62 protein-coding genes and 1 pseudogene (1 of these 63 running past the window's edge) are annotated in these 52205 nt (G+C 69.0%); 31 read left to right on the plus strand and 32 right to left on the minus strand.

Annotated features, from left to right (window positions below; genetic code table 11):
* Positions 1–331 precede the first annotated feature (331 nt).
* Both ASD47_RS21390 and ASD47_RS21395 read right to left on the minus strand, forming a co-directional pair.
* Positions 332–676, minus strand: a complete 345-nt coding sequence (locus ASD47_RS21390; protein ID WP_056761034.1) for a hypothetical protein — start codon at positions 674–676, stop codon at positions 332–334.
* 76 nt (positions 677–752) lie between these two features.
* On the minus strand, positions 753–1376 hold the full coding sequence (locus ASD47_RS21395; RefSeq protein ID WP_056761656.1) for a glutathione S-transferase C-terminal domain-containing protein: 624 nt from the start codon (positions 1374–1376) through the stop codon (positions 753–755).
* Positions 1377–1480: 104 nt separating this feature from the next.
* Between ASD47_RS21395 and ASD47_RS21400 the strand changes: the two genes are divergently transcribed.
* Entirely contained in the window at positions 1481–2113 is a 633-nt protein-coding gene (locus ASD47_RS21400) for a TetR/AcrR family transcriptional regulator (RefSeq protein WP_056761037.1), read from the plus strand.
* Here ASD47_RS21400 and ASD47_RS21405 read toward each other — a convergent pair.
* Entirely contained in the window at positions 2110–2301 is a 192-nt protein-coding gene (locus ASD47_RS21405) for a hypothetical protein (protein WP_156402371.1), read from the minus strand. The genes ASD47_RS21400 and ASD47_RS21405 overlap by 4 nt on opposite strands.
* 36 nt (positions 2302–2337) lie before the next feature.
* On the opposite strand from ASD47_RS21405, the gene ASD47_RS21410 reads away from it, so the two are divergent.
* A complete protein-coding gene (locus tag ASD47_RS21410) occupies positions 2338–3078 on the plus strand; it encodes a methylated-DNA--[protein]-cysteine S-methyltransferase (protein WP_056761043.1) in 741 nt (246 codons plus the stop codon).
* Entirely contained in the window at positions 3075–3761 is a 687-nt protein-coding gene (locus tag ASD47_RS21415; RefSeq protein WP_056761047.1) for a 2OG-Fe(II) oxygenase, read from the plus strand. Before ASD47_RS21410 ends, ASD47_RS21415 begins: the two co-directional genes overlap by 4 nt.
* A gap of 190 nt (positions 3762–3951) precedes the next feature.
* Here the strand turns inward: ASD47_RS21415 and ASD47_RS21420 are convergent, their stop codons facing one another.
* Entirely contained in the window at positions 3952–4992 is a 1041-nt protein-coding gene (locus ASD47_RS21420) for an NAD(P)-dependent alcohol dehydrogenase (protein WP_056761049.1), read from the minus strand.
* A 212-nt stretch (positions 4993–5204) separates the two neighbouring features.
* Between ASD47_RS21420 and ASD47_RS21425 the strand changes: the two genes are divergently transcribed.
* From ASD47_RS21425 to feoB, 6 genes are all read left to right on the plus strand, one after another.
* The gene (locus ASD47_RS21425) at positions 5205–6065 is read left to right on the plus strand and encodes a TIGR01459 family HAD-type hydrolase (protein WP_056761052.1); all 861 of its coding nucleotides are present in this window, start codon (positions 5205–5207) and stop codon (positions 6063–6065) included.
* A 40-nt stretch (positions 6066–6105) separates the two neighbouring features.
* Positions 6106–6531 (plus strand): MaoC family dehydratase, encoded by a 426-nt coding sequence (locus ASD47_RS21430; protein WP_056761054.1) that lies wholly within the window; start codon positions 6106–6108, stop codon positions 6529–6531.
* 199 nt (positions 6532–6730) lie between these two features.
* Positions 6731–7672, plus strand: coding sequence for a bifunctional riboflavin kinase/FAD synthetase (locus ASD47_RS21435; RefSeq protein ID WP_056761057.1), 942 nt, complete (start codon positions 6731–6733; stop codon positions 7670–7672).
* A 263-nt stretch (positions 7673–7935) separates the two neighbouring features.
* Positions 7936–8187 carry a hypothetical protein gene (locus ASD47_RS21440; RefSeq protein ID WP_230983885.1) on the plus strand — a complete coding sequence of 84 codons (252 nt, stop codon included), beginning with the start codon at positions 7936–7938 and terminating at the stop codon, positions 8185–8187.
* Between the two features lie 259 nt (positions 8188–8446).
* Positions 8447–8770: a FeoA family protein gene (locus ASD47_RS21445; protein ID WP_188916236.1), complete on the plus strand. Its 324-nt coding sequence runs from the start codon at positions 8447–8449 to the stop codon at positions 8768–8770.
* Positions 8771–8774: 4 nt separating this feature from the next.
* A complete protein-coding gene (gene feoB, locus ASD47_RS21450) occupies positions 8775–10652 on the plus strand; it encodes a ferrous iron transport protein B (RefSeq protein WP_056761060.1) in 1878 nt (625 codons plus the stop codon).
* Positions 10653–10685: 33 nt separating this feature from the next.
* Here the strand turns inward: feoB and ASD47_RS21455 are convergent, their stop codons facing one another.
* A complete protein-coding gene (locus tag ASD47_RS21455; protein ID WP_056761062.1) occupies positions 10686–11684 on the minus strand; it encodes an alpha/beta fold hydrolase in 999 nt (332 codons plus the stop codon).
* Between the two features lie 443 nt (positions 11685–12127).
* Between ASD47_RS21455 and ASD47_RS21460 the strand changes: the two genes are divergently transcribed.
* Positions 12128–12400 carry a hypothetical protein gene (locus tag ASD47_RS21460; RefSeq protein ID WP_056761064.1) on the plus strand — a complete coding sequence of 91 codons (273 nt, stop codon included), beginning with the start codon at positions 12128–12130 and terminating at the stop codon, positions 12398–12400.
* A complete protein-coding gene (locus ASD47_RS21465; protein WP_235526062.1) occupies positions 12384–12800 on the plus strand; it encodes a type II toxin-antitoxin system VapC family toxin in 417 nt (138 codons plus the stop codon). The genes ASD47_RS21460 and ASD47_RS21465 overlap by 17 nt, the downstream gene beginning before the upstream one ends.
* On the opposite strand, the gene ASD47_RS21470 is transcribed toward ASD47_RS21465, so the two are convergent.
* A complete protein-coding gene (locus ASD47_RS21470; RefSeq protein WP_056761067.1) occupies positions 12767–13645 on the minus strand; it encodes a 3-hydroxybutyryl-CoA dehydrogenase in 879 nt (292 codons plus the stop codon). The two genes, ASD47_RS21465 and ASD47_RS21470, sit on opposite strands and share 34 nt — an antisense overlap.
* 186 nt (positions 13646–13831) lie before the next feature.
* On the opposite strand from ASD47_RS21470, the gene ASD47_RS21475 reads away from it, so the two are divergent.
* Together ASD47_RS21475 and ASD47_RS21480 are read left to right on the plus strand one after the other, a co-directional pair.
* On the plus strand, positions 13832–15223 hold the full coding sequence (locus ASD47_RS21475; RefSeq protein ID WP_056761070.1) for a glycoside hydrolase family 47 protein: 1392 nt from the start codon (positions 13832–13834) through the stop codon (positions 15221–15223).
* A 33-nt stretch (positions 15224–15256) separates the two neighbouring features.
* Positions 15257–17032: a hypothetical protein gene (locus ASD47_RS21480; protein ID WP_056761072.1), complete on the plus strand. Its 1776-nt coding sequence runs from the start codon at positions 15257–15259 to the stop codon at positions 17030–17032.
* A 1-nt stretch (position 17033) separates the two neighbouring features.
* Here ASD47_RS21480 and ASD47_RS21485 read toward each other — a convergent pair whose 3' ends face one another.
* Together ASD47_RS21485 and ASD47_RS21490 are read right to left on the minus strand one after the other, a co-directional pair.
* Positions 17034–17759, minus strand: a complete 726-nt coding sequence (locus ASD47_RS21485) for an alpha/beta fold hydrolase (RefSeq protein WP_056761075.1) — start codon at positions 17757–17759, stop codon at positions 17034–17036.
* A gap of 67 nt (positions 17760–17826) precedes the next feature.
* Complete coding sequence (locus ASD47_RS21490; RefSeq protein ID WP_056761079.1) at positions 17827–19368, minus strand: FAD-dependent oxidoreductase; 1542 nt, start codon at positions 19366–19368, stop codon at positions 17827–17829.
* A 66-nt stretch (positions 19369–19434) separates the two neighbouring features.
* Here ASD47_RS21490 and ASD47_RS21495 point away from each other — a divergent pair, with 66 nt between their 5' ends.
* On the plus strand, positions 19435–19920 hold the full coding sequence (locus ASD47_RS21495) for a MarR family winged helix-turn-helix transcriptional regulator (RefSeq protein WP_235526064.1): 486 nt from the start codon (positions 19435–19437) through the stop codon (positions 19918–19920).
* A gap of 183 nt (positions 19921–20103) precedes the next feature.
* Here the strand turns inward: ASD47_RS21495 and ASD47_RS21500 are convergent, their stop codons facing one another.
* Positions 20104–20982 (minus strand): LysR substrate-binding domain-containing protein, encoded by an 879-nt coding sequence (locus ASD47_RS21500; RefSeq protein ID WP_056761087.1) that lies wholly within the window; start codon positions 20980–20982, stop codon positions 20104–20106.
* Between the two features lie 129 nt (positions 20983–21111).
* Here ASD47_RS21500 and ASD47_RS27985 point away from each other — a divergent pair, with 129 nt between their 5' ends.
* Positions 21112–21243, plus strand: coding sequence for a hypothetical protein (locus tag ASD47_RS27985; protein WP_255355533.1), 132 nt, complete (start codon positions 21112–21114; stop codon positions 21241–21243).
* 200 nt (positions 21244–21443) lie between these two features.
* A complete protein-coding gene (locus ASD47_RS21505) occupies positions 21444–21623 on the plus strand; it encodes a hypothetical protein (protein ID WP_056761090.1) in 180 nt (59 codons plus the stop codon).
* 100 nt (positions 21624–21723) lie between these two features.
* Here the strand turns inward: ASD47_RS21505 and ASD47_RS21510 are convergent, their stop codons facing one another.
* Complete coding sequence (locus ASD47_RS21510; protein WP_056761094.1) at positions 21724–22665, minus strand: electron transfer flavoprotein subunit alpha/FixB family protein; 942 nt, start codon at positions 22663–22665, stop codon at positions 21724–21726.
* Entirely contained in the window at positions 22665–23411 is a 747-nt protein-coding gene (locus ASD47_RS21515) for an electron transfer flavoprotein subunit beta/FixA family protein (RefSeq protein WP_056761097.1), read from the minus strand. Before ASD47_RS21515 ends, ASD47_RS21510 begins: the two co-directional genes overlap by 1 nt.
* Positions 23412–23655: 244 nt before the next feature.
* On the opposite strand from ASD47_RS21515, the gene ASD47_RS21520 reads away from it, so the two are divergent.
* Entirely contained in the window at positions 23656–23925 is a 270-nt protein-coding gene (locus ASD47_RS21520; RefSeq protein WP_056761100.1) for a hypothetical protein, read from the plus strand.
* A 10-nt stretch (positions 23926–23935) separates the two neighbouring features.
* On the opposite strand, the gene ASD47_RS21525 is transcribed toward ASD47_RS21520, so the two are convergent.
* A complete protein-coding gene (locus ASD47_RS21525) occupies positions 23936–24514 on the minus strand; it encodes a cob(I)yrinic acid a,c-diamide adenosyltransferase (protein ID WP_056761104.1) in 579 nt (192 codons plus the stop codon).
* A 223-nt stretch (positions 24515–24737) separates the two neighbouring features.
* On the minus strand, positions 24738–24935 hold the full coding sequence (locus ASD47_RS21530; protein WP_056761108.1) for a twin transmembrane helix small protein: 198 nt from the start codon (positions 24933–24935) through the stop codon (positions 24738–24740).
* 330 nt (positions 24936–25265) lie between these two features.
* On the opposite strand from ASD47_RS21530, the gene ASD47_RS21535 reads away from it, so the two are divergent.
* From ASD47_RS21535 to ASD47_RS21545, 3 genes are all read left to right on the plus strand, one after another.
* Positions 25266–25493, plus strand: coding sequence for a hypothetical protein (locus ASD47_RS21535; RefSeq protein WP_056761111.1), 228 nt, complete (start codon positions 25266–25268; stop codon positions 25491–25493).
* The gene (locus ASD47_RS21540; RefSeq protein WP_056761114.1) at positions 25490–26137 is read left to right on the plus strand and encodes a TetR/AcrR family transcriptional regulator; all 648 of its coding nucleotides are present in this window, start codon (positions 25490–25492) and stop codon (positions 26135–26137) included. Before ASD47_RS21535 ends, ASD47_RS21540 begins: the two co-directional genes overlap by 4 nt.
* 85 nt (positions 26138–26222) lie before the next feature.
* Positions 26223–26825: a TetR/AcrR family transcriptional regulator gene (locus tag ASD47_RS21545; protein ID WP_056761118.1), complete on the plus strand. Its 603-nt coding sequence runs from the start codon at positions 26223–26225 to the stop codon at positions 26823–26825.
* Here ASD47_RS21545 and ASD47_RS21550 read toward each other — a convergent pair.
* The 7 genes from ASD47_RS21550 to ASD47_RS21580 all read right to left on the minus strand — a co-directional run bounded on the left by ASD47_RS21550 (position 26822) and on the right by ASD47_RS21580 (position 32306).
* Positions 26822–27013, minus strand: coding sequence for a hypothetical protein (locus tag ASD47_RS21550; RefSeq protein WP_056761121.1), 192 nt, complete (start codon positions 27011–27013; stop codon positions 26822–26824). The genes ASD47_RS21545 and ASD47_RS21550 overlap by 4 nt on opposite strands.
* A 216-nt stretch (positions 27014–27229) precedes the next feature.
* Entirely contained in the window at positions 27230–27556 is a 327-nt protein-coding gene (locus ASD47_RS21555; protein ID WP_056761125.1) for a GIY-YIG nuclease family protein, read from the minus strand.
* 212 nt (positions 27557–27768) lie between these two features.
* Complete coding sequence (locus tag ASD47_RS21560) at positions 27769–29376, minus strand: serine hydrolase (RefSeq protein WP_056761128.1); 1608 nt, start codon at positions 29374–29376, stop codon at positions 27769–27771.
* A 37-nt stretch (positions 29377–29413) separates the two neighbouring features.
* A complete protein-coding gene (locus ASD47_RS21565) occupies positions 29414–29833 on the minus strand; it encodes a hypothetical protein (protein ID WP_156402372.1) in 420 nt (139 codons plus the stop codon).
* A gap of 258 nt (positions 29834–30091) precedes the next feature.
* Positions 30092–30667: an SH3 domain-containing protein gene (locus ASD47_RS21570; RefSeq protein WP_056761134.1), complete on the minus strand. Its 576-nt coding sequence runs from the start codon at positions 30665–30667 to the stop codon at positions 30092–30094.
* Positions 30668–30984: 317 nt separating this feature from the next.
* Entirely contained in the window at positions 30985–31557 is a 573-nt protein-coding gene (locus ASD47_RS21575; RefSeq protein ID WP_056761139.1) for a hypothetical protein, read from the minus strand.
* Positions 31558–31679: 122 nt separating this feature from the next.
* Complete coding sequence (locus tag ASD47_RS21580; protein WP_056761143.1) at positions 31680–32306, minus strand: glutathione S-transferase family protein; 627 nt, start codon at positions 32304–32306, stop codon at positions 31680–31682.
* Positions 32307–32410: 104 nt separating this feature from the next.
* Between ASD47_RS21580 and ASD47_RS21585 the strand changes: the two genes are divergently transcribed.
* On the plus strand, positions 32411–34105 hold the full coding sequence (locus ASD47_RS21585) for an acyl-CoA dehydrogenase family protein (protein WP_056761146.1): 1695 nt from the start codon (positions 32411–32413) through the stop codon (positions 34103–34105).
* 69 nt (positions 34106–34174) lie between these two features.
* Here the strand turns inward: ASD47_RS21585 and ASD47_RS21590 are convergent, their stop codons facing one another.
* Positions 34175–35119 (minus strand): MBL fold metallo-hydrolase, encoded by a 945-nt coding sequence (locus ASD47_RS21590; RefSeq protein ID WP_235526066.1) that lies wholly within the window; start codon positions 35117–35119, stop codon positions 34175–34177.
* Positions 35120–35536: 417 nt separating this feature from the next.
* Here ASD47_RS21590 and ASD47_RS21595 point away from each other — a divergent pair, with 417 nt between their 5' ends.
* Entirely contained in the window at positions 35537–35890 is a 354-nt protein-coding gene (locus ASD47_RS21595) for a hypothetical protein (protein WP_056761149.1), read from the plus strand.
* Between the two features lie 3 nt (positions 35891–35893).
* Here the strand turns inward: ASD47_RS21595 and ASD47_RS21600 are convergent, their stop codons facing one another.
* The 4 genes from ASD47_RS21600 to ASD47_RS21615 all read right to left on the minus strand — a co-directional run bounded on the left by ASD47_RS21600 (position 35894) and on the right by ASD47_RS21615 (position 37925).
* The gene (locus ASD47_RS21600; RefSeq protein WP_056761152.1) at positions 35894–36394 is read right to left on the minus strand and encodes a type II CAAX prenyl endopeptidase Rce1 family protein; all 501 of its coding nucleotides are present in this window, start codon (positions 36392–36394) and stop codon (positions 35894–35896) included.
* A 75-nt stretch (positions 36395–36469) separates the two neighbouring features.
* A complete protein-coding gene (gene arsC, locus ASD47_RS21605; protein WP_056761156.1) occupies positions 36470–36889 on the minus strand; it encodes an arsenate reductase (glutaredoxin) in 420 nt (139 codons plus the stop codon).
* Positions 36886–37560: an MIP/aquaporin family protein gene (locus tag ASD47_RS21610; RefSeq protein ID WP_056761159.1), complete on the minus strand. Its 675-nt coding sequence runs from the start codon at positions 37558–37560 to the stop codon at positions 36886–36888. The genes arsC and ASD47_RS21610 overlap by 4 nt, the downstream gene beginning before the upstream one ends.
* A complete protein-coding gene (locus tag ASD47_RS21615) occupies positions 37557–37925 on the minus strand; it encodes a helix-turn-helix transcriptional regulator (RefSeq protein WP_056761163.1) in 369 nt (122 codons plus the stop codon). Before ASD47_RS21615 ends, ASD47_RS21610 begins: the two co-directional genes overlap by 4 nt.
* A gap of 174 nt (positions 37926–38099) precedes the next feature.
* Here ASD47_RS21615 and ASD47_RS21620 point away from each other — a divergent pair, with 174 nt between their 5' ends.
* Positions 38100–39635 carry a M48 family metallopeptidase gene (locus tag ASD47_RS21620; protein ID WP_056761166.1) on the plus strand — a complete coding sequence of 512 codons (1536 nt, stop codon included), beginning with the start codon at positions 38100–38102 and terminating at the stop codon, positions 39633–39635.
* A 136-nt stretch (positions 39636–39771) separates the two neighbouring features.
* On the opposite strand, the gene ASD47_RS21625 is transcribed toward ASD47_RS21620, so the two are convergent.
* A complete protein-coding gene (locus ASD47_RS21625) occupies positions 39772–41298 on the minus strand; it encodes a hybrid sensor histidine kinase/response regulator (protein WP_056761169.1) in 1527 nt (508 codons plus the stop codon).
* 185 nt (positions 41299–41483) lie between these two features.
* Between ASD47_RS21625 and ASD47_RS21630 the strand changes: the two genes are divergently transcribed.
* Both ASD47_RS21630 and ASD47_RS27160 read left to right on the plus strand, forming a co-directional pair.
* Positions 41484–41816 (plus strand): hypothetical protein, encoded by a 333-nt coding sequence (locus ASD47_RS21630; RefSeq protein ID WP_056761170.1) that lies wholly within the window; start codon positions 41484–41486, stop codon positions 41814–41816.
* Between the two features lie 47 nt (positions 41817–41863).
* Positions 41864–42010, plus strand: coding sequence for a hypothetical protein (locus ASD47_RS27160; RefSeq protein WP_163232720.1), 147 nt, complete (start codon positions 41864–41866; stop codon positions 42008–42010).
* Between the two features lie 91 nt (positions 42011–42101).
* On the opposite strand, the gene ASD47_RS21635 is transcribed toward ASD47_RS27160, so the two are convergent.
* The 3 genes from ASD47_RS21635 to ASD47_RS21645 form a co-directional block, all read right to left on the minus strand.
* Positions 42102–43367: a M56 family metallopeptidase gene (locus ASD47_RS21635; RefSeq protein WP_082564743.1), complete on the minus strand. Its 1266-nt coding sequence runs from the start codon at positions 43365–43367 to the stop codon at positions 42102–42104.
* Positions 43364–43726: a BlaI/MecI/CopY family transcriptional regulator gene (locus tag ASD47_RS21640; protein WP_056761173.1), complete on the minus strand. Its 363-nt coding sequence runs from the start codon at positions 43724–43726 to the stop codon at positions 43364–43366. The genes ASD47_RS21635 and ASD47_RS21640 overlap by 4 nt, the downstream gene beginning before the upstream one ends.
* A gap of 207 nt (positions 43727–43933) precedes the next feature.
* Positions 43934–46756 (minus strand): TonB-dependent receptor, encoded by a 2823-nt coding sequence (locus tag ASD47_RS21645; RefSeq protein ID WP_056761175.1) that lies wholly within the window; start codon positions 46754–46756, stop codon positions 43934–43936.
* A gap of 527 nt (positions 46757–47283) precedes the next feature.
* Here ASD47_RS21645 and queC point away from each other — a divergent pair.
* From queC to ASD47_RS21660, 3 genes are all read left to right on the plus strand, one after another.
* A complete protein-coding gene (queC, locus tag ASD47_RS21650; RefSeq protein ID WP_056761178.1) occupies positions 47284–48039 on the plus strand; it encodes a 7-cyano-7-deazaguanine synthase QueC in 756 nt (251 codons plus the stop codon).
* Between the two features lie 123 nt (positions 48040–48162).
* Complete coding sequence (queE, locus tag ASD47_RS21655) at positions 48163–48795, plus strand: 7-carboxy-7-deazaguanine synthase (protein ID WP_056761181.1); 633 nt, start codon at positions 48163–48165, stop codon at positions 48793–48795.
* Between the two features lie 74 nt (positions 48796–48869).
* A complete protein-coding gene (locus ASD47_RS21660; RefSeq protein WP_056761183.1) occupies positions 48870–49235 on the plus strand; it encodes a 6-carboxytetrahydropterin synthase in 366 nt (121 codons plus the stop codon).
* A gap of 167 nt (positions 49236–49402) precedes the next feature.
* Here ASD47_RS21660 and ASD47_RS21665 read toward each other — a convergent pair whose 3' ends face one another.
* Positions 49403–49855, minus strand: coding sequence for a hypothetical protein (locus tag ASD47_RS21665; RefSeq protein WP_056761186.1), 453 nt, complete (start codon positions 49853–49855; stop codon positions 49403–49405).
* A 234-nt stretch (positions 49856–50089) separates the two neighbouring features.
* On the opposite strand from ASD47_RS21665, the gene aroC reads away from it, so the two are divergent.
* Together aroC and ASD47_RS26310 are read left to right on the plus strand one after the other, a co-directional pair.
* Positions 50090–51214, plus strand: a complete 1125-nt coding sequence (gene aroC / locus ASD47_RS21670; RefSeq protein WP_056761188.1) for a chorismate synthase — start codon at positions 50090–50092, stop codon at positions 51212–51214.
* An 18-nt stretch (positions 51215–51232) separates the two neighbouring features.
* Positions 51233–51346: pseudogene (locus tag ASD47_RS26310) on the plus strand (ATP-dependent Clp protease proteolytic subunit); the annotation flags it as partial.
* Between the two features lie 25 nt (positions 51347–51371).
* Here the strand turns inward: ASD47_RS26310 and ASD47_RS21675 are convergent.
* The gene (locus ASD47_RS21675) at positions 51372–51584 is read right to left on the minus strand and encodes a hypothetical protein (RefSeq protein ID WP_056761191.1); all 213 of its coding nucleotides are present in this window, start codon (positions 51582–51584) and stop codon (positions 51372–51374) included.
* Between the two features lie 283 nt (positions 51585–51867).
* Here ASD47_RS21675 and ASD47_RS21680 point away from each other — a divergent pair, with 283 nt between their 5' ends.
* Positions 51868–52113, plus strand: coding sequence for a hypothetical protein (locus tag ASD47_RS21680; RefSeq protein ID WP_056761194.1), 246 nt, complete (start codon positions 51868–51870; stop codon positions 52111–52113).
* A gap of 9 nt (positions 52114–52122) precedes the next feature.
* Here the strand turns inward: ASD47_RS21680 and ASD47_RS21685 are convergent, their stop codons facing one another.
* On the minus strand, positions 52123–52205 hold the end of the coding sequence (locus tag ASD47_RS21685; RefSeq protein WP_056761196.1) for a hypothetical protein. The gene runs 340 nt beyond the window's last position; 83 of the gene's 423 nt are visible here — the last part of the coding sequence; its start codon lies off the right edge, out of view — the gene reads right to left on this strand; the stop codon is at positions 52123–52125.

Raw genomic sequence — 52205 nt, forward strand, 5'->3', positions numbered from 1 at the left:
TCTTGTGGACGTTCATCCGGGGAGACCTCCGGCCAAGGTTGGAGCTTCGCAACCCCAGCTTCTCAGCCGCTCCCCGGGTGAACAACCTTCATAGCTTCGACATTTAGCCCACGTCCGTCATCCTCGGACTTGTTCCGAGGACCCCTGCTTCAACCGCGAAGAAGGCTGATCCGTGGGGCGGCGAGATCGCGGCCCCAACCCAACCGACGGCTCAGCGGGCCGAGGGGTCCTCGGAACAAGTCCGAGGATGACGAGCGTTGGAGATGGCGGCCGGAAAAGTTGGGGACAGGCGCGAGCGCCCGTCCCCAAGGTCCTCCTCCGAGGTCGGAGCTCAGTGGGCCGCGGCGACTTCGGACGCCGCCGGGGTCTTGGCGACCTGCACCGGGTTGCAGTCCGCCAGTTGCGCTTCGGACAGGGTCACGCCGCGATAGCCGAAGCTGGTGATCGGCCCCAGCTCGCGCGCCAGGCGCTTGCAGCTGCGCAGGGGCGGCAGCGACTTGACCTGGGTCGAGCGGCAGGTGTCGCCCTTGCAGCGCCAGACCGCGCCGTCGAACACGACGTGGTCCTGGGTGGCCGGAGCGCTGAGGGTCAGCCAGCCGTTCTGGGCCTTGGTTTCGGCCATGGCGGGGCCGCCCGTCGCGGCGAGGGCCGCGACGGCGATGATGAAGCTACGCATGATTTATCTCCTGGGGAGGAAGAAGCGGGGGGCGGCTGGGGACAGGCCCATGGGCCTGTCCCCGTTCAGGTCTCGGCTAGGCCGCGGCCTTGAACAGGGTGAATTCCTCGTCGAAGGCCCGCGCCACCGAGGGCCGGGTCTGCAGGCGGTCCCGATAGGCGGTCAGGGCCGGATAGGGCGTGAAGTCCAGGGCCAGGTAGCGGGCCCAGGTCAGCATCACGAACAGATAGGCGTCGGCGACGCTGAACCGGCCCTGCAGGAACTCGCGGCCCTTCAGGTGGGCGTCGAGATGGGCCAGGCGCTCGACCAGCCGCTCGCGGGCGAAGGCCTTGGCGCCGTCCGGAGCCTTGGAATTCAGCAGGGCGGTGAAGGCGCCGACGTGCAGCTCCGAACCGATGAAGCCGAGCCAGCTCTGCACCTTGCGGCGCTCGACGCCGTCGGGCGGGATCAGGCCGGCGGCCGGGAAGCGGTCGGCGATGTACTGCAGGATCACGGGGTTCTCGACGATCAGCTCGCCGTCGTCGGTGCGCAGCACGGGCACCTGGCCCAGGGCGTTGACGGTCAGGAACTCGGTCCCGTCCTCCACCCGCTTGGGCCGGGCCTTGGTGTCGACCTTCAGGAAACGGATGTCGGTGCCCGCCTCATAGGCCGCGATCCGCGTCGCCATCGAGCAGGCCATCGGTGAAAAGTAGAGATCCATCGAACCCTCCATTGCATTTCCGTACTGTTTCGCATAAAAATAACGACGGTCAAGGAATAAAATGCGAAACGGTACAAAAAGTAGAATTCGGCCAGGAGAGTCCGATGTCCGATAACGCCGTGAAACGCCGGGGCAGGCCCCGCGCCTACGATCCGGAAGTGGCCCTGGCCAAGGCCACGGACATCTTCTGGGCCCAAGGCTTCGCGGGCGCCTCGCTGGACGACCTGAGCGCGGCGACGGGCATGAACCGGCCCAGCCTGTACGGGGCGTTCGGCGACAAGCAGGCGCTGTTCAAGTCCGCGCTGGATCACTACATGGACAGCTCGCGGGCGGCGATGACCCAGGCGTTCCGCGGCGGCGGCTCGCTGCGCGAGGTCCTGACGCGGATCTACCACACGGCCCTGGGCTTCTACCTGTCGGACGACGCGGGCGGGCGAGGCTGTTTTCTGGCCAGCGCGGGCCTGGGCCAGGCGCTGATCGACGAAGAGGTGCGCCAGATCGTCGCCGACGGCATGCACGAGCTGGACCGGGGTATCGAAGGCCTGATGACGCGCCGTCAGGCCAGGGGCGAGCTTCCGCCGACGGTCGACCCCGTGGCGCTCGGCCGCGTGGCCAGCATGCTGATGAACGCCCTGTCGGTCCGCGCCCGGGCCGGCGAGACGCGCGAACAGCTGGAGGCCACGATCCCGGTCATGGTCGACCTGGTCTGCGGACCGGCGGGGACCGCGGACGGTTAAGGCGGGACCCGCGCCCATGAGCCGCCCTCGTCCTTCGACAGGCTCAGGATGAGGGCTACTTTGATGCGGCGGTTGAATTCGAATTCCTCATCCTGAGCTTGTCGAAGGACGGGGAATTCGCGCCACGGCGCCCAGTATCCGCGGCGCAAAGCCAGAACAGCAAGCATCGGAATGACGTCCCAGGTCATGGCGCGCATGCTCCTTTTCACGAAAGGAGACCGACCATGACCGCTTCTCAAGCTTCCACCGACGACGCGCGCTGGGAGGCCATGCGCCGCCGCGACCGCGACCTCGACGGCGCCTTCTTCATCGCCGTGCGCACCACCGGCGTCTATTGCCTGGCCAGTTGCGCCGGGCGGCCGCTGCGCAAGAACGTCGAATTCCACGACACCCGCGAGAGCGCCCGGGCCGCCGGCTTCCGCCCCTGCCTGCGCTGCAAGCCCGACCAGCCGCGCGAGACCCTGCGCTGGGCCACGGTTCCGACGACCCTCGGCCTGGCCCTGGTCGCCCGCTCGGAGGCTGGCCTGCGGCTGGTGACCCTGGGCGACGACCAGGCCGTACTGGTCCGCGACCTGGAACGCCGTTTCCGCTCGGCTCGGCTGACGCCCGACCCGGCCGGGCTGGAGGCCGAGCTCCGCGCCGTGGCGGCGGAGATCGACGGCCGGGGCGCGGCGCTGGACCTGCCGCTGGACGCTCGGGGCACGCCCCTGCAGCAGGCGGTCTGGGCGGCGCTGCGGGCGATCCCGGCCGGGACCACCGCCTCCTATGCCGAGGTGGCGCGGGCCATCGGCCGTCCGACCGCCGCCCGGGCCGTGGCCCAGGCCTGCGGGGCCAATCCGCTGGCGGTGCTCACCCCTTGCCACCGAGTGGTGCGGGCCGACGGCGGGCTGTCCGGCTATCGCTGGGGCGTCGCGCGCAAGGCGGCCCTGCTGGCCCGGGAAGCCCGCCTGAGCCAGGCGGCATGAGCCTGGACTGGACCCGCATCGTCGCCGAGCTCGACGCCCAGGGCTGGGCCCTGACCGGGCCGCTGCTGAAGCCCGAAACCTGCCAGCGGATCGCCGGCCTCTACGACCAGGAGGCCGGCTTTCGCAGCCGGGTGGTGATGGCCCGCCACGGCTTCGGCCAGGGCGAATACAAGTACTTCAGCTATCCCTTGCCCGACCCGGTGCAGAGGCTGCGCCAGGGGCTGTACGGGCCATTGGCCGCCGTCGCCAACCGCTGGATGCAGGCGCTGGGCGAGGAGCGGCGGTTTCCGGAAGAGCTGGACGACATGCTGGCCCGCTGCCACGCGGCGGGCCAGGCGCGGCCCACGCCCCTGCTGCTGACCTATGGCCCGGGCGACTACAACTGCCTGCACCAGGACCTCTACGGCGAGCACGTCTTCCCGCTGCAGGCCGCCTTCCTGCTGGACGAGCCTGGCCGCGACTTCGAGGGCGGCGAGTTCGTGCTGGTGGAGCAGCGCCCCCGCCAGCAGTCGCGGCCGCAGGTCGTGCCGCTGAAGCAGGGGGAGGGGGTGATCTTCGCGGTCCGTGACCGGCCCGCCACCGGCGCGCGCGGCGTCCACCGGCGGGTGCTGCGCCACGGCGTCAGCACCGTGCGCGCGGGCCGGCGGCGCGTGCTGGGGGTGATCTTCCACGACGCGACGTGAGCTCCACCGCCGTCATCCTCGGACCTGTTCCGAGGACCCCTGCTTCAACCGCGAAGAAGGTTGGTCCGAGAAGCGGTGAGGCTGCGGCCTAGCTCCAAACGACAGCTCGGCGGAACGAGGGGTCCTCGGAACAAGTCCGAGGATGACGGGGACCAGGGGCACGCATACGTGTCCCTGGTCCCCGAACGCCCTACAGCGTGCTCATGTCGATCACGAACCGGTAGCGCACGTCGCTCTTCTGCATGCGCTTGTAGGCGTCGTTGATCTGGTCGATGGCGATCGTCTCGATGTCGGCGACGATGCCGTGTTCACCACAGAAGTCGAGCATCTCCTGGGTCTCCTTGATCGAGCCGATCATCGAACCGGCCAGGGTGCGGCGGCCGGGGATCAGGGCGAAGGCGTTCAGCGGCACGGGCTCTTCGGGCGCACCGACCAGCACCATGGTCCCGTCGACCTTCAGCAGGCTCAGATAAGCGCCCCAGTCGATCCCGGCCGACACCGTGCAGATGATCAGGTCGAAGGTTCCGGCCAGGGTCTCGAAGGTCTTCGGGTCGCTGGTGGCGTGGTAGTGGTCGGCGCCCATCTTGAGGCCGTCTTCCTGCTTGGACAGGGTCTGGCTCAGCACCGTCACCTCCGCGCCCAGGGCATGGGCCAGCTTGACGCCCATGTGGCCCAGGCCGCCCAGGCCGACGATGGCCACCGACTTGCCGGGGCCGGCGTTCCAGTGGCGCAGCGGCGAATAGAGGGTGATGCCGGCGCACAGCAGCGGCGCGGCGGCGTCCAGGGCCAGGTTGTCGGGGATCGACAGCACGTAGCCTTCCTTGACCACCATGTGGTCGGAATAGCCGCCGTAGGTCGGCAGATCGCTGCCCGGCTCGAAGCCGCTGTAGGTCAGGACCAGGCCGGGCATGTACTGCTCGCGGTCCAGGTCGCGGGCGGCGCAGGTGGTGCAGCTGTCGACGAAGCAGCCGACCCCGACGCGGTCGCCTTCCTTGAAGCGGCTGACCTTGGACCCGACGGCGGTGACGACGCCGGTGATCTCGTGGCCGGGCACGATCGGATAGACGCTCTGGCCCCAGCCGTTGTCGACCATGTGGATGTCGGAGTGGCAGACGCCGCAATGCTTGATGGCGATGACGACGTCGTCGTCATTGGGCTCGCGGCGGTCGAAGGTGAAGGGGGTCAGCGGGGCGGACGCGGTCGCGGCCGCGTAGCCTTTTGCGATGGCCATCGGATAGTCCTCGAAGGTTCAGGGGGAGATGAACGGGCGGGGGTGTGCCATGCGGAGCCCGTCGGGCGGTAGGCCGATCCTGCTCGCTTGATGCACGATCCTGCCAATCACGAGGTCGACGACCCGAAAGCTCTCCGCTGGCCCTCGCGCCGCCGCGTCCCTACATGCGCTAGCGTTGACGCGCCCGTCTCCGCCCGGTACCGCCCCTGTCCATGACCGACCTGCCCCCTGGCCTCTCCGCCCTTGCCGACCGCTATGACGTGCTGCTGTGCGACGTCTGGGGGGTGATCCACAACGGGGTCGAGAGCTTCCCGGAGGCCTGCCAGGCCCTGGTCGAGTGGCGGACCCGCCACGGGCCGGTGATCCTGATCTCCAACTCGCCTCGCCCGTCCGAGCACGTGGTCGAGCAGCTGGACCGCCTGGGCGTGCCGCGCGAGGCGTGGAGCGCCTTCGTGACCTCGGGCGACGCCACCCGCACCCTGCTGGCCGCCCGCGCCCCCGGCCCGGCCTGGATCGTCGGCCCCGACCGCGACATGCCGCTCTATGACGGCCTGGGCCTGGAGACCGCCGGCCCCGAGGACGCGGCCTTCGTCGCCGTCACCGGCATGGTCGACGACGAGAACGAGGTCCCCGACGACTATCGCGACCGCCTGGCGATCGCCGCCGAGCGCGGCCTGACCCTGATCTGCGCCAATCCCGACCGGGTGGTGCAGCGCGGCTCGCGGCTGATCTATTGCGGCGGCTCGCTGGCCGACCTCTACGAGGTCCTGGGCGGCGAGGTGCTGATGGCCGGCAAGCCCTACAAGGCGATCTACGACCTGGCCCTGGCTGAGGCCGAGGCGCTGAAGGGCGGCCCGGTCGACCGCACGCGGGTCCTGTGCATCGGCGACGGGGTGATCACCGACGTCAAGGGCGCCCACGACCAGGGCCTGGCCTGCCTGTTCATCGCCAAGGGCATCCACGGCGAGCACGCGGTCGGTCCCGACGGTCGCCTGGATCCGGCCCGGGTCGAGGGCCTGCTGGCCGCCGAGCGGGTGGGCGCGACCCACGCCATGGCCGACCTGGTCTGGTAGGACCGATCGTCAGCCACAGGAAGAAAGAGAAGAGGGCGTCATGCCGGGACTGTTTCTCGAGGATCTCAGCGTCGGCCAGTCGGCCGAGCTGGTCCGCGCCGTGGCCGAGGCCGACCTGGTCGCCTTCGCCGAGGTGACCGGCGACACCAACCCGGTGCACCTGGACGCCGACTACGCCGCGACCACCAGCTTCGGCGAGCGCATCGCCCACGGCATGCTGTCGGCCGGCTACATCTCGGCGGTGCTGGGCACGACCCTGCCCGGGCCGGGCGCGGTCTACCTGTCGCAGTCCCTGGCCTTCAAGCGGCCGGTGCGGATCGGCGACGAGGTCACGGCCCGCGCCACGGTGACGGCCATCGACGCGGCCAAGGCCCGGGTGACCCTGGCCACCACCTGCCTGGTGCGCGGCAAGGCCGTGGTCGATGGCGAGGCCGTGGTCCTGGTTCCGCGCCGGACGACCGCCTAAGGACGAAATGCTCAATGCCGAGTCACTCTTTCTCCGCTCATCCCGGCGAATGCCGGGACCCAGATCCCAAAGCGTCCGAGTGGGCTGGAAAAACTCGGCGTTCCTGGAGCCCGGCTCAAAGCCATTCCATCTGGGTCCCGGCATTCGCCGGGATGAGCGGATCGGGGTTTAATGGCCAACCCGGCGTAAGGACGTCCGCATGCCCCTGAAGACCATCCACGGCTGGAAGGACCTGCCCGAAGAGGATCGCGGCGCGGCCGTGGCCCTGGGCAATTTCGACGGCGTGCACCGCGGCCACCAGCAGGTGATCGCCCAGGCCGCGAAAGCGGCGCTGGCCGGCAGGACGTCGCTAGGCGTGGTCACCTTCGACCCGCACCCGCGCCGGCTGTTCCGGCCGACCGAGCCGGCCTTCAAGCTGATGACCCACAACCAGCAGGCCCGCGCGCTGGAGGCCCTGGGCGTGGACCGGCTGTACCTGCTGCCGTTCGACTTCGAGATGGCCAGCTTCGGCGACCGCGAGTTCGTGGAAAAGGTCTTGGTCGGTGGTCTAGGCGTGAAGCATGTCGCCGTCGGCTTCGACATCTCGTTCGGCCGGGGCCGCACCGGCAGCGCCGACCTGATGAAGGCCTATGGCGCGGAGTACGGCTTCTCGGTCTCGGTGGCCGAGCCGGTCGCCAACCGCGAGGGCGAGAAGTTCTCCTCGACCGGCGTGCGTGACGCCCTGCGCGACGGCCATCCCGAGGGCGCGGCGCGGATCCTGGGCCGGCCGTTCGCGATCGAGGGCGTGGTCCGCCGCGGCCAGCAGCTGGGCCGTCAGCTGGGTTTCCCCACGGCCAATGTCGAGGTCGAGGACTATGTGGTGCCCAAGCTGGGCGTCTACGCCACCCGCACCCGTCTGCCCGACGGCCGCGAGGTGCCGGGCGTGGCCAACCTCGGCAACAACCCCACCACCGGCGAGGTCGAGACCCGGCTGGAGACCTGGCTGTTCGACTTCGACGAGGATCTCTACGGCCAGGTCATCGAGACCGACCTGATCGCCTTCCTGCGTCCCGAGCTGAAGTTCGACAGCATCGAGCTGCTGGTCGAGCAGGTGCTGCGCGACGAGGTCGCGGCCCGGGCGATCGTCGCGCCGGCGTTCTAGGGCGGGTCGACCGCCAGGAAATCGTCCTCCCCCTCCAAACCTTCGCTCCAGAGCCCCAATTTCCCCGGTCTCGGCGCCTCAACAATGGTGGAGCCTACCTGTCCGTCCGCCAATGGGGGTCAATATTGTCGGGTATGCGACTTAATCAGGCATAACATCGTCCTGGCTTGGGGAAATACGGATAACGCCGATCTTTCCCCATGGACGCAAGCCGCGACCGTCCCTACACTTTTAGCGTCAGTGTTGGAGGGGGAGGATTTCCGGTGCGGGCCGAGGTTCGAGCAAAAGATCTGTGGCGATCGGCGCGCCGCGCCAGCCGCCTGCTGCTGCCGCCCCGGCCGGCCCTGACCTCGCTGGAGGGCAAGATCCTGGCCTCGGCCTGGGCCCTGGCCGCCCTGACCACCCTCAGCGTCGCCCTGGCCCAGGGCGTGCGCATGTTCCTGTTCTCGGCCCTGGCCGTCCTGTTCGGCACGCTGGCGGCGCTATGGATGCTGGACGGCTTGGCGCGGCGGTAGGGACTCCCAAAATTCTCGCCATCCCGGAAGCGTCGCACAGGCTGTCCGGACCCCAGGGACTGGGCGAAGGCCTTGCGGCCGCCCCGGGTCCCTAGCGTCGCGAAAGCCCCCAGGTGGAGGGCGATCGCGCCAGCTGATCCGCGCCGGGGTCGAGCTCTCTTCGTTCGTGTCCGCCGCGCCGCGACATCGCGCCATCCAATCGCCGCATGACAGCGTGACCTTGGACTGATAATCGTTCGCAAGTTTTTCCGGTGCGACCATGTCCGACGCTCTCAGCCTAGCCCCAGACTTCACCGACATCCCCGCCTCGCGCGGGGCCGAGAGCCCGCTCAGCCAGGCCCGCAAGGGCCAGCGGGGGGTGATCGTGCGGGTCGGCGGCGAGACCGGGCGGTCGGAGTCGATCGATCCCGAGGAACTGGAGCGCCGGCTGCTGGAGATGGGCTTCGTCGAGGGCGCCGCGTTCGAGGTGCTGCACGAGGGCCTGTTCGGCCGCGACCCGATCGCCGTGCGCATCGACGACATGCGCGTGGCCCTGCGCCGCCGCGAGGCCGCCGCCGTCACCGTCCAGTTCGAAGAGGCCTGACGTCTTGACCGACACCGCCGTCTCGCGGCCCGCGCGCCTGGCGCTGGTCGGCAATCCCAATTCCGGCAAGACAGCCCTGTTCAACGCCCTGACCGGCAGCCGCCAGAAGGTGGCCAACTACGCCGGCGTCACCGTCGAGCGCAAGGAGGGCGTGCTGACCATGGCCAGCGGCCGCGGGGCCCACGTGCTGGACCTGCCGGGGACCTACAGCCTGCGGGCCCGCAGCCCCGACGAGGTGGTCACCCGCGACGCGGTGCTGGGCAAGCTGGCGGGCGAGGCCGCGCCCGACGTGCTGATCTGCGTGGCCGACGCCACCAACCTGCGGCTGGTGCTGCGGCTGGTGCTGGAGCTCAAGCAGGTGGGCCGGCCGTTCGTCCTGGCGCTCAACATGTTCGACATCGCCCAGCGCCAGGGCCTGCGGATCGACCTGGAGCGGCTGTCGGCCGAGATCGGCGCGCCGATCGTCACCACCGTGGCCACTCGCAAGCGCGGCCTGGAGGAGCTGGTCGCCAAGGCCGACGCGCTCTCCGTGAGCCATGCGGGCGAGCACGAGAACGTCTGGCGCGAGCCGACCGCCGCCGAGATCCGCGCCGCCCACCGCGAAGCCCAGCGCATCGTCAAGGCCTGCGTCCGCCCGCCCGAGCGACCGGACACCGTCACGGGCAAGGTCGACGCGGTGCTGCTGCACCCGGCCGCCGGCCTGCTGATCCTGGGCCTGCTGCTGTTCGTGATGTTCCAGGCGGTGTTCACCTGGGCCGAGCCGCTGATGGGCCTGATCGAGGCGGGCTTCGCGGCCCTGAGCGCCGGCGTCGCCGCCGTCCTGCCGCACGGCCTGTTCCAGAGCCTGATCACCGACGGCCTGATCGCCGGGGTCGGCAGCGTGCTGGTCTTCCTGCCGCAGATCGTGATCCTGTTCTTCTTCATCCTGGTGCTGGAAGACAGCGGCTACATGACCCGCGCGGCCTTCCTGATGGACAAGATCATGGGCGGGGCGGGCCTGCACGGCCGGGCGTTCATTCCGCTGCTCTCAAGCTTCGCCTGCGCCATTCCCGGCATCATGTCGACGCGGGTGATCGACAACAAGCACGACCGGCTGACCACCATCCTGGTCGCTCCGCTGATGACCTGTTCGGCGCGGATCCCGGTCTACACCCTGATCATCGCCGCCTTCATTCCGCACACCAAGGTCTGGGGCGTGCTCAGCCTGCCGGGCCTGGTGATGTTCGGCCTCTACGCCAGCGGCATCGTCAGCGCTCTCGTCGTGTCGTTCGTGATCCGCAAGATCTTTTGGCGCGGCACGGTCGAGCCGTTCATGATGGAGCTGCCGACCTACCGCTGGCCCGAGCCGCGCAACGTGCTGCTGAACCTGTGGACCCGGGCCCGGATCTTCATCGAGCGGGCCGGCCGCATCATCCTTCCGCTGATGGTGCTGGTCTGGGTGCTGTCGACCTTCCCCTATCCGCCGGCGGGCGCGACGGGACCGGCCATCGACTACAGCTTCGCCGGGCGGATCGGGCACTTCATCGCGCCCGTCATGCAGCCCATCGGCTTCAACTGGCAAATGACCGTCGCGCTGATCCCCGGTTTCGCGGCCCGCGAGGTGGCGGTGGCCGCCCTGGGCACCGTCTACGCCGTGGGCGGCGACGACGAGGCCGGCACCAACCTGGGCGTCCTGCTGTCGCACCAGTGGTCGCTGGCCACGGCCCTGTCGTTCCTGGCCTGGTACGTCTTCGCCCCGCAATGCGCCGCGACCCTGGGCGTGGTCAAGCGCGAGACCAACGGCTGGCTGTGGCCGACCGTGATGTTCCTCTACATGACCAGCCTGGCCTACCTGGCCTCGTTCATCGTCTACCACGTGGCCGTGGCGATGGGGGCGGGGTAGCAACCGCCGTCGTCAGCCGGGACAGGCTTCGACTCAGTTCCCCGCCTGGGCCAGCTGCAGCGCCGCCTGGTACTCGGCCGCGGTGATCGGCTTGGTCTTCAGGGTGAAGCGGTTGTCGGTCGTCCCCAGCAGGGCGCGGGTCGGGATCACGTGGCGGTCGATGCCGCCCTCCAGGGTCAGCACCGCGTCGCGCCAGAAGGCGTCCTGCTTGAAGTAGAAGCAGTGGGCCGTGGCCGGGTTGACCCGCTGGGCGAGGCTGAGGTCCAGGCCGTTGAACAGCGCGCTGCAGTCGATGTCGCAGAACGAGGCGGGCGCGTCGGCCGGCAGGCCCACCCGCCCGGCCCGCGGCGTCGGTTCGCCGTTCTTAAGGTCCGAGATCTTCAGCACGCTGTCGAAGCGGTTCGAATAGAGGGTGGTCCGGCCGACATACTTGTTGAACCAGCGGCCGCCGTCCTGGTCGGCCGACAGGCTGCCCTGCGAGACGTCGCCGGCCACCAGCAGCAGCTGCGAGATCGACCAGGCCTTGGCGTTGGTCTTGACGTCCTGGTAGGCCCAGCTGAACGCCTGGCGCACTACGAAGGCCCCCATCGAATGGGCCATGAGGCTGACCCGCACCTGGCAGTCGGGCACGATGGCGCCGACGAACATCGCCAGGGCCGAGTCGATCAGGGCGTTGGCGCTGGCCCGGGCGTTGCTGCGGTCGGCGTAGTAGCCCAGGGTTTCGCCCAGGGACGGCCAGTCGTAGCTGACATAGACCCCGGTCCAGCCATGCGCCGCCAGCTTGGCGCGGTTGTCGGCGTCGCCCTTCAGGGCGTCCTTGAAGCTGGTGTTGAAGCCGTGGACATAGAACAGCAGGTCGCCGCGGGGCAGGCCCTGCGGGGTCTTCTCGGTGAAGCTGTCCAGCACCGCCTTGCGCCAGGCGGTGGGGCTGAGCGCGGTCTGGGCGCCGTCGTCGCCGATCCTCAGGTAGCGGGCCGGACCGATCTTGCTGTCGTCGGCCTTGGCGCGAAGCGAAATCATGAACCCGGCCATGTCGCCCTCTCCCCGGTCTGGCTCTCGGCTCCACCTTAGCGCGAAGGGGGCGGGGAGTCTCGACGCCCCTCGATGGATTTAGGCCCTCAAGGCCGTGCCTGGTCCTCATCCTTCGACAGGCTCAGGATGAGGGCCATTGGCAGGCTCGGCAGTCGAAAACCTGATCCTGAGCTTGTCGAACGACGGGCTTCCGGCCCCTGGACCTGTGTCGATCCGCCTAGCCGGAGGGAAGGCCCCGCCAGCTGTGCGCCGCGACGACGCCCGGCCAGGTCGGGGCCTGGAACATGGTCAGGTGGATGGCCACGCCCAGGGTCAGCCACCAGGGCGTCAGCCAGCGGCCCTTGAGGCCGTCCTAGAGGATCAGCCCAACCAGCACCGCTTCGACGGTCCAGCAGCCGGCGGCAGGGCTTGGTTCTCGATATGTTCCATGCTAAGTTGCGGATATGACGATCCAAGTCGACATCGATGCGTCGGGCGCGCGCGATCAACTGCTCGCCCATATCGACGCGGGCGAGGAGGTCACGTTGGTCCGCGACGGCAAGGTCCTGGCGGTCGCGACGCCGGCCGGACCTTCGGAGAAACGCCAGCGCCAGCTCGGCGTCTGGGATCACCTGAATCTCGACCTGCCCGAAGGCCTTTTTATCGGACCCGATCCCGAAACCCTGGCGGCGGTCGACGGGCCCATCTTTCCATCCGACGATGAAGCTGCTGCCTGATACGCACGCCCTGATCTGGGCCTTGGCCCAGTCGCGCCGTCTGCCGCCGAGACTCGCCGCATTGCTGATGGACACCGACAACGACGTGCTGGTCAGCGTCGCGTGCGCTTATGAGATCGAGTTCAAGCGATCGCGCAGCGCCGAACTCGGCCTCCTGCCGGCCGATATCGAGGACGCGGTGCGCCGGCTCGATTTCGCCTGGTTGCCTGTCGACGCACGCCACGCGGTGGTGGCGGGGCGGTTGCCGCGCCAGCACGGCGACCCTTTCGATCGACTGATCGCCGCCCAGGGACTCGTTGAGAACGCCACGGTGATCACCCGGGACCGCAACTTGTCGGCTACGGCGTCCCGACCCTCTGGTAGCCCCTACCGCGTCGGGACCGGGTGCTCGCCGCGGTAGTCGTAGAAGCCGCGGCCGGCCTTCTTGCCCAGCCAGCCGGCCTCGACATACTTCACCAGCAACGGGCAGGGACGGTACTTGCTGTCGGCCAGGCCCTCGTGCAGCACGTTCATGATGCTGAGCACGGTGTCCAGGCCGATGAAGTCGCCCAGCTCCAGCGGGCCCATCGGATGGTTGGCGCCCAGCTTCATGGCGGTGTCGATCGCGTCGACGGTGCCCACGCCCTCGTACAGAGTGTAGATCGCCTCGTTGATCATCGGCACCAGCACGCGGTTGACGATGAAGGCCGGGAAGTCCTCGGCGTTCGAGGTGATCTTGCCCAGCGACTTGGCGAAGGCCACGGCCCGCTCGTAGGTCGGCACGTCGGTGGCGATGCCGCGGATGATCTCGACCAGCTTCATCAGCGGGACCGGGTTCATGAAGTGCAGGCCGATGAACCGCTCCGGGCGGTCGGTGGCGCTGGCCAGCCGGGTGATCGAGATCGACGAGGTGTTGGAGGCCAGCAGGGTGTTCTCGCCCAGGTGCGGCTGGAGATTGCGGAAGATCGACTTCTTGATCTCCTCGTTCTCGGTCGCCGCCTCGATGGCCAGGTCGGTCGCGCCGACCAGGGCCAGGTCCTCGGCGGCGGTGATCCGCGCCAGGGCCGCGCTCATGGCCGACTCGTCGATGATGCCGCGATGCACCTGGCGGGCCAGGTTCTTCTCGATCAGGGCCAGGCCCGCCTCGATGCGCTCGCGGGAGACGTCATGCAGGCGCACGTCATAGCCACCGAGGGCGACGACATGAGCGATGCCCGACCCCATCTGGCCAGCGCCGATCACGCCGACCGTCTTGATATCCGTCATTCAGACAAGCCTTGCTATTGGGCCTTGCTCGCGGCGAGGACAGGCGTCGCGCGCTCGCCCCGGCGTTCATGCCCGCTTTTCTAGCACGAGCAACCCCACAGTCGCCAAGGCTTTGCTGCGACGCAGCGCAAACGGGCGGTGGAGCGGCTCTGGCGACCGGCGTCAGACTCCGTCTAGGTTGCGTCAATGACCCCTTTGCGCCTCTCCCGCCGCCACGCGCTAGCCCTGGCCGCCTCGGCCGCCGCCGCCCCGGCTCTCGCCGCCGAAACCGCCGCCGCGGAAGACTGGAAGGCTCTGGCCGCCGACGTCCGCGCCGAGTTCCAGTGGGCCTGGCAGAGCTATGTCGCCAAGGCCTGGGGCAAGGACGAGATCAACCCGGTCAGCGGCACGTCGTCGTCGTTCTTCGTCGAGGGCCACGACCTGGGCCTGTCGCTGGTCGAGGCGCTGGACACCCTGTGGATCATGGGACTGGACGCCGAGTTCCAGGCCGGGGTCGACTGGGTCAGGCAGAGCCTCGACTTCGACGTTGACGGCGACGCCCAGGTGTTCGAGACCAATATCCGCCTGGTCGGCGGCCTGCTGTCGGCTCACCTGGCTTGCGGCGACCCCATGCTGCTGGAGAAGGCCCGCGACCTGGCCGACCGCCTGGCCAAGGCGTTCGCGGCCTCACCCCACGGCCTGCCCTGGCGCTATGTGAACCTGCGTACCGGCGCGGTCCGCGACCCGGAGACCAACCTGGCCGAGATCGGCACCTACCTGTCCGAATTCGGGGTGCTGAGCCAGCTGACCGGAGACCGCAAGTATTTCGACATGGCCAAGCGCGCCATGCGCCACGCCCTGGACCGCCGCTCGAAGATCGGGCTGATGGCCGCCAATCTCCACGCGACAACCGGCCAGTTCACCAGCCGCAACGCCAGCATCGACGTCTATGCCGACAGCTTCTACGAATACCTGTGGGACGCCTGGGAGCTGTTCGGCGACGCCGACTGCAAGCGCTGGGCGGTCGAGTGTGTCGACGCCCAACTGGCCCATCAGGCCAAGCGCTACGATGGCCGGCTGTGGTTCCCGATGGTCGATTTCGAAACCGGGGCCGTGACCTCCACGGCCCAGAGCGAGCTCGCCGCCTATTATGCCGGCCTGCTGGGCCAGGTCGGTCGCAAGGCCCAGGGCGACGACTACTTGGCGTCCTTCACCGACTTGCAGGCCAGGTTCGGGGTGATCCCCGAGTCGATCGACGTGACCACGGCGCAGCCGCGCCGCAAGGCCACGGGCCTGCGCCCGGAATATCCCGACGCCTGCCTGAACCTCTGGCTGCTCGACCGCGACGAGCGTTGCCGCAGGTTGGCGGCCATCCACTATCGCCAGATGAAGGCCACCAGCCGCGCCGCCTTCGGCTACACGGCCCTGAAGGACATCACCACCCGGCCGATGACCCAGGGCGACAACTGCCCCGGCTACTGGTGGTCCGAGCAGATGAAATACTACTACCTGCTGTTCTCCGACACGCCGCGCATCGATTACCGGACGCTGCAGCTGAGCACCGAGGCCAACGTGCTGCGCGGGTTTCGGCGGGGGTAGGGACGCCGCATCCATCCGACAGGGAAGCCGACCATGCGCCGACGAACATTCCTCGCCGGAACGGCCGCGACGGCCGGCGCCGCCGCCTTTCCCGCGTCGGCCGCGGGCGACCGGGACGTCGCGACCCTGGCTCTGGTCACCGCCGCGGCGGACCGGCAGGCGGCCGCGATCCTGTCCAAGCCCGACGCCGGCGGCGGCGGATGGGGCGCGCGCGGCGTGCTTCGCCAGATGCGCCGCCTGACGACGCCGTTCGTCTGGCCGAGCTCGAACGCTTTCCACGACGACGCTCTGCTCGCGCCGATCGAGGCGCTGCTGGCCAAGGTGGAGGCCGCCCAGCACGACGACGGCACGTTCAGCGCCGGCAACCGCCACTCGCCGCCCGACACCGCCTTCCTGATCGGCGACATGGCGGTGGCGGCCGCCGGCCTGCGCGCGGACCGGCGGCCCGAGAGCCAGGCCTTCGCCGCGCGGCTGATGGCGATGATGCGCAAGGCCGGCCCGGCCCTGGCGACCGGCGGTATCCACACGCCCAACCATCGCTGGGAGCTGTGCGCGGCGCTCGCCAGGATCGACCAGGTCGCCCCCGATCCCGCCTATCGGGCCCGCATCGACCAGTGGCTGGCCGAGGGCGTCGACATCGACGCGGACGGTTTGCATTCCGAGCGAAGCGCGATCTACGCCTCCGAGGTCAGCAACCCGTCGCTGCTGGCGCTGGCTCGCCTGCCGGGCCTGGCCGGGCTGCGGGACCTTGTGCGGCGCAATCTCGAGACCACGATCGCCCTGGCCGAGCCGTTCGGGGGCGAGGTGGAGACGGTGCAGGCGCGTCGCCAGGACCAGGATCAGCGTCGGCAGACCCTGCACGCCTACTATCTGCAGTTCCGCGAACTGGCCCTGCTGGACGGCGATCGCCGTTTCGCCGGCGTGGCGCGCTGGATCGAGCGCAACGACAACGGCCGGCTGGCCGACGTCCTGGCCGACTTCATCGACACGCCCGAACTCGCGCGACCCCTGCCGGCGGAAGCCCCGCCGTTCCTCGACCTGGGTCGTCAGTTCAAGACCGTGGGGCTCGTGCGCCAACGGCGCGGCCCGATCACCGCCAGCCTGTACGCCGGCAGCGACTGGTACGCCGACGGCGCGCCCTCGGCGTTCTACAACACGATCGGTTCGGGGCTGGCCACCAACCCCACGCTGATGCGGCTGTGGAAGGGCGGCCTGGTGGTGGACGCGGTGCGGCTGATCCCGGACTTCTTCAACATGGGCCATTTCCGCCCGTCCGAGATCGCGATGGAGCCCGACGGCGCCGTTCGCATGGGCGGCGAACTGGCCGTGCCCTACTACCAGCCGATGCCGGCCGACCGGCGCCGGCCGGACGGCGCCTACGCCCTGAGTCCTTCGATCGACGGGCGCTTCACCAGCGCGCTCGATTTCAGCCATCGGCCCGCGACCTTCCACCGGCTGGGCGTCCGGATCCTGGTCAGGCCCGAGCCGGACGGTTACGGCCTGCTGTTCGAAAGCACGGGGGAGGAGATGGTCGACATGACCCTGGAGCTGACCCTGCGCGACGGCGGGATCCTGGAGGGCGCCCGCCCCCTGGCCGACGGCGGCTTCCACCTGGTGGAGGGGCAGGCCAGCTATCGCCTGGGCGACGAGCGCCTGCTGATCGGGCCCGGCAACGGCGAAGGCGTGGTGAAGGTCAGTTCCGGCGAGACCTACAGTTGGGCCGGCGGACGCCTGCAACTCCCCGGCCAGCGGCTCTACGTCACCGGGCGCACGCCCCTTCGCTATGCGCTGCGGTTGGCCTTCGCCTGAGCTACCCCGCCAGGAACGCCGCCAGGGCCGCCACCGTCTCCGGGCCCGGCGCCTCGATCGCCGGCACGTGGCCGCCGGGGCTGGAGAGGAACGGCAGGTTCTCGGCGGCGGCGAAGGCCTGCATCGGCGGGGCGTAGGGGTCCTGGTCGCCGTCCCACAGCAGCACCGGAAAGCCGCCGTCCAGGACGGCCTGGCGCGCGCCGTCCAGCTGGGCCAGGGCCTCGAAACAGGCGCGCATGGCCGGCTCGATCTCCGGCGTCACCCAGGCGACCAGCGCCGGGGCCGTGGCGCGGGCGAAGGCCCAGAACAGGTCGAAGGTCAGCGGCCCGTTCGGGGTCTTGGGAACCCCGTTCAGCAGGTCCCAGCCGCCAACCACCAGGCGCGAGAGCTTTTCGGGGTGATGCTTGGCCAGCCCCACCGCCATCCACGCGCCCATCGAATAGCCGAGCACGGCGGCCTTCTCTTCGCCCAGGGCGTCGATCACCGCGGCCAGGTCGCCGGCCCGCTGGTCCTGGGCGTAGAGGGCCGGGTCGACGGGCTTGTCGCTCTGGCCGTGACCCAGGGAGTCGACGCAGGCGACGCGCTGGCGGCCGACCAGGGCGTCAACCACGCCATTGGCCTTCCAACTGGCGGCGTCCATGAACAGGCCGTGCTGCAGGACGACCAGCGGGCCCTCGCCCTCGACGGTGTAGTGAATGCGCTGGCCGCGATGGGTGACGAAGGGCATCGGGAACTCCGCAGCGGGCTTGAGCCCGACCGCTAGCGCAGGAATCCCCGTCGAGCCATCGCGAAGTTCACGCCGCCCGCGCGTGCGGGGCCCGCGCCGACGCCAGGCCCACGTCCGCCAGATAGGCCTCCAGCCGCGCGCCGCCGGCGGCGGGCAGGATCGCGCCGACATAGCCGTCCGGCCGGATCAGCACCAGGTCGCCCTCGGCCAGGCCGTAGGTCGCGCCCAGGGCGTCGTCGGGGTCCTGGAACGCGCCGTCCTCGCCGACCGTGTGGACGCGCAGGCCCGGACGCGGGGCGGGCAGGCGGGCCGAGCCCGTCGTCCGGGCCACCAAGGTCCAGTGCGGGCCGGCCAGCAGGTCGAACAGCCGGGTGGGACGCCCGGCCGCGCCGCGCAGCACGCCATCGGGGGCGCGGTCGCCCGGCTGCAGGGCGGTCTCAGGGCGGTTAGCCGGCGAGGTCATGGCCAGGGACGAGAGCCGGTAACCCAGGTCCAGCTGGTGCACCTCGCGGCCGCGCTTCATGTCGCCTTGCCGGGCCTTGTCCAGCAGGTCCGTGGCCAGGCCCAGCATGCTGGCGGCGATTGGGCGGCGTTCTTCCTCGTAGGTGTCGAGCAGGGCGTCGGTGGCGCCGGCCAGCACGGCCGCCAGCTTCCAGCCCAGGTTATAGGCGTCCTGCAGGCTGGTGTTCAGCCCCTGGCCGCCGGTCGGCGGGTGGATGTGGGCGGCGTCGCCCATCAGCAGCACGCGGCCCACGCGGTAGCGGTCGGCCAGGCGGGCGTTCATGCTATAGGCCGAGGCCCAGGCGACGTTCCCCACCGTCAGGCCGCCAGTCGGCCAGCGCGCGTCGACGAGGGCCTGCAGGCCGGCTGTCGACAGGTCGATCTCACCCCTTTCGCCTTCCGGCGGGATCGGCGCCTGCAGCTGGAACAGGTCGGTGCGGGGCAGGGGGCAGAAGCTGATCTGCCGGCTCATGTCGCCCTCTGCGGACCGGTGCCAGGCGTCGCGCGACAGGCCGTCCAGCTGGATGTCGGCGACGATGGCCCGCACGCCCAGGGTCTGGCCGGGGAAGCCGATGCCAAGCGTCCGGCGCACGAACGAGCGGCCGCCGTCGCCGCCCACGAGGTAGCGGCAGCGGACGGTCTCGATCCCGTCCGGTCCGGCGACCGTAGCCGTGACGCCCTCGGCGTCCTGGGTAAAGCCGGTCAGTTCGCAGCCGTACGCGACCGCGCCGCCCAGCTCGGCCAGGCGCTCGCGCAGCACCGCCTCGGTGCGGAACTGGGGGACCATCAGCGGCATGCGATAGGGCTCCTCGACCGTCGGCGCGGCCAGAACGATCTCCTGGCTGTCGATGGAGGTCCCGTCGGCGCGGTGCAGCCGCTGCGGCGGGTAGAGGCCGCCGGCCGCGACCATACGGTCGAGGACGCCGAGGTCCTCGAACACCTCCTGGGTGCGGGGCTGGATCCCCTTGCCGCGCGAGCCGGCGAACGGGGCCGGCAGCTTGTCGACCAGCCGCAGCGACACGCCGCGCCGGGCCAGGTCGATGGCCAGGGTCAGGCCGGCCGCGCCGGCGCCGCAGATCAGGACCTCGATGGCCGCTTGCTTGTTCATGGTCGCCTCGATATGTGTGTATTGTGCACACATATCGAGGTCGCCGGACGCGTGTCAACAAATAACGTGCAAAATACACATATCCTGCAGGCCATGCCGCAGCTTCACCGGTCGCTGATCGACATCGCCAGCGCGCTGAACCGGCCCGAGAACGACGCGGCCATGTTGGACAAGGCGGGGCTGTCGCTGGAGCGCGCCCTGTTCCCGCTGCTGGTGCTGGTCGAGCGGCTGGGGCCGATCGGGGTGGTCGACCTGGCTGGGCGGGTGGGGCGAGACCACACCACGGTCAGCCGCCAGGTGGCGCGGCTGGAGGAGCTGGGGTTGGTCCTGCGCCGGGCCGGCCAGGCCGACCGCCGGGTCCGCGAGGCGGTGATCACCCCCCAGGGCAAGGCGGCCACCGACGCCGTCGACGCCGCGCGCGGGCGCATGGCCCTGGCGCTGTTCCGCGACTGGAGCCCGGGCGAGTTCGACGAGTTGGTGCGGCTGATGCGCAAGTTCGCCGACGGGATGGGCGAGGTGATCGACGGGGTGGGGAGGCGCCCGGCTGACTGACGTTCGTCGCTATCCCCTCTGTCCGTCATTCCCGCCCTTGTGGCGGGAACCCCTTTATCCGCCGCAGGTGCGGGGGTGTGGCGCGCTGGCGCGCCATTTTGTTTCACCGTCAGCGGACCCAGGGGTTCCCGCCACAAGGGCGGGAATGACGAGTGTATAAAAGGGGATAGCTCGGAGCTATCCCTAGCCCCGCAATCCCGCGGTCTCGGCCAGGAACCAGTCGCGCAGCTTCAGGATCCGCGCCAGTTTCGGGCTGTCGGCCCGCCAGACGAAGTGGTTGCCGGTCTCGACCGTCACCTCGCCGGAGAACGGACGGACCAGGCGGCCTTCGCGCAGGTCGCGCTCGGCCAGGCCGCTGCGGGCCAGGGCCACGCCCACCCCGTGGGCGGCGGTGTCGAGCATCAGGGCGGTGTCCTCGAAGCCCAGCCCCTGCTGGCGCGGGGCCTCGTCGACGCCCACGGCGGTCAGCCAGATCGACCAGGGCAGGCCCACGTGCCGCAGCAGGGGAACGTCCAGCAGGTCGCGCGGCTCGGCGATCGGATGGCGGGCCAGGAAGTCGGGGCTGCAGACCGGAAAGATCCGCTCGATCATCAGGGTGGCCGACTCCACGCCGGGCCAGACGCCACAGCCGAAGCGCAGGGCGATGTCGACGCCGTCGGTGGTCAGGTCGGCCACCCGGTCCTCGGCCCGGACGATCAGGTCCGGCTCGTCCAGTTCCTCGGCCAGGCGCGCCAGGCGCGTGACCAGCCAGCCCCGAGCGAAGGCGGCGCTGGAGCTGATCACCAGCGGGCCGCTGGCCGCCAGCCGGGCCTCGTCGACCCCGGCTCGCAGGGTGGTCAGGGCCTCGGCGACCTGGCCGGCCAGGCGTTGGCCGGTGGCGGTGGGGACCATGGCGTTGCCCTGGCGCACGAACAGCTTGGTCCCCAGCTCGTCCTCCAGCTTGCGGATCTGCTGGCTGACGGCGCCGTGGGTGACGAACAGCTCGCGGGCCGCGCGGCTGTAGCTGCGATGGCGGGCGGCGGCCTCAAGGGCGGTCAGGGTCAGGAACGGCGGCAGGCGCATGGCTGGCTTCAGCTTGTTAGTCTGGCTGACAAGTTCGCGCAGATACCATCGTTCGTAAAGCCCGCACGGAAAGGGCATCTTGCAGGGGTAAGGCCGATGCGGCCGAAACCCATGCTCACAGGTGCTCCGATGAAACTGCTTCTGATCTCCGGCGTCGCCGTGCTGTCCTTCCTGTTCGCCTCGGTCGACAAGCTTTCGGCCCCGCTGCCCGACGCCGCGACCCCCTGGGCGGCCAGCCAGCCGATCCACAGCCCGCGGTGAGGACCCAAAACGCCGCTCATCCCGGCGAATGCCGGGACCCAGATCCCAAGGCGGTGTGGAGGGTTGGAGAGGCTCTGCGCTATCGGCGTCAGCCTCGCCGCCACTCCATCTGGGTCCCGGCGTTCGCCGGGATGAGCGGTCCTGGGGGAACGCCGGGCGACCTTGCCGCGCTTTGCCGGACGAGCGTCTGCGGAGAGCCCATGAAACCTGCGTTCTATCTGTGCTGGGCGATCTGGTGGATCGGCGCGGCCGTCGGCTATTTCGCCCACTGGCCGATGGTCCAGACAGTCAGCAACAACCTGTTCGGCTCGCTGACGATCCTGCTGGCCGTGGTCTGGGCGGGGCGCTGGATCTGGCGGAAGGCTCAACCGAGCCGCTGATGGGGACCGGCGCTTGCGCCTGTCCCCGGCCTCGTCCACGAAAGAAAAAGGCCCGGGATCGCTCCCGGGCCTTTCCTGTCTTCGCTCGAACGCGAAAGCCTTACTTCCCGGCCGCCGTCAGGGCGTCCATCAGTTCCGGCACGGCGGACTTGTAGTCGGCCACCAGGCCGTAGTCGGCGATCTGGAAGATCGGGGCGTCGGCGTCCTTGTTGATCGCGACGATGATCTTGCTGTCCTTCATGCCGGCCAGGTGCTGGATGGCGCCCGAAATGCCGATGGCGACGTACAGCGCCGGCGCGACCACCTTGCCGGTCTGGCCGACCTGGTAGTCGTTGGGCGCGTAGCCCGCGTCGACCGCGGCGCGCGAGGCCCCGACGGCGGCGCCCAGCTTGTCGGCCAGGGGCTCGATCACCTTCTGGAACTCCTCGGCCGAGCCCATGGCGCGGCCGCCCGAGACGACGATCTTGGCCGCGGCCAGTTCCGGGCGGTCCGACTTGACCATCTCCTCGCTGACGAAGCGGGTCTTGCCGGCTTCAGCGCCGCCCACGGTCTCGACCGGGGCCGAGCCGCCTTCGCCCGCCGCCGCGAAGGCGGTGGGACGCACGGTGATCACCTTCTTGGCGTCCGAGGTCTGGACGGTCTCCAGCGCGTTGCCGGCATAGATCGGGCGCGTGAAGGTGTCGGCCGAGACGACGTCGACGATGTCGCTGATCGGGGCGACGTCCAGCTTGGCGGCGACACGCGGGGCGAAGTTCTTGCCGCCCGAGGTGGCCGGAACCAGGATGGCGTCATAGGCGCCGGCCAGGGCCAGCACCGCGTCGGCTTCCGCCTCGGCGATCCCGTGGCCCAGGGCCTCGCTCTCGGAGACCAGCACCTTGCGGACGCCGGCGATCTTAGCGGCCTCGGCGGCGACGCCGGCCACGCCCTGGCCGAGGACCAGGATGTCGACGTCGCCCGACAGCTTCAGGGCGGCGGTGACGGTCTTGTGGGTGCCATCGCGCAGGTGCGCGTTGTCGTTATCGGCGACGACGAGAACGGCCATTACAGCACCCCCGCGGTTTTGAGCTTGGAGACGAGGTCGGCGGCGGATTCGAGCTTGACGCCGGCCGAGCGCTTGGCCGGTTCGGCCACCTTGACGACCTTGAGGCGCGGGGCGACGTCGACGCCGTAGTCGGCGACGGCCTTCTGCGCGATTTCCTTCTTCTTGGCCTTCATGATGTTGGGCAAGGAGGCGTAGCGCGGCTCGTTCAGGCGCAGGTCGGCGGTGACGACGGCGGGCAGGTCGACGTCCAGGGTCTGCAGGCCCCCGTCGACTTCGCGGGTGACCTTGGCGGTCGCGCCCGACACCTCGATCGCCGAGGCGTAGGTGGCCTGCGGCCAGCCCAGCAGGGCCGACAGCATCTGGCCCACGGCGTTGTTGTCGCCGTCGATGGCCTGCTTGCCCATCAGCACCAGTTGGGGCGCTTCCTCGGCGACCATGGCCGCCAGCAGCTTGGCCACGGCCAGCGGCTCGGGATCGGCGTCGGTGGTGATCAGGATCCCGCGGTCGCCGCCCATGGCCAGGGCCGTGCGGATGGTTTCCTGCGCCTGCTGCGGGCCGATTGAGACGATCACGACTTCGGTCGCGACGCCCTTTTCCTTGAGGCGGACGGCTTCCTCGACCGCGATCTCGCAGAAGGGGTTCATCGACATCTTGACGTTCGCCAGGTCGACGCCGGTCTGATCGGGCTTCACCCGGACCTTCACATTGTAATCGATAACCCGTTTGACCGGGACCAGAACCTTCATCGGTCTACGCCGCCTCCTGGCTAGTTTTTCCTGCCTGCGCCGACGGAATTAGCGCGTCCACGCAGGTTTGCAAGTTTCCCCTGACGTAAGCGTAATGCATTCGCGATCGCTACGTTCAAACAGTCGTAGGATAGTTCGCGCCCCACGTCTGCTGCGGCGCACACTGAGCGCATAGGCGAACGGCCGCCGTGGATCGGCGCTTTAGCCTCTGGCCAGCCACGCGACGGGCCAGTATGAGGCGGCCATGAAGAGCACCATCCCTCGCCTGCAGAAGATCTTCTTCGCCGTGTTCCTCGGCGCGACTCTCAGCGTCTTCTGCTTCCACTACTTCTACGTCTGGCCGCGGGACCGCTGCGTCGCGCGCGGGTCGGACTACGCCTGGGCCGGGCGCTGGATGAAGTGCGCCAAGATCTACTCGATCGAGACCCTGACCCAGCGGCCGCTCAACGTGCCGCCGATCAACACCGATCCCAAGAAGATGGAAGGTCCGTCGGCCAGCCGGCCGGCGAAGTAGAGCGCTTCCCCTAGCGCGTCGCCCCCGGTTTCCACAGCACGTCGGCGGCGCCGTCGTCATTGGCGCGGCGGGCGGCGACGAACAGCAGGTCCGACAGGCGGTTCAGGTAGCGCAGGGCCGGTTCGCCGACGATCTCGCCCTCGACGGCCATCAACTCCACCAGGCCGCGCTCGGCCCGGCGGCAGACCGTGCGGGCCACGTGCAGGGCCGCCGCGGCCGGGCTGCCGGCCGGCAGGATGAACGAGGTCAGGGGGGAGAGCCGTTCGTTCATCGCATCGATCTCGCGCTCCAGCCGCGCGACCTGGCTGTCGACCACGCGCAGCGGCTCCCAGTCGGGCTTCTCGTTCTGCTCGGGAGTGGCCAGGTCGGCGCCCAGGTCGAACAGGTCGTTCTGGATGCGCTCGAGCAGGGCGTCGAGCTCGGGGTCGGCCCTGGTGTGCTGACGGGCCACGCCGATGAAGGCGTTGGTTTCGTCGACCCCGCCATAGGCCTCGACTCGCAGCGAGGCCTTGCTGACGGGCTGGCCGGTGGAGAGCCGCGTCAGGCCCTTGTCGCCGGTGCGGGTATAGATGCGGTTCAGCGTCACCATCGGCGGTCTCTCCAGGCTGTCGAATGACAACTTGCCCCAGGACAAGTTGTCCTATCGCTATCGGTGCGCCGCTGCGCTCTACTCGCCTTACCGGAGCGCCTTCCCCCTAGCCGCTCCGAGCTTAGGCGTTCAGTAGCTTATGCGTTCAACAGCTTAGGCGCGACGGCCGTTCCTATCCCGCAAGCAGGATGGCCGTCGCGTTTCAGTGGGGGTTCCCAAGTGTTCAGTGGGTGCGCCACCAGAAGGCGGCGACCAGCACCAGCACGGCCAGGAACTGCAGCGCCACGCGCAGGCGCATCAGCTTGTTGGAATAGGAACGCCCGAAATCGCCGCCGCGGAACAGGGCGTAGATGCCGACGCACAGCGTGATCAGCACCGCGGCGAGCACGATCGGGACCAGGAAATCGAACAGGTGGCTCATGGCCGCAAGCTAGGCGCTTGCTTCAGGCTTGGCCAGAGCGCGCCCTAATCCCGTCGCCAGTCGGACCTAGATCGGCCGCGAAGTTCCATATCGTCATTCGGCGACCCTGTTCGTTGAGCGCATTTGTCGCAGTGACCGACTGCTAACGATACCATACATCCTATAAACGTTGCTGTTAGGGGATTCTGATTAGGTTTTTCGGTTGCGCACCCTTGCGGCACGGGATAAACGCGCCACCTTCCAATTCAAGTGTGCGTTCGTTGAACATGATCACCTCCTCACCGCAGGTCATGTCAGCGCCTTTTTCAGCGGGGAGGCAGGAGAAACAGAATGGCCCGGGGCGCCCATATCGCCGCCGCCGACTTCTCCGCGTCCGAACGCGAAGACGCCATGGCTGAAGTCCGCCAACTGATCACCGACCTGCGCGACGCCGCGCAGGACGGGCGCGCTCTGGCGCGCCGCTACGCCGACGTCCTGACCAGCGTCGTCGATGAATATTGCCTCGAATTCGAGAAGCGCGCCGAAGCCGCGCTTGCTCGCCTGGAGACTGTGGAATGAGCTTTGTATCCCTGAACATCGAGTCGCCGACCGACGCCCCCGTCAAGCTGACGCGCCGGGCCCTGGCCAAGCAGCGCACCCGCGAGCGGGTCCTGTCGGCCGCCCGTCGCCTGTTCACCGAGCGCGGCTATGAAGGCGCGACCATCCGCGACATCGCCCAGGCCGCCGGCATGTCGACCGGCGCGGTGTTCGCCAGCTTCTCCGACAAGAGCGAGCTGTTCGACGAGATCCTGACCGCCGACTACGAAGTCATCTACGCCCAGATGAAGCGGGCCGGCGTCAACGCCGCCACGGTGGAAGAAGGCGTGATCGGCATGTTCGCCGTCGCCTACGGCTTCCACGTCGAGCAGTTGCCGCTGCTGCAGGCCAGCATCGCCGTGTCGTGGACCCGTTCGGAAACCGCCGAGCGCCGCAATCGCGGTCACCTCAAGCACATCTTCGCCCTGTTGAACGGTGTTCTGACCCGCGGCGTCGAGCGCGGTGAACTGAAAACGGACGCGGACGTTAAGCTGCTCGCCGAGATCATCTGGGACGTGTATGTCGCCAATTACCGCCGGGCGATTTTTGACGCCTGGTCGGTCGAGGCGCTGCTGTCGCGACTTTCAGATCAACTGAAAGTCATTCTGGCGGGCGCGCGCGCATAAGATTACGGCCGGGGGCGGACGCTCTTTGCCGGAGCGCCGCCCCCGGAACAATAAAAGCGACGCAGACTATCCGGGGGGAAAGTGCGTGGGCGTGAGAGACGATCAGAAACAGGCGACGCGCGAAAAAGTGCTTGAGGCGGCGCGCGACCTGTTCAACGAGACGGGGTACGAAGAGACCACCATCCGGGCCATCGCCGAACGGGCGGGGGTTTCGGTCGGCAGCGTGTTCACCACCTTCGCGTCCAAGGCGGAGGTGCTCAGCCATGTCATGGATCGGCGCCTGGGCGAGCTCTATGCCGAGTTCGACCGGGTCGTGCCGTACCTGCGCGGCTCGACGGCGGATCGGCTTTGCTCGATCTTCGCCATCCACTACGAGTTCGAAACCCGGCGGGTGAAGCTGTTCCTGGCCCACATCGCCGCCTCCTACAGCCCCAGTCCGGATCCGGGCGTCACGCCCTACGGCCGCAACGAGCGCCTGACCCAGATGCTGCGCGAGGTGCTGGAGGAGGGAGTCGCCCGTGGCGACGTCCGCCCCGACCTGGACCCGCAACTGGTCATCGACCTGCTCAAGGCCGCCTATGCCTGGAACTACCGTCTGGCCGCCAGCCGCCAGGCCTCGGCGACCGAACTGTCGGCGACGATGGACAAGCAGATCCAACTGATCGCCGAGGGGTGGCGGCCGGTTTAGCCCAGGGCGCGCAGGATCGCCGCCATCGCCTGCTGGAACGTCTTGAGCAGGGCCGCGACGCCGCTGGTCGTCTTGAAGGCGTAGATCATCACCGCCGTCAGGCTCAGCACCAGCGCGTTCTCGACCGCCGCCCCGCCGGTTTCGGTTTCGGCGAAGGCGCGAGGGGGACGACGACGGCTGGGCGGCATGGCGTGTGCTCTTTCGGGACGAACGCCGTGCAACCTGCAATTGTCGGGCTGGGGTTGGGTCGGAACGCCCGTCATCCTCGAACTTGTTCCGAGGACCCCTAGGTCCGCCTAGTCGCCGTCGCAGGTTCTGCCGCGATCTCACCGCCCCACGGATCGACCTTCACCTCGGTTGAAGCAGGGGTCCTCGGAACAAGTCCGAGGATGACGAGGAGGGGATCACACCTGGCGCGGAACCGGCGTCCAGTTGACGATCGGGTCGAACAGGTCGTTCCAGCAGGGATTATCCCGCTCGATCAGGTTGATCTTCCAGTCCCGCACCCAGTGCTTAAGCGTCTTCTCGCGCTGGATGGCCTCGGTCATCGAACCGAACGTTTCGTACCAGACTAGACGATGAAGGCCGTATTGCTTGGTGAAGCCGTCGAAGACGCCCTCGCGATGCTTGATGACGCGGCTGATCAGGTCGCTGGTCACGCCGATATAGAGCGTGCCACGATAGTGGTCGCTGAGGATGTAGACGGCGATCCAGGGATAACGCTCCTCCATGAGGAGAGTTTGCGATCAATGTTCGTGTTCTGCAAGTGTTCTGGTTGTCGCGGCCCGCACCCCCACCGCCGTCATCCTCGGACTTGTTCCGAGGGCCCCTGGTCCAGCTGAGAAGAAGGATGATCCGTGGAGCGTAGAGGTCGCGGCCAGACCTGTGACGGCAACTAGGCGGACCCAGGGGTCCTCGGAACAAGTCCAAGAATGACGGGGGATCAGATCTTCACCAGCTTCAGATCCTGATAGTCATACGAAAAGTCCGCCAGGGGCGAGACCGCGCGCATCGTGGCCCCGGTCACCGCGCCGTCCTTGACCGAAAACACCACGAAGGCGTCCTCCTGCGAGCGGTCGTCGAAGCGGGTCTTGAAGGTGTCGCCGTCGAAGGTTTCCAGGGCGCCCTTCAGCGCTGGGGTCTTGTCGAAGGCGATCTTCAGCGACGTCTTCTTGCCCTTCCCAGCGACGGAAACCGTCACCGCGCCGTACCAGGGATCGCGATAGGTCCCGGCATAGGCCGCCAGCGGCAGGGTGGGAGGCGCGCCGCCGCCCTTGGGGGTCATGGCCTCGGCCGCGTCCTTGACCAGCTTGGCCTCGGACTCGGCCTGGACCTTCTTGCTGGAGGCGATCCAGTCGAAGTCGCTGCGCCCCTGCAGCCGGTCGGGGCCGCCGTAGCGCAAGCTGCGGAAGACCGGCGTCTCCTCGGCGTTGGTCATCACCATGATCCCCGACTTCCGGCCCGGCAGCAGGCCGGTATAGGAGATGAAGCCGGCCAGGCCGCCGGTGTGCCAGACGATCTTCTCGCCGCGGTGGTCGTTGACGAACCAGCCCAGGGCGTAGGCCTGCAGGCTGGCGCGCACGGGATTGTCGGCGATCGGGCCGTCGGACCAGGCGGTGATGGTCTGGGGCTTCCACATCTCGCGGCCCGAGGCCTCGGTCCACAGCTTCACCCCGCCGGGCGTCGTGCCCAGGCCCAGCTGGACCTGCATCCACTTGCCGATGTCGCGCGGGCTGGCGTTGAGGCCGCCGGCGGCGCCGGCCGAGTCGAAGCTGCCGTCGAACGGCAGCACGGTCTGCGGACCCAGGCCGCGCACCGGCGACCCCATCCGCGCGTGCGGCTCGGCCCGCGGCCGGTTTCCGATCAGCGAGGGCAGGGGCACGCTGTCGGTCATCTTCAGCGGGTCCAGGATCCGCTTCTGGATGAACACCTCCCACGGCGCGCCGGTCAGGGCGGCGATCACCTCGCCGGCCGCCACGTACAGCACGTTGTCGTAGGCGTAGCCGCCCCGGAACTGGCCGCCGATCGGCAGGTATTTCAGCCCCGCGACGATGTCGGCCCGCGTGTGGGTGGGATTGGGCCAGATCATCAGGTCGCCGGCCCCCAGGGTCAGGCCCGAGCGGTGACACAGCAGGTCACGCACGGTCATCAGCCGGGTGACGATCGGGTCGCTCATCTCGAAAGCGGGCAGGTATTTGGTGACCGGGTCGTCCCAGGCCAGCTTGCCCTCCTCGACCAGCATGGCCAGGGCGGCGGCGGTGAAGGCCTTGGTGTTGGAGGCCACGCCGAACAGGGTGGAGTCGGTGACCTTGTCGGGCCCGCCCAGACGGCGCACGCCATAGCCCTTGGCCAGGGTGATCTCGCCGTCCTCGACCACGGTGATCCCCAGGCCCGGCTCGTCGGGGAAGGCCGCCATGACCTCCTGGGCGAACTGGTCGACGGCCGCCCCGGCCTTGCCCGTCTGCCTTGCCAAAGCCGGCCTGGCCAGCGCCGCGGCCCCGACGGTGGCGAAGGCCGACAGCAGGGCGGCGCGGCGGGTCGGGGCGATCATGGAGGCGTCCTGGATGAAGTCAGGGGCGCACTGAAGCCTAGCCGTGGGTCGGCGGCAAGGCGGCAGGCGCCTTCGTCCTCGGCTTGCTGCGTCGCCAGGTGTCGGTCAGCACCACCGCGAACATCGCCACGCCGGCTAGGGTCATGGCGTAGCCGATGGCCGAGGCGCCATTCCAGACGCGGAAGGCGGCCAGAGGATCGGACGACCAATCAGCCAGCAAGGCGACGAACAACGCCGGCGACAAGATCAGCAACGCGCCGCCGGCCGAGAAGGCAAGGTGAGTGTAGCCCATCCAGCCCCGATAACGGGCACCCGCCAGCGCCAGAACACCGTAGAGGATCGCGAAGATCGAGAGCATGCCCGCCAGGCCGAGCGAATAGTGAAACCCTTGTCTCACATAGGAAAAGTCGTCGCCGATCGCGCCTGGGACCGGCAGGGTGTTCGTGGTGGTTCGCAAGGGAGATCCGACGAGGCTCACCAAGGCGGCCATCGACAGCCACAGGGCCGTCATCCTGAACCGCCCCCAGAAACTTCCGCCGCGCTCACCCATCTTGCACCCGTTCCGACACCCCTGTCGGGCAGCCTATCACCGCGCGACCCGGACGCCAGGCGCGAACAAGCCCGCCTGCCGGGAGGGCAGACGGGCTTGCCGTACTGGGCCTGACGCTAAGCGGCCCCTGTCGGGGACAGGCGCAGGCGCCTGTCCCCAGTGGTGTTACGCCCGGTAGACGTAGGCGCTGGAGACGTAGCCGACGCCGACGCCGTCCTGGCCGACCAGGATCCACTTGCCGTCGCCGGTGCGGCCCAGGGCCTGGAAGGTCTCGCCGGCCTGGACCGAGCCCAGGGCCTGGGCGCGGGTCGAGGCGCCGCTACGCAGGTTCAGGGTCGAGCGGGCGACGTACTTGCCCTTGATCTTGGTCATCGGGGCGGCTTCGACCGAGCTGGCGACGCGGATGCCGTTGCTGGTGTAGACGCCGCCGGCGTTGTTGGCCGCCCGGCTCTTCTGCATCTGGCAGCCGGCGTAGGAGCCCGCGCCCGCGCCGACCACGGCGCCGATGGCGGTGCCCGTGCCGCGGTCGTGCTTGGCCAGCTTGTTGCCGGCGACGGCGCCGAGGACGCCGCCGAGCACGGCGCCGACTTCCTGCTTGCCGCCCGAGGCGTCGCAGCCGACGACCCCGCCCAGCTTCTGCGACATGGCGCTGGCGGCGGTGGGCGCCGCGACCATGGTCAGGGCGGTGGCGGCCATGGCCAGGCTCAGCGAAATCGTCTTGGTGGCGGTCATGATGGTCATGGTCTTCTTAGTCCTTCGTCCCTTGATGGTGCGGAGCCGTCGGCCCCGTGAGACGCACTATGCCAAGGCGAAGCTGAACGGCGCCGTCAGGTCGAATGACAGATTTCGTTCATGTACGATTTTTTGACGATCGGGACGCCGGCGGGCCGACGCCGTCCGCACCCCAACCGCCTACACCGACTTCTCCTGGGCGTGGCCGATGCGCCGTGAGGTATGGCCGTCTTTCTGGGGGAGAGCGCTCCACTCCGCCGGCCAGGGCGCAAAGAAAAAGCCCCCTCCGTGAAGAGGGGGCTTCGTCGTTTCGAGAATCCGAAAGCCTAGTTGGCCGTGCCGACCGGCGCGGCGGCCGCGGCCGGAGCCGCCGTGGCTGGCGCGGCGGCCGGGATCACCGGAGCGCCCGGCAGCTCCACCGAGGCGTCGGCGTCGGTGAAGATGGTCATCCGCTGGCCGGGTTTGATCTCGACGTCCTTGCCGTGCTTGATCAGGCCCAACGGGCCGAACAGCACGGTCAGGGTGATCGTCGTGCCGTAGCGCGCGTCGCCCTCCGCGCCCTTCTGGCCGCGCAGCTTGATCTTGGTGTCGCCGGCCTTGATGTAGTCGAAGCGGACGTTCAGTTCTCCCGGCTTGCCCATCATGCCCTTCTTCTTGGCGTGGGTGACTTCCCCCGCGCCCTTCAGGCCGGCCGGCAGCTTCGTGCCGTCGGCCAGGACGATGTCGTCGACCAGGCTGATCGAGAAGCGGTCGCCCTCGTGGCTGGTGTCCGACGACAGCTTGTCGTCGACGCTGATCACCACCTCGGTGCCTTCCGGCACCTTGACGGTCTGGGCGTGGGCGGTGGTCGCGGCCATGGCGAACAGCGCCGCGACGGCGGCTTTATGGAACAGTTTCAAAGATATTTCCCCCGCGGGCCCCATCCCGCGCGCCCACCTAAGCCGATATCGTCAAGCTTGTGAAGCGCGGGTGAGCGCTGGTCTGTGTGTAACTCTGGCGCGAGGGGGGCTTCCTGGCGCGCCTAGTCCCCCAACCCGTACGGTCCGCTCTTGGCCAGCGCCGCCTGCCAGGCCGGCCGCGCGTGCATGCGGCCGATCCAGGCCTCGAGGTTCGGATAGTCGGCCAGCTTGCCGTGCGCCTTGGCGACCTCGGCCACGAAGCTCATCTGGATGTCGGCCCCGGTCAGGGCGTCGCCGACGAAGAAGTCGCGGCCGGCCAGGGCGGCGTCGACATAGGCCAGGTGGTTGGCGATCTCGCTCTCGATGCGCGGATGCAGCGGCGCGCCGGCCGCGCCCAGCCGGCCGACATACAGCCGCAGCAGCAGCGGCAGCATGGCCGAGCCCTCGGCATAGTGCAGCCACTGCTGGTAGGCGTCGTAGTCGGGGCTGGCCGGGTCGGGCGCCAGCCGGCCGCCGGCGTGGCGGCGGATGACATAGTCGGTGATCGCCCCGCTCTCGATGATCGTCGCCGCCCCGTCGGTCAGCACCGGCGACTTGCCCAGCGGGTGGACGTGCAGCAGGGCCGGCGGCGCCAGGCGGGTCTGGGGGTCGCGCTCGTAGAAGCGGATCTCGTAGGGCAGGGCCAGCTCCTCCAGCAGCCAGAGGATCCGCTGCGAGCGCGACTCGTTGAGGTGATGGACGACCAGCATGTTTCTTCCCTCGATGAGTCGTTATGCTGCGCTGCGGCATTGCTCGCAGCTGCGAAAGACTCCACAGTGGAAGAAAACAACTGTTTGGCGCACGGGAGCAAGCCATGACCGGGACGGTCGCCCAGGAAACTCCGAAGTCCCTGATCCTGCCGGGCCTGACCATGCTGCTGCGCGAGGCGGCCGGCGCGGCCCAGCAGTTCGTGGCCGAGGCCCGACCGGCCGTGAAGGCGGCGATCAGCGGGCCGGACGGCAAGATCGACCGCGCCCTAGCCGACGAGCGCCAGCACCAGGTGCACGGCTATGGCTGGTACGCCGCCTATGCCGAGCTGATGAACCAGGTCGCCGGCTGGGCCGAGCGGCTGGAGGCTGAGGGCCGGTTCGGCGAGGTCGAGGCCCTGCTGGCCCAGCTGCTGTTTTCCGAATACTGCGCCCAGCTGGTCGGCGGCGTGCCGATGAACCAGGGCGAGATCGTCCGCCCCGCCCACCTGGTCACCGATCGTTCGGTGCTGAACCGGCTCTATTCCAACGGCCTGATGAAGCTGATGGTCGAGGGCGGCACGCAGCCGGTGAAGACCCGCATCGCCCGTCGTCTGGCCGAGGCGCGCGGTCGCCCGACCCTGGAGCGGACGGGGCTGGACGAGACCTTCGAGATGGTCCGCGACCAGTTCCACGCCTTCGCCGAGGAAAAGGTCACCCCCTTCGCCCAGGACTGGCACCTGAAGGACCAGCTGATCCCGATCGAACTGGTCGAGGAACTGGGCGCCCTGGGCGTGTTCGGCCTGACCATCCCTGAAGAGTACGGCGGCAGCGGCATGGGCAAGACCGCCATGTGCGTGGTGTCCGAGGAACTGTCGCGGGCCTGGATCGGCGTCGGCTCGCTGGCCACCCGCTCGGAGATCGCCGGCGAGCTGATCCTGACCGGCGGGACCGAGGCGCAGAAGCAATACTGGCTGCCCAGGATCGCCGACGCCTCGATCCTGCCGACGGCGGTGTTCACCGAGCCCAACACCGGCTCGGACCTGGGGGCTTTGCGCACCCGCGCCGAGCTGAAGGGCGACCAGTACGCGGTGACCGGGAACAAGACCTGGATCACCCACGCAGCCCGCGCCGACGTCATGACCCTGCTGGTCCGCACCGACCCGGCCACCAGCGACTATCGCGGCCTGTCGATGCTGCTGGCGCCGAAGCCGCGCGGCGTAGACGGCGACGACTTCCCGGCCGAAGGGATGAGCGGCGGCGAGATCGGGGTGATCGGCTATCGCGGCATGAAGGAGTACGAGCTGGGCTTCGACGGCTTCGCCGTGCCGGCCGCGAACCTGCTGGGCGGCGTCCCGGGCCAGGGCTTCAAGCAGCTGATGGCCACCTTCGAGAGCGCCCGCATCCAGACCGCCGCCCGCGCCGTCGGCGTGGCCCAGGCGGGGCTTGAGACCGGTCTGGCCTACGCCCTGGACCGCCAGCAGTTCGGCCAGGCGATTTTCGAGTTCCCCCGCGTCCACAACAAGCTGGTCATGATGGCGGCCGAGATCATGGGCGTGCGCCAGCTGACCTACTACGCCGCCCGCCAGAAGGACGAGGGCAAGCGCTGCGACCTGGAGGCGGGCATGGCCAAGCTGATCGCCGCCCGCGTCGCCTGGGCCGCCGCCGACAACGCCCTGCAGATCCACGGCGGCAACGGCTTCGCCCTGGAATACGCCGCCAGCCGCCTGCTGGCCGACGCCCGGATCCTCAACATCTTCGAGGGCGCCGGCGAGATCCAGGCCCAGGTCATCGCCCGGCGGCTGCTGGAGGAGGGGAACTAGGAGCCGGTCGCGCCGAAGCGCTGGGTGGGCTCAATCGGTCGCCGTAACACAGTCAGCCAAGGTCTCCGCCTAGGGCGTCTCCGGGATCCAGACGAACCCGTCGCCCTGCGCCTTCACGCGGCCAACGCCTGGATAAGGGAAGTGGACGGCGTAGAGCCGCAGGTTCTGGTCGGCCGCGCGCCGCAGCAGGGCGCGGCGGCTGGCCTGGGCGGTCGGCGCATCGCCGTCGAACTCCACGGTCCATTCCGGCTTTTGCACCGAGATGACGAAGTGGTGCGCGCTGTCGCCGATGTAGAGCAGGCGATCTGGCCCCGACGCGACTTCGTAGGCGCTGTGACCTGGGGTGTGCCCGTTCACCGGCACGGCGGTGACCAGGCCTGGCAGGACGGCGGCGCCGGGGGCGAAGGCGATGACCTTGGGCGCGATGGCGGCCGCAAGCGCGGCCTGGTCCTTGTTGGCCCTCATGGCCGCCCATTCCGGCGCGGAGAGGTGAATGGCGGCGTTGGGGAAGGCGAGCCCGCCGCCCGAACCCAGGAGCCCGCCCACGTGATCGGGATGGGCGTGCGAGATGAAGATGTCGGTGACCTGGGCGGGGCCCACGCCGGCGGCGCGCAGGGAGGCCTGGATATGGCCGCCGCGGGCGAAGCTGGCGTCGCCGGCCCCGGTGTCGAACAGCAGGACCCGGGCGCCGCTGCGCACCAGGAGCGGCTGGATTCCGAGCTCCAGCTGGTCCTGCCGCAGCCCGTTCGCCTTAAGCACCGCCGCCACTTCGGCTGGCGAATGGCCCAGGCCGAAGGTCTTCCCGTCGTTCGCGATGGTGATGGTTCCGTCGAACAGGGCCGCGGCCTCGAGCGACCCGATCTTGAAACGGGTGACGCCGTGCGCGGGTATGGCCGATGCGGCGGGCGGCGTGGCCGGGCTGGCAGGCTGCGCCTGAATCGGGTCGGCATGGGCGGCTGTCGTCACGGCGAGAAGCCCCGCCAGACCCAGATTGCGCAAGACGTGGATGGGCAAGAGCGAGCATCTCCAAGTTGAACCGGGGATATGGGCCCGCTGAACAGCGACGCTAGATGGCGATCGAGATTTCGGCTCGCTTGTTGCGCCGCACACAAGAAAAAGGCCCGCGAACGGGGTTCGCGGGCCTTTTCGATGCGGCGGCGGAAAGCGGCCGTTTGGGTCGGCTTCAGGCGGCGGCGCGTTGCGCCTTGATGGCCGAAAGGGTCAGGACGATCAGGCTGAGCATGGGTTTTTCCGGTTCGAACCGAGACGTCGCTTGACGCCTCCAACAACGCTCATATAGATGACAACGTTGTCATTTTCAAGGTTCAATGCTGCGGTGCAGCGTCGCAGGGCGGGCCTCCGCCACGTCCTCGTCGACCGCGGAGAGCCGGGGCCTCTTGGCGTGCGCCGCCGGCTTCCCATCTTGGACCCATGACGCCCGTTCTTCGTCCCGCCACGCTCGCCCTGGTCGCGGCCTTCGCCCTGGTTGGCGCCGCCCAGGCCGAGGTCCGGCCGGCCGTTGCGCCCAAGCTGTCGCTGGCCCCGGCCAAACCGCTGGACCTGGCCGCGCCCGGCCTGCCGGTGCTGTATTCGCGTGCGCCGGCCCCGCTACCGCCCGGCGTGGCGCGGACCTCGATCGAGGGCAAGGTCGCCGGCGACGCCCTGCTGGGCGCGGGCCTGCTGTGCGGCCTCAAGCCCAATGCCGACGACAGCGGGGCGGGCCGCGCCCGCGGCTACGACCCCGACGGCAAGTTCGTCGGCGCCAAGCTGGCGTTCAGCTTCTAGGCCTCACAGCCGCACCCCGCCCAGCCAGGTCTGCCAGACCACCACGAAGCCGCCGTGCAGGATCACCGCCGGCCACAGCGAGCCGGTCCGCCACCGCATCAGCGCGCAGCCCAGGCCCAGGATCGCCGTGCAGGCCAGGAAGTCCGGGCGCAGGAACATCGTCGCCTTCGGCATGAAGGTCAGGGCCTCCAACGGGTGCCAGGCGACATAGAGGGCGGTCGAGAGCGCGATGGCCGTCCAGGGCCGGCCGGCCTCGTCGCGGGCCGGGACCAGCAGGCCGCGAAAAGGGATCTCCTCGCCCAGGGCCGGCACGAACAGCACGGTCAAGAGCCGCAGCGGCAGGCCGGGCTCGGCCGGGGTCACGGCATAGAGGCCGGTCGAGAAGCCCAGGGCGGCCATCGCCCCGCCCGTGACTGCGGCGACCAGCCCGCACAGCGCCCAGCCGCGCGCGTCGGGCAGGGTGGTCAGGGCGCGGCGCATGCGGCGGAGCGGGGTCGAGCGCATGCCCCACCCTAGGGCTGAATCGAAAATACAGAAGCGCTCGTCCGGGGTGGCGACGCTATTGGGTCGGATAAGCTCTCAGCCCAACGCCACCACCTCGCCGTCCTCCTTGGTGAAGCTGGCGGGCTTGCGATCCAGCAGGTTCAGCACCGTCTCGGACGGCCGGCACAGTCCGACGCCCTTGGGGGTGACCACCAGCGGGCGGTTGACCAGGATCGGGTGGGCGACCATGGCCTCCACCAGGCGGTCCTCGCCGACGCCTTCGTCCAGCAGGCCCAGCTCGGCGGCGGGCGTGCCCTTCTCGCGCATCAGGTCGCGCACGGAAAGGCCCGCTCGCCCGGCCAGGTCGCGCAGCTGGTCGGCCGTCCAGCCGGCCTTCAGGTATTCCACCACCGTCGGCGCATAGCCGGCCGCCTGGACCATGGCCACCACGTTGCGCGAGGTGCCGCAGGCGGGGTTGTGGAAGATCGTCACGGGGAAGTCGGGGGCGTCGGTCATGGGGTCTGCTCGTCTTTCAGAAGCCAGCCGAAGACTGCCGCCGCGACCAGCGCGCCGGCCGCCTGGGCCAGGATGAAGACCGCAACGCCCGAGGGGGCGATGCCGGCGAAGGTGTTGCTGAGGCTGCGGGCGATCGTCACCGCTGGGTTGGCGAATGATGTCGAGGCCGTGAACCAGTAGGCGGCGGTGATGTAGAGGCCGACGGCCACGGCTGTGAAGTCCGGGCGGAACCGCACCGTGCCCAGGATGGTGGCGACCAGGCCGAAGGTGGCGACGAACTCGGCGAAGGCCTGGGCCGGGCCGAGACGGGTCTTGGTCGAGACCTGCCAGATCGCCTCGCCGAACATGGCGTGGGCGCACCAGACGCCGAGCACCGCGCCGGTCAGCTGGGCCGGCGGATAGGCCAGGGCCGTGCGCCAGGGCAGGTCGCGCCGGAGGGCGGCCACCAGGGTGACGGCGGGGTTGAAATGGGCGCCCGAGAGCGGTCCGAACACGGTGATCAGCACGACCAGGGCCGCGCCGGTGGCCAGGGTGTTGCCCAGCAGGGCGATGGCGACATTGCCGCCGGCCAGGCGCTCGCCCATGATTCCGGAGCCGACCACCACGGCCAGCAGCAGTCCCGATCCCAGCGCCTCGGCGGCCAGGCGGCGCGGCAGGGAGACCGTGGTCACGACGGCCGCGGCGGCGAGCAGGCCACGCCGCAGTCGGCGGCCCTGGCCAGGATGTCGCCCAGCGGGGCGCAGATCTCCGGCGCGCTGGCGCAGCAATCCGCCATCAGGAAGCCCAGCAGGCCGCTCATGGCCGCGAAGTCGGCCGAATAGACGATCGACCGCCCCTCGCGGCGCGAGACGATCAGGCCGGCGTGCGACAGGACGTTGAGATTGGCCGACAGGGTGTTGGGCAGGCTGTCCAGCCGCCGCGCGATCTCGCCCGCCGCCACCCCGGCCGGGCCCGCCTGGACCAACAGGCGGAAGATGGCCAGGCGCCCCTCGTGGCCCAGGGCGGACAGACTGGCGACGGCGGCTTTCGATTCCATATTTCCAATATGATCGAAATATGAGGCGGATCAAGGACGATCTTGGAGCCGCGTTGATGACCGAGTTTCCCGCCCTGCAGCCTGAGCCGCGGGGCAGGCGTTCGGTCCGCTTCGTCGCTTGAGTTTCGTCGCGGCTCCGGACTAACCTCAGGTCGAGTGGCTTTGGGGGTGGGCATGATCAAGTGGAGCGCGGCGGCCGAGGGAGCCGATCGGCGGAGCGTGGTGCTGGGACTGCTGGCCTTGTCAGCCGCGGGCGAGACGGCGCGAGCCGAGACAGCGCCGACCGGCTCCTGGCGCCGGGCGGAGACCTCGCGGTTCGTGATTCAGGGACCTGTCGGCGAGGACGTGCTGCGCGATTACGCCACCCGGCTCGAGGACTTCGACATGGTTCTGCGGTCCATGCACGGCTTGCCGATCAACGCCGCGCCGCCGCGCAAGCTGGACATCTACCTGGTGCGCGGCGCGGCCATGATGCGCCGCGCGAGGCCGGACGCCGACGAGACCCTGCGCGGCTACTATGTCGCCGACGCGGCCGGCATCGCCTGCGTCGCCACCGTCGGCCGGGCCAAGGAGGCCGAGAACGACGACGTGATGCTACACGAGTACGTGCACCACTTCATGAAGCAGTACTTCAACTTCGCCTATGCGCCCTGGCTGGTCGAGGGCTACGCCGAGTACTTCATGACAACGGACATCCGCGGCGACAGCATCGTCGTCGGCAAGTTCAATTCGAACCGGGCCGCGTGGTTGATGCAGAGCGACTGGCTGCCGCTGGACAAGCTGCTCAGCGAGCGGCCCCGGGTCGGCGACCCGAAATGGGTCAACTACTATCCGCAGGCCTGGCTGCTGACCCACTACATGATGAGCGATCCGGCCCGCTACGCCCAACTCCAGGCCTATATGAAGGCGGTCGGCGGCGGCGCGCCGTCCGTCCCGGCGATGGAGGCGGCGACCGGCAAGACCTTGGCCGTCCTGCAGAAGGACCTGCGTGACTACACCCGCACCCAACTGCCGGTCAGCGCCTTCACCCGCAAGCGCAGCCGACCGGTCGAGGTGACCGTGACCGCGATGCCGGCCTCGGCCGACGACCTGCTGCTGGAGACGGTCCGCATGATTTCGCCGGTCGGTGACACGGCGGCGCGCAAGGCCTTCGCCGAGGACATCGGCAAGCGCGCCGCCCGCTATCCGGGCGATCCCCTGGCCGAACGGGCCCTCGCTCGGGCCCGGTTGCAAGCCGAGGATTTCGTCCTCGCCCAGGCGGTGATCGACCGGCGCCTGGCCGCCGCGCCGGACGACGTCGAGGCGCTGGAACTGAAGGCCCTGACCCTGATGGCGATGGGCGACGCCGATCCCGTCCAGCAGCCGGCGCTCTACAAGCAGGCCTCGCTGGTGCTGGGACAGGCGTTCAAGATCGACGGCGCCCGCTACCAGATCCTGCTGGCCTACGCCCGCAGTCGCTCGCTGTCGCCGGGCTATCCCAGCGACAATGTGATGGAGGGGCTTCTGCTGGCCGCGGAACTGGCGCCGCAGGTGGCGGACGTGACGCTGCAGGCGGTGCAGGCCCTGGCGATGCGGGGCGACTATGCGCGCGCGGTCGTGCTGCTGCGGCCGCTGGCCAACGATCCGCACGGCGGCGGCGCGACCTTGCGGGACCTGCTGGCGCGCATGGAGGCCGAGGCGGCCAAGGCGACGGGCAAGGCAGGTCAATAGTCGCAATTCGGAAGCGAAAACCTCGTCCTTCGCCAGGCTCAGGATGAGGTTTTCGACTGCCGAGGCCTAAACAGTGGTCCTCATCCTGAGCTTGTCGAAGGACGAGGACCAAGCGCGGCGTCGCAGACGCCAAGCCCTAGGCGGCGGCCTCGGCGTCCTCGTCCTCGTCGGCGCCCAGCAGGGCCGACAGGACCACGGCCAGGCGCTCGGGCTTGATCGGCTTTTCGACCACGTCCTGCATGCCCGCGGCGATGTAGGTGGCCACGTCGTTGGGGTCGGCGTTGGCGGTCAGGGCGACGATCGGCGCCGACCCGGCTCGTCCGGGCAGCTCGCGGATGGCGCGGGTGGCGGTGACGCCGTCCATGCGCGGCATCTTGATGTCCATCAGGATCAGGTCGAAGCGGCCGGACTTGGCGGCCTCGACGGCCTCGACGCCGTCGACCACCTGCTCGGAGGTGCAGTCGAACATCTCGCACAGCGCCTCGGCGACCATGCGGTTGGTGGCGTTGTCGTCGACGATCAGGATGTGGGCCGAGCGGGCGTCCATCATCGGCTCGTCATCGGCCTCGGTCGCCAGCGTCGCGGCGGGCACGGTGAGGGTGAACTGCAGGGTCAGGCCGGCGCCCAGATTGGCCTCGGCGCGCAGCGGACCGCCCATGGCCCGGGTCAGGCCGTGGGCCAGGGCCATACCGACGCCCAGGGCCAGTTCGTTGCGGTCTTCCATGCTGGCCATGCCCAGCGGGTCGAACACCCGGGCCAGGCGGACCTCGGCCGAGCCCGCGGCGTTGTCGCGCACGCGGGCCTCCAGCTTCAGGCCGCCCTCAACCGGGCGGGCCTTGAGGCTGGCCTCGATCACCCCGCGGCCATGGGCCAGGGCGCTCTCGATCAGGGCGTCGAACACCTGCAGCACGCGGTCGGCGTCGATCAGGGCGGCGGCTTCCGGGTCGCCATCATAGGAGAACAGCAGGGTGCTGCCGCCCTCGGCGGCGCGCGGCGCCCAGCGGGCCTCGACGGCGTCGCTGAGGTCGCGCAGCAGGGCGGGAGCCGGCGACAGCGTCAGGCCGCCGGTCGCCGCGCGGCGCAGGTCCATGGCCCGGCCCAGGACCAGGCTCATGTCGCGGCTGGTGTCGCCGATGGCCCGGACATAGGCGCTGGCGTCGGGCGTCAGTCGCGACTGCTCCAGCCGCTCGGTGAAGGCCAGCACGCCGTCCAGGTGGCGGCCGATGTCGTGGGCCATGCGCTCGACCAGGGCCATGGCCTCGTCGGCCTCGCGCTGGCGGCGGCGATGCGAGGTGAGCAGCGAGTTGAGCCCGCCGACGCCGACATAACCACCGGTCTCGTCGACGCCGACATAGGCGCTGCGGAAAACGGGGGTGGCGCTGCGGGCGATGCGTTCGACGAACTCGGTCACGCACAGGTCGGCGGCGACGGTGCGCGGATTGGCGTCCATGACCTCGGCGACAGGACGCTGCGCCAGGTCGGGCGCAACGGCCATCTGACCCAGGAACACGTCGCGATAGACCAGGCCGACCGGCTTGCCGTCCACCGCCACGGCCAGGGCGGCGAGGGTGGCATGGACGTCGAACAGCGCCCGGACCTCGGCGCACAGGGTCGCGGGGTCGATCGGGGCTCGGCGGTCGATAAGGCGGGCGAGCGTGTCCATGCAGCCATTCGGCGAGGCGTCGTTGGGATTTCACCTTCGCCGCTTGGCGTTGCGGAGTCGTAAATGGCCGGCGTGTTTGGCGAGCTTCACCTGCGACCGGTTGTCCCTGGGGCGCCTTCGGGACTTGAACACGTAAGATGGGCCCGCGGCTTTCCTGACCCCGAGAATTGGGACAGGATGGAAGGATGACGGGTGGACGCGCGAAGACCGGCGGATGGGTGCGGGGGCTGATGGCCCTGTGCGCGCTCCTGCTGTTCGCCGCGCCGCTGACGCCCGCCGTCGCCGCGATGTCCAAAGGCGATTGCTGCGCCGAGGCGCCGTGCCACGACCAGGGCGACCACGATCGGGACGGAAAGGCGCCCTGCCCGGACGCCTGCGTGCTGGCCTGTCACGTCCTCGCGGCGCCCGAGACCGCGATCACGGGGCCGGCCGAGATCGGGGCCTCGCCCGTCGCGTCCATGAACGCCCTGCCGCCTGCGGGCCGCGACCCGGCCCCGGAGCTTCCGCCGCCCCGATGACGCCCCGTTCAGACGAGAACCCATCCCTCTGAAATCGGAAAATCATCATGAAACGCATCTTCTCGACCGCAGCCTTCATGCTGCTGGTTTCCGCCACGGCCGCCTACGCCGCCGCGCCGGACGCCGTGACCAAGGCTGTCCAGGCTTGCTGCGCCCTCGGCGCGGCCTGCTGCAACGGCGGTCCTTGCTGCTGATCTAGCCTCTTGAGCTAGACGGGGACGCCCGCTCCATTAGGGGCGGGCGTTTTCGTGTCCGGACAGGCTGTAGGCCTCGTCAGAAAAGGCTCTAGCTCGCCGAATCTGGAGCCGGCTTGGCGAGCTCGGGCGAGTCCGAACTCACCGGCGCCAGGTCGGGGGCGCGGACGAACACGACCGGGATGCGGACCGTGCCGCCGGCCGTCGGCTTGCCGTCGAGATCGTTGGCGGCCATCCGGAAATGGCTGGCGAGCTGGATCGTGGCCTCGCCGAAGCCGTACTGCGCCGGCTCCTCTTGCCGGACCCGACAGTTGTCCAGGCGGCCCTCGCCGGTGATCCCGCAGTCGATCACCACCTTGGCGGCGCCGACCCCGGCCGTGATCGCCGCTTTCGGATAGTAGCGCGCCATGTCCTCGCCGCCGGGGCGCTGGATCCAGACGGGCGCGGCGACGGTGGGCTTGGGCGGATTGGCGGCCCAGACCGCGCCGGCGGCGGTCAGGCCCACCGCGCCCACCAGCACGGCGCCGAACGCCTTGCGATACGGAGTCGTCGAAGTGATCTGCAGCATCATCAGTCTCTCCTTCAGGGGATGGGGGCCCGCAGCGGGCCAGTAGCAGCCGAACGGCGGCGAAACGGGGGTCAGGGCGCTGCTCAGCAGGGCCTCGGCGTAGAGACGGCGAGCATCGGGATGACGTTCGACCACGACCGCGTCGCAAGCGATCTCCTGGTCCATGCGCAGGCGCCGAGCGGCCAGGTGCGCCAGGGGATTGAACCAGGCCAGGCACCGCGCGACGACGACCAGGGCGTTCACGAGCGCGTCGCCCCGCGCCAGGTGCACGCGCTCGTGGGCCAGGACGAGCTCGCGCGCCGCGCCCTCGAAGCGGGCGTCGAAGTCGGCGGGCGCGACGATGCGGGGCCGCAACGCGCCCAGCAGCAGCGGACCGGCGCCGGTGTGCTGGCCCAACAGCAGGGCGGGATCGGAGGGCGACGGGACCAGGCGACCCAGGCCGCGGACGAAACGGGCCTGGCGCATGGCGAACAGCGCCGCCGCCCCGATGGCGCCGGCCGCCCACAAGGCCAGCAGAAGGTCCGACACCTGCCGCGCCTGGCGCGCGATCGGCCTGGCCTGCCTGGCGGCGTCGGCGAGCAGGGAGACCACCGGGGCCATGGCTCCGGTAGGGGGCAGGGCGGGCAGCAGGCCGGCCAGCAGGCACAGCGGAACGGCCAGCCACAAAGAATAGGCCGCCGCCGGGCCAAACGCCCGGCGCACCGGGCGCCGCAGGGCCAGGACCAGCAGGAGCCCGATCGTCAGGGCCAGTTGGCCGCGCCCCAGCAGGGACAGGACCGCGCCGCTCATTTGCCGATCTTCTCGATCAGGGCCTTCAGCTCGGCGACGTCCTGCTCGCTCAGCTTGTCGCTATCGGAGAAGTGGGCCACCAGCGGGGCCAGTCGACCGTCGAACAGGCGGTCCAGCAGGCCCTGGCTCTCGCTGCCGACATAGGCCTTGCGCGAGACGAGCGGCGAATAGAGATAGCGCCGCCCCTCCGGAGTCGCGCCGACCGCCTTCTTCTTCAGCAGGCGGCTGATCAGCACCTTCACGGTGCCCTCGGTCCAGCCCTGGGGCGCACAGACCTCGGCCATGATCGCCTCCGAGGTCAGGGGGCTGCGCCGCCACAGCGCCTCCATCACCACGCTCTCCGCCGAACTGATCTTCATGGCCGCGCCCTTCGATGACAACTGTCACCCATGTGACGTTGACAGTTGTCATCGATCTCGTCAACCGGCGATCGCCGAAAGGTGGAGGCGCCAATTCGGAAGGCGGCCGACACTGGAAAGTCGGTGTTTCGCGATCGATCGTCGGCCAAGGAAAAGGGCGGCGGATCGCTCCGCCGCCCTTCCGGTTCGCCGTTCGTGCGACGGCGTCTAGAACGACTTGGTCACGCCCACGCCGTAGAGGCGCGGTTCCAGGGTGATCAGGTTGGTGAACAGGCCCGAGCTGTCGTCGGTGGTGTAGGCGTCGGTGATCGGCGTCTTGTTGCTGAGGTTCTTGACGTAGGCGTCGATCTGCAGGCCCCAGTCCGGCTTTTCGATCTTCAGCGTGATGTTGGCGTTGTTCCACGACTTCAGCTGGTCGTAGGCGGTGTTGTAGACGCGGGTGAACTGCTTGCTCTGGTGGTAGTAGTCGCCGCGCAGGGTGGCCGACCAGCCGTCCGCGAAGTCCCAGGTGTACTGGGCGCCGGCCGAGGCGGTCCAGTGCGGCGAGTTGGGCAGCTGGTTGCCCGACAGGTCGGTCGCCGCGCCTTCGATCGTATAGCCGGCGCCGTAGTTGTAGAGGCCGGTGCCGAAGGCCAGGCCCTGGGCCTGGGCCTGCGAAGCGCCGCGGCTTTGCAGGAAGGCCTGATAGACGGCGGGGCCGCCGCAGGCGAACGGCAGGGTCCCACCCTGGCCCAGGGCGATGACCGTCGCCACGCCGCTGGTGGTCAGCACGCAGTTGGAGCCCACCGCGACATTGGGCAGGCTCGGGCCCGCCTTGACCACGGAATAGGCCGCGTTGCTCAGGGTGCGGTTCATGGTGTCGATCGACGACACGCCCTTGCCGATCTTGGTGTCCAGGTAGCCGAGATTGGCGTTGAGCCGCAGGTTGCGCACCGGCGACCAGACCGATTCCAGCTCCATCCCCCAGACCGTGGCGTTGACGTTCTCGTTGACCGAGGTGCGGTTGACGATCTTGGAGATCTGATAGCCCTGGTAGTCGTAGTAGAAGCCGGTGGCGTTCAGCATCAGGCTGCCGCCGGCCAGGGTGTTCTTCGAGCCCAGTTCGAAGGCGTTGACGAACTCCGGATCGAACTGCGGCTTGACGCTGGCCGAGCCGGCGGCCGCCGGCGGGTTCGAGCCGCCGCCCTTGTAGCCCTTCGAATAGAAGGCGTAGAGCAGGTTGTCGTCGCTGAGCTTGTAGTCGAAGCCGAAGCGGCCGGTCAGTTCGTTGAAGACCGACTTCTCCTGCGGCGTGGTGGTGCTCTGCTTCAGGCCGATGCCCGGCGACAGCAGCACGGTGTCATAGACGTCCAGCCGCTTGTCGTCGTGGGTGCGGCGCAGACCCAGGGTGAACTTCAGCTTTTCGTTGGCCTGCCAGTAGAGCTCGCCGAACAGGGCGTTGGACTTCAGGTGATAGGGCGAGCGGTTGTCATAGTAGTTGTGGCCGCTGCCGTCCGGCGTGGCGTTGGTGTCGATGCCGATGCAGGTGGTCGGCTGGGTGACCGGGTTGCAGTTGGGGTTGCCGGTGTTCTGGAAGTTCAGCGCCAGGGCCGACAAGGTCAGCGAATTGCCGATCACGTAATAGTCGGTGACGGTCTTGTAGTCGAAATAGATGCCGCCGAAGTTGAAGTTCAGCGGACCGTCGAAGTTCGACTGCAGCCGGACTTCCTGACTCCACTGCTTGGAGTTCCCGGCCGAGATGTCCAGGGTGGTGAACAGGTTGGTCCGGCCGATCTGCGGGTCGGTGAAGAAGCCGCCGGGCGTGAAGGGCGTGTTGTTGAACGGGATCGTCGAGACGTTCCGGTTGTAGTCCAGCTTCGTATAGACCTTGCCCTTGCTGTACGAGGTCATGGCCGTGAAGGTCAGGTTCTCGGTCAGATCGTAGGCCAGGTTGAACTGGTAGATGTCGGACTTGGAGCGGTAGATCGGATCGAACAGCGACTCGATTTCCCGCAGGTTGCGGCTGGCGGTGTCGCCGGCGTTGGCGTCGCCGCTGGTGAAGCCCACCAGATTGCCCAGTTCGCCGGTCAGGGTGCCGGAGGTGTTGACCGTGCCGTAGGCGCTGTCGCCGTACAGGGAGGCGGGCAGGCAGCCCTGGGTCAGGAAGGCGCGGGCCGCCCCGGTGGGCACGCCGCCCACGGTGGCCGGGCCGTTGTCCTTGGTGCACAGCTGCTTGCCGACGCGGGAGCGGCTGTCGTCCTCGTTGAAATGCTCCCACATGAAGTTGGTGCGCAGCGACTCGATGGGATTGAACATCACCGAGACGCGGGTCGAGTACAGGTCGCGGTCATCGACCTTGTGATTGTTGTAGGTGTTGGTGACGAAGCCGTCGCGCTTGAGCCAGTTGCCGGCCACGCGGACGGCCAGCTTGTCGCCCAGGATCGGCACGTTGATCATGCCGCGCAGCTTCTGGGTGCTGTAGTTGCCGGCCTCGGCCCGGATGTTGGCCTCGAAGGTGTCGACCGGCTTGGCGGTGATGATGTTGACCACGCCGCCGGTGGCGTTGCGGCCGTACAGCGTGCCCTGCGGGCCGCGCAGCACTTCCACGCGTTCGACGTCGAAGAACTCGGCGTCGAACAGGTTGCCCGTCTGAAGCGGGGCGTTGTTCTCGTGGACGCCGACGCCGCCGTCGGTCGACACCCCGACCGCCTTGTTGCCGATGCCGCGGATCGCGAAGTTGAAGCTGTTGGTGAAGTTGCCCTTGGCGAAGGTGACGTTGGGGATCGCCTGCTGCAGGTTGGGGCCGCCGTCGATCTTCTGCGCCTCAAGGGCGTCCTGGCTGAAGGCCGACACCGCGATCGGCACGTCCTGCAGGGCTTCTTCCTTCTTCTGGGCGGTGACGACCAGTTCCTCCAGCACGTTGCCGCCGCCCTGCTGGGCGGCCGGCTTGGCGTCGGATTGCTGGGCGAAGGCCGGAGCGGCGACGGCGGCCAGCACGGTCACGGACGCGCCCATGGCCAGCAGGCTCCGCATACGCAGAGATTGCGACATTCTATTCCCTCCCTGGACGTCGCGGGGCCTTATGGCGGCCCCTGCGGACGTCGTTTGTTTCCTCGGCGCCGTACTTTTGAACACTACGCGGGCGTACGGCCGACCCTTCGCAGCATCCGTCGATTGCATACTTGGCGTCTGGGGCTGTCAACCGGCCAAGGTCTAAGTAATCATTGATAGGTTACGCGTTTTCACTTTACGCCAGGGTGTATTCACCTGGATAAGGCAGGTTTTCAGCAAAATTAGAAAAGCCGGTCCGGCGCGTGACGTTGCGTCAAGCGTGGCTTCAGGCTGGAAAACCTTGGTGCGACCCCCAAAGGCGCGCGGCCCATAGTCGCCCATTCGCGCTGAAGGTACAGCCTAAATATCGCCGTTCGAAACAAATGTTTGGGCGTGATGGATCCGTGCAACTTAGCGGGAGCTGGGCGATCGGCGCCGGCGCGGCGTGGAAGGAGCTCGATGAGCCTTTCAGGCCCGCGCGCGTCCCGTCGGTCGTCAAGTCCGCGCGCCTGGTGTAGAGAGGCGCCATGTCCACTCCTGAAGTTTCCACCGCGTCCGGCGTTTCGCGCGCCGACGCCGCCCTGGTGCTGTTCTCCGGCGGCCAGGACAGCAGCGTCTGCCTGGCCTGGGCCCTGGAGCGCTACGCCCGGGTCGAGACCGTCGGCTTCGACTACGGCCAGCGCCACGTGATCGAGATGCAGGCCCGCCAGGCCGTGCGCCGCCAGATGGCCCAGCGTTTTCCGCATTGGGCCGAGCGCCTGGGCGAGGACCACGTGCTGGACCTGACCGGCTTCGGCGCGGTGGCCCAGAGCGCCCTGACCACCGACGTCGCCATCGAGATGACCGAGCGCGGCCTGCCCTCGACCTTCGTGCCCGGCCGCAACCTGGTGTTCCTGATCTACGCCGCCGCCTTGGCCGACCGCCGGGGCCTGGGGGCGCTGGTCGGCGGCATGTGCGAGACCGACTTCTCGGGCTATCCCGACTGCCGCCGCGACACGCTGGACGCCATGCAGGCCGCCCTGAACCTGGGCATGGACCGCGACTTCGTCATCGAAACCCCGCTGATGAAGCTGACCAAGGCGGAGACCTGGGCCCTGGCCAAGACCCTGGGCGGCGAGGACCTGGTCGACCTTATCGTGGTCGAGAGCCACACCTGCTACCAGGGCGACCGCGGCGAACTGCACGCCTGGGGCCACGGCTGCGGCGAGTGCCCGGCCTGCGAGCTGAGGCAGCGGGGGTATGAAGAGTGGGACGCGGCGGGGCGGGAGGTGCTTGGTGGGTGAAAATCTCGTCCTTCGACAAGCTCAGGATGAGGCTTTCATTTTGAGCGCCCGTGATCTCCAACCGTTCAGTAGCCCTCATCCTGAGCTTGTCGAAGGACGAGGGCGGGCCCGCGAGCGCCTGCAATGACCTACACCGTCAAGGAGATCTTCCTCACCCTGCAAGGCGAGGGCGGGCAGGCGGGCAAGGCGGCGGTGTTCTGCCGGTTCTCCGGCTGCAACCTGTGGAACGGCCGCGAGCAGGACCGCCACAAGGCCGTCTGCACTTTCTGCGACACCGACTTCGTGGGCACGGACGGCGAGGGCGGCGGCAAGTTCGCCACGGCCGACGCCCTGGCTGACGCGGTCGAGGCCGCCTGGATCGGCGGGCCGGACGACCGGCTGGTGGTCTGCACCGGCGGCGAGCCGCTGCTGCAGCTGGACGCGGCGGCCATCGCCGCCCTGCATGCCAGGGGCTTCATGATCGCCGTGGAGAGCAACGGCACGCTCAAAGCGCCCGAGGGCGTCGACTGGGTGTGCGTCAGCCCCAAGGCCGACGCCCCGATGGTCCAGACCTCGGGCCAGGAGCTGAAGCTGGTCTATCCGCAGGACAAGGCCATGCCCGAGCGCTTCGCGGCCCTGGATTTCGAGCGCTTCTACCTGCAGCCGATGGACGGTCCCGACCGCGAGCGGAACACCCAATTGGCCGTCGCCTATTGCCTTTCGCACCCACAATGGCGTTTAAGCGTCCAGACGCACAAATATCTCGGCCTGCCCTGACGGATAAGGCGCTCGACCTGGTGACAGGGTCGAGCCGCTAGAGCCTCCCAGGCCTTGTCAAAAGAAGTACCCTGATGAAGCCCGTCTTCGAGATCACGAAGGCCGCGCATTTCGACGCGGCCCACTATATCGAGCAAGGTCCCGCCGACCATCGCTACCGCAAGCTGCACGGCCACTCGTTCAAGGTCGAGGCCAGCGTCAAGGGCGCCATGCAGGACGCCGGCTGGGTCGCCGACCTCGACGGCCTGGACGCCGCCCTGAAGGCCGTCGCCGCCGAGCTGGATCATGGCCTGCTCAACGACCGCCCCGGCCTGGAGAGTCCGACCCTGGAGCGGATCTGCCTCTATTTCGCCGAGCGCCTGACGCCGCAGTTCCCCGGCCTGTCGCGCGTGGTGATCTCGCGCCCGACCATCGGCGAAAGCTGCGCCCTGGCGCTGTAGGGCGGCGGTCTGCGGCTTGGAACGACTGTCATCCCGGACGAGCGCGCAGCGCGAAGATCCGGGACCGGGGGCGACAGCTCAGAGCTTCCGGCGGTCCCGCATGGGCCCTCGGCGAGCTTGTCCGGGATGACAGGTTTTTTCAGGGCGATCCGGAGTCGATAGCCCGACTACCCGACCGGGCTCAGCACCTTGTACGCCGGCTTGGCCTTGGCGGCGTCGCCGCTGGCGACGGTGAACGACTTGTCGCTCCAGTAGATCTTCACGATCGCCGGCGCGCTGCTGTTGTACGACACCTCGTGCCATTCGCGGGTCGAGGAGAAGATGCTCAGATAGTAGACGTCGCCCGTCTGGTCCTCGAACGCCAGGTACATCGAGCCGCTGAAGGCGCCCTTGGGACCCTGGGCGTCGACCCGGACCTGGTAGCTGTAGATGCCGGCGATGGACTGCAGCTCGATCGCAAAGACCGTCCCGCCGTCGTTGGCCACCACGCAGTTCTGCGGGGAATTGCCGTTGACCGTGGCCGACTGGTTGGGCTGCATCCCGCCGGACGAGGTGGCGGTGTAGTAGCCGTTCTTGCACTCGCCGCAGTCGCCGTTGAAGTTCGCTGTGCCGGTGGTCATGTCCTCATGCTCCCTGTTTGGGCCCGGCTGCGCCGGGGCGCTACCTCAAGTACCAACGAGATGAAACGGTACTCTTGAGTTGCACAATATGCAACTATTGAGAGCTTAAGCATTATTGCCACTATTAGGTGCATCAATTCGGAATAGCGGGTCGAACATGCCCCGGCGGGGCGCCTCCCGCAGCAAGGCCGCCCAGGCTTTGCCCCCTCCCGCGCTTTCCGCTACACCGCGCCCATGTCGCACAACACCTTCGGCCACCTGTTCCGCGTCACCACCTGGGGCGAAAGCCACGGCCCGGCCCTGGGCTGCGTGGTCGATGGCGTTCCGCCCGGCATCGCCCTCACCGCCGAGGTCATCCAGGCCTTCCTCGACAAGCGCCGGCCGGGGCGGGGCAAGTTCGTCACCCAGCGCCAGGAGCCGGACGCCGTGCGCATCCTGTCGGGGGTGTTCGAGGACGAACGCAGCGACGGCCAGCGCACCACCGGCACGCCGATCAGCCTGATGATCGACAACACCGACCAGCGCTCCAAGGACTATGGCGAGATCGCCCAGGCCTTCCGGCCGGGCCATGCCGACTATCCCTATTTCGCCAAGTACGGCGTGCGCGACTATCGCGGTGGCGGGCGCAGCTCGGCGCGCGAGACCGCCGCGCGGGTGGCGGCCGGCGCGGTCGCCCGGCTGGTGATCCCCGGGGTCACGGTGCGCGCGGCCTTGGTCCAGATCGGCCCGCACGTCATCGACCGCGGCAACTGGGACTGGGACCAGGTCGAGCAGAACCCCTACTGGTCGCCGGACGCCGCGATCATTCCGGTGTGGGAAGAGCACCTGGAAAAGGTCCGCAAGGCGGGGTCCTCGACCGGCGCCGTCGTCGAGGTCGAGGCCGTGGGTGTGCCGGCCGGCTGGGGCGCGCCGCTGTATGGCAAGCTGGACGCCGAGCTGGCGGCGGCCCTGATGTCGATCAACGCCGCCAAGGGCGTTGAGATCGGCGAGGGCTTCGCCAGCGCGGCCCTGTCGGGCGAGGACAACGCCGACCAGATGCGGATGGGCGATGACGGCCCGGTGTTCCTCAGCAACCACGCCGGCGGCGTGCTGGGCGGCCTGTCGACCGGCCAGCCGGTGGTGGCCCGCGTGGCCTTCAAGCCGACCTCCTCGATCCTGACCCCGCGCGAGAGCGTCAACGAGGCCGGCGAAGAGGTCGACCTGCGCACCAAAGGCCGCCACGACCCTTGCGTGGGCATCCGCGGCGTGCCGGTGGTCGAGGCCATGACCGCCTGCGTCCTGGCCGACGCCTTCCTGCGCCACCGCGCCCAGACCGGCGGCGGGGCGTTCGTGCCGGGCGGTCAGGGCCGGAAGGGCTGACCACAAGGCTCCGAGGACTTCGAGCGGGCGATGGATCGCGATCGCTTCATGACCGCGGAAGAAGCGCTGGAGCGGGGGCTGGTCGACCGCATTCAGGCGGCTTCGTCGTCGTCGGCGTCCGGTCCGGAATGACGGCGCATGTGGGCCGAAACGCCCCCTAGCCCTTGCGCGCCTCGGGCCATTCCTCGGGCCGCAGGATCATCGTCGGCCGCAGGAACGGCGAGCGGACCCGGTCATAGTCCTGGACGTGCAGGTTGCGGCAAATGATCTCGAGCAATTCCCCGCCGCTGACTTCCGGCGGCGGCTCGTCGTGCATCTGATTCCAGAGCTCGAGAGCTTCGCGCTTGATGAGTTCGTCGCGGGAGGCCATTTCGAAATCATATCCTTTCGGCGCATCAACTCTCCGGCGACGAGTCTCGTTCCTAAGTTTTTCGTTGATAAAAGGTAACCAAGCGCGGCCCGACGTTAAGGATAGTCTGAAAAGCGACGACATGAATTGCCCTGAACACAGCAGATCCGAGAAGTCCGGCGCGCACCAAACTTCGTTTTGGCGGGGGTGAGCCGCCGCCGCCACACAGCGGCCATCGGACGCGGCGACCCTGGGCGCGTCCCGGGCTAGAACGCTCGCCCCAACGCCAGTGAGCTTGCCCCCAATGTTGCGCCCAGTTTTCCCGCGTCGCCTGCCCCTCGCCCTGGCCCTGCTGGCCGTCGCCGTCACCAGCCAGGGCTGCCTGGCCGTCGCCGCCGGCGGCGCCGTGGTCGGCGCAGGCGCGGCCGTGGTCGGCACGACCGGCAAGGTCGTGGTCGGGGCCGGCAAGGCGGTCATCCCCGGCGAAAGCAAGAAGGACCGCGAAGAGCGCGAATTCAAGGAATGGAAGAAGGCGCAACGCGACGGCTAGAGGCGCGCCCTACTGGTTCCTGACCGCCAGGCAGTGCTTGGCGCCGGCTTTGAGCGTCAGGGTGGCGGCGATGGTCGAGGACTGGCCGCAAT

The organism is Caulobacter sp. Root1472, assembly GCF_001426985.1.
GTDB lineage: Bacteria > Pseudomonadota > Alphaproteobacteria > Caulobacterales > Caulobacteraceae > Caulobacter > Caulobacter rhizosphaerae.

Excerpts from the sequence above, each read along its gene's own strand:
- ASD47_RS21535 (WP_056761111.1), top strand. The coding sequence starts at position 25,266 with ATGGCCCGGGGCGCCCATATCGCCGCCGCCGACTTCTCCGCGTCCGAA.
- ASD47_RS21630 (WP_056761170.1), top strand. The coding sequence starts at position 41,484 with ATGACGGGTGGACGCGCGAAGACCGGCGGATGGGTGCGGGGGCTGATG.
- ASD47_RS21485 (WP_056761075.1), bottom strand. The coding sequence starts at position 17,759 with ATGCCCTTCGTCACCCATCGCGGCCAGCGCATTCACTACACCGTCGAG.
- ASD47_RS21675 (WP_056761191.1), bottom strand. The coding sequence starts at position 51,584 with ATGGCCTCCCGCGACGAACTCATCAAGCGCGAAGCTCTCGAGCTCTGG.
- ASD47_RS21520 (WP_056761100.1), top strand. The coding sequence starts at position 23,656 with ATGAAGAGCACCATCCCTCGCCTGCAGAAGATCTTCTTCGCCGTGTTC.
- ASD47_RS27160 (WP_163232720.1), top strand. The coding sequence starts at position 41,864 with ATGAAACGCATCTTCTCGACCGCAGCCTTCATGCTGCTGGTTTCCGCC.
- ASD47_RS21540 (WP_056761114.1), top strand. The coding sequence starts at position 25,490 with ATGAGCTTTGTATCCCTGAACATCGAGTCGCCGACCGACGCCCCCGTC.
- ASD47_RS21560 (WP_056761128.1), bottom strand. The coding sequence starts at position 29,376 with ATGATCGCCCCGACCCGCCGCGCCGCCCTGCTGTCGGCCTTCGCCACC.
- ASD47_RS21620 (WP_056761166.1), top strand. The coding sequence starts at position 38,100 with ATGATCAAGTGGAGCGCGGCGGCCGAGGGAGCCGATCGGCGGAGCGTG.
- ASD47_RS21400 (WP_056761037.1), top strand. The coding sequence starts at position 1,481 with ATGTCCGATAACGCCGTGAAACGCCGGGGCAGGCCCCGCGCCTACGAT.
- queE (WP_056761181.1), top strand. The coding sequence starts at position 48,163 with ATGACCTACACCGTCAAGGAGATCTTCCTCACCCTGCAAGGCGAGGGC.
- ASD47_RS21480 (WP_056761072.1), top strand. The coding sequence starts at position 15,257 with ATGCGCCGACGAACATTCCTCGCCGGAACGGCCGCGACGGCCGGCGCC.
- ASD47_RS21405 (WP_156402371.1), bottom strand. The coding sequence starts at position 2,301 with ATGACCTGGGACGTCATTCCGATGCTTGCTGTTCTGGCTTTGCGCCGC.
- ASD47_RS21415 (WP_056761047.1), top strand. The coding sequence starts at position 3,075 with ATGAGCCTGGACTGGACCCGCATCGTCGCCGAGCTCGACGCCCAGGGC.
- ASD47_RS21410 (WP_056761043.1), top strand. The coding sequence starts at position 2,338 with ATGACCGCTTCTCAAGCTTCCACCGACGACGCGCGCTGGGAGGCCATG.
- ASD47_RS21475 (WP_056761070.1), top strand. The coding sequence starts at position 13,832 with ATGACCCCTTTGCGCCTCTCCCGCCGCCACGCGCTAGCCCTGGCCGCC.
- ASD47_RS21660 (WP_056761183.1), top strand. The coding sequence starts at position 48,870 with ATGAAGCCCGTCTTCGAGATCACGAAGGCCGCGCATTTCGACGCGGCC.
- ASD47_RS21510 (WP_056761094.1), bottom strand. The coding sequence starts at position 22,665 with ATGGCCGTTCTCGTCGTCGCCGATAACGACAACGCGCACCTGCGCGAT.
- ASD47_RS21425 (WP_056761052.1), top strand. The coding sequence starts at position 5,205 with ATGACCGACCTGCCCCCTGGCCTCTCCGCCCTTGCCGACCGCTATGAC.
- ASD47_RS21640 (WP_056761173.1), bottom strand. The coding sequence starts at position 43,726 with ATGAAGATCAGTTCGGCGGAGAGCGTGGTGATGGAGGCGCTGTGGCGG.
- ASD47_RS21435 (WP_056761057.1), top strand. The coding sequence starts at position 6,731 with ATGCCCCTGAAGACCATCCACGGCTGGAAGGACCTGCCCGAAGAGGAT.
- ASD47_RS21460 (WP_056761064.1), top strand. The coding sequence starts at position 12,128 with ATGACGATCCAAGTCGACATCGATGCGTCGGGCGCGCGCGATCAACTG.
- queC (WP_056761178.1), top strand. The coding sequence starts at position 47,284 with ATGTCCACTCCTGAAGTTTCCACCGCGTCCGGCGTTTCGCGCGCCGAC.
- ASD47_RS21490 (WP_056761079.1), bottom strand. The coding sequence starts at position 19,368 with ATGAACAAGCAAGCGGCCATCGAGGTCCTGATCTGCGGCGCCGGCGCG.
- ASD47_RS21390 (WP_056761034.1), bottom strand. The coding sequence starts at position 676 with ATGCGTAGCTTCATCATCGCCGTCGCGGCCCTCGCCGCGACGGGCGGC.
- aroC (WP_056761188.1), top strand. The coding sequence starts at position 50,090 with ATGTCGCACAACACCTTCGGCCACCTGTTCCGCGTCACCACCTGGGGC.
- ASD47_RS21530 (WP_056761108.1), bottom strand. The coding sequence starts at position 24,935 with ATGAGCCACCTGTTCGATTTCCTGGTCCCGATCGTGCTCGCCGCGGTG.
- ASD47_RS21570 (WP_056761134.1), bottom strand. The coding sequence starts at position 30,667 with ATGACCATCATGACCGCCACCAAGACGATTTCGCTGAGCCTGGCCATG.
- ASD47_RS21420 (WP_056761049.1), bottom strand. The coding sequence starts at position 4,992 with ATGGCCATCGCAAAAGGCTACGCGGCCGCGACCGCGTCCGCCCCGCTG.
- ASD47_RS21580 (WP_056761143.1), bottom strand. The coding sequence starts at position 32,306 with ATGCTGGTCGTCCATCACCTCAACGAGTCGCGCTCGCAGCGGATCCTC.
- ASD47_RS21455 (WP_056761062.1), bottom strand. The coding sequence starts at position 11,684 with ATGGCCGGGTTCATGATTTCGCTTCGCGCCAAGGCCGACGACAGCAAG.
- ASD47_RS21600 (WP_056761152.1), bottom strand. The coding sequence starts at position 36,394 with ATGCGCTCGACCCCGCTCCGCCGCATGCGCCGCGCCCTGACCACCCTG.
- ASD47_RS21680 (WP_056761194.1), top strand. The coding sequence starts at position 51,868 with ATGTTGCGCCCAGTTTTCCCGCGTCGCCTGCCCCTCGCCCTGGCCCTG.
- ASD47_RS21505 (WP_056761090.1), top strand. The coding sequence starts at position 21,444 with ATGAAACCTGCGTTCTATCTGTGCTGGGCGATCTGGTGGATCGGCGCG.
- ASD47_RS21615 (WP_056761163.1), bottom strand. The coding sequence starts at position 37,925 with ATGGAATCGAAAGCCGCCGTCGCCAGTCTGTCCGCCCTGGGCCACGAG.
- ASD47_RS21635 (WP_082564743.1), bottom strand. The coding sequence starts at position 43,367 with ATGAGCGGCGCGGTCCTGTCCCTGCTGGGGCGCGGCCAACTGGCCCTG.
- ASD47_RS21515 (WP_056761097.1), bottom strand. The coding sequence starts at position 23,411 with ATGAAGGTTCTGGTCCCGGTCAAACGGGTTATCGATTACAATGTGAAG.
- ASD47_RS21595 (WP_056761149.1), top strand. The coding sequence starts at position 35,537 with ATGACGCCCGTTCTTCGTCCCGCCACGCTCGCCCTGGTCGCGGCCTTC.
- ASD47_RS21430 (WP_056761054.1), top strand. The coding sequence starts at position 6,106 with ATGCCGGGACTGTTTCTCGAGGATCTCAGCGTCGGCCAGTCGGCCGAG.
- ASD47_RS21550 (WP_056761121.1), bottom strand. The coding sequence starts at position 27,013 with ATGCCGCCCAGCCGTCGTCGTCCCCCTCGCGCCTTCGCCGAAACCGAA.
- ASD47_RS21645 (WP_056761175.1), bottom strand. The coding sequence starts at position 46,756 with ATGTCGCAATCTCTGCGTATGCGGAGCCTGCTGGCCATGGGCGCGTCC.
- ASD47_RS21555 (WP_056761125.1), bottom strand. The coding sequence starts at position 27,556 with ATGGAGGAGCGTTATCCCTGGATCGCCGTCTACATCCTCAGCGACCAC.
- arsC (WP_056761156.1), bottom strand. The coding sequence starts at position 36,889 with ATGACCGACGCCCCCGACTTCCCCGTGACGATCTTCCACAACCCCGCC.
- ASD47_RS21665 (WP_056761186.1), bottom strand. The coding sequence starts at position 49,855 with ATGACCACCGGCACAGCGAACTTCAACGGCGACTGCGGCGAGTGCAAG.
- ASD47_RS21470 (WP_056761067.1), bottom strand. The coding sequence starts at position 13,645 with ATGACGGATATCAAGACGGTCGGCGTGATCGGCGCTGGCCAGATGGGG.
- ASD47_RS21625 (WP_056761169.1), bottom strand. The coding sequence starts at position 41,298 with ATGGACACGCTCGCCCGCCTTATCGACCGCCGAGCCCCGATCGACCCC.
- ASD47_RS21445 (WP_188916236.1), top strand. The coding sequence starts at position 8,447 with ATGTCCGACGCTCTCAGCCTAGCCCCAGACTTCACCGACATCCCCGCC.
- ASD47_RS21465 (WP_235526062.1), top strand. The coding sequence starts at position 12,384 with ATGAAGCTGCTGCCTGATACGCACGCCCTGATCTGGGCCTTGGCCCAG.
- ASD47_RS21500 (WP_056761087.1), bottom strand. The coding sequence starts at position 20,982 with ATGCGCCTGCCGCCGTTCCTGACCCTGACCGCCCTTGAGGCCGCCGCC.
- ASD47_RS27985 (WP_255355533.1), top strand. The coding sequence starts at position 21,112 with ATGAAACTGCTTCTGATCTCCGGCGTCGCCGTGCTGTCCTTCCTGTTC.
- ASD47_RS21585 (WP_056761146.1), top strand. The coding sequence starts at position 32,411 with ATGACCGGGACGGTCGCCCAGGAAACTCCGAAGTCCCTGATCCTGCCG.
- ASD47_RS21525 (WP_056761104.1), bottom strand. The coding sequence starts at position 24,514 with ATGGTGACGCTGAACCGCATCTATACCCGCACCGGCGACAAGGGCCTG.
- ASD47_RS21395 (WP_056761656.1), bottom strand. The coding sequence starts at position 1,376 with ATGGATCTCTACTTTTCACCGATGGCCTGCTCGATGGCGACGCGGATC.